At 66.9% G+C, this 54341-nt stretch carries 54 protein-coding genes, 2 tRNA genes and 1 pseudogene (1 of these 57 running past the window's edge); 35 read left to right on the forward strand and 22 right to left on the reverse strand.

All coding sequences use genetic code 11. The annotated features are described in order from the left end of the window. Window positions 1-120 (reverse strand): annotated as a pseudogene (locus tag CJZ78_RS09210) (photosystem II D2 protein (photosystem q(a) protein)); the annotation flags it as partial. 193 nt (window positions 121-313) lie between these two features. On the opposite strand from CJZ78_RS09210, the gene CJZ78_RS09215 reads away from it, so the two are divergent. Then, window positions 314-862 carry a photosystem I assembly protein Ycf4 gene (locus CJZ78_RS09215; RefSeq protein ID WP_094560930.1) on the forward strand — a complete coding sequence of 183 codons (549 nt, stop codon included), beginning with the start codon at window positions 314-316 and terminating at the stop codon, window positions 860-862. Continuing rightward, a complete protein-coding gene (locus tag CJZ78_RS09220) occupies window positions 862-1575 on the forward strand; it encodes a peptidylprolyl isomerase (protein WP_094560932.1) in 714 nt (237 codons plus the stop codon). The genes CJZ78_RS09215 and CJZ78_RS09220 overlap by 1 nt, the downstream gene beginning before the upstream one ends. Here the strand turns inward: CJZ78_RS09220 and ilvN are convergent. Together ilvN and CJZ78_RS09230 are read right to left on the reverse strand one after the other, a co-directional pair. Next, complete coding sequence (gene ilvN, locus CJZ78_RS09225; RefSeq protein WP_094560934.1) at window positions 1572-2102, reverse strand: acetolactate synthase small subunit; 531 nt, start codon at window positions 2100-2102, stop codon at window positions 1572-1574. The genes CJZ78_RS09220 and ilvN overlap by 4 nt on opposite strands. A gap of 36 nt (window positions 2103-2138) precedes the next feature. Next, the gene (locus CJZ78_RS09230; protein ID WP_369802044.1) at window positions 2139-3119 is read right to left on the reverse strand and encodes an alpha/beta fold hydrolase; all 981 of its coding nucleotides are present in this window, start codon (window positions 3117-3119) and stop codon (window positions 2139-2141) included. Window positions 3120-3232: 113 nt separating this feature from the next. Here CJZ78_RS09230 and CJZ78_RS09235 point away from each other — a divergent pair, with 113 nt between their 5' ends. The 4 genes from CJZ78_RS09235 (at window position 3233) to CJZ78_RS09250 (ending at window position 5730) form a co-directional block, all read left to right on the forward strand. Beyond that, a complete protein-coding gene (locus CJZ78_RS09235) occupies window positions 3233-4297 on the forward strand; it encodes a N2,N2-dimethylguanosine tRNA methyltransferase (protein ID WP_233128633.1) in 1065 nt (354 codons plus the stop codon). 23 nt (window positions 4298-4320) lie between these two features. After that, a complete protein-coding gene (gene petM / locus CJZ78_RS09240) occupies window positions 4321-4422 on the forward strand; it encodes a cytochrome b6-f complex subunit PetM (RefSeq protein ID WP_094560938.1) in 102 nt (33 codons plus the stop codon). Window positions 4423-4500: 78 nt separating this feature from the next. After that, the gene (locus CJZ78_RS09245) at window positions 4501-5463 is read left to right on the forward strand and encodes an NAD(P)H-binding protein (RefSeq protein WP_094560940.1); all 963 of its coding nucleotides are present in this window, start codon (window positions 4501-4503) and stop codon (window positions 5461-5463) included. 51 nt (window positions 5464-5514) lie between these two features. Beyond that, on the forward strand, window positions 5515-5730 hold the full coding sequence (locus CJZ78_RS09250) for a hypothetical protein (RefSeq protein WP_094560942.1): 216 nt from the start codon (window positions 5515-5517) through the stop codon (window positions 5728-5730). A gap of 6 nt (window positions 5731-5736) precedes the next feature. On the opposite strand, the gene CJZ78_RS09255 is transcribed toward CJZ78_RS09250, so the two are convergent. Further along, entirely contained in the window at window positions 5737-6420 is a 684-nt protein-coding gene (locus tag CJZ78_RS09255) for a pseudouridine synthase (RefSeq protein WP_094560944.1), read from the reverse strand. Between the two features lie 211 nt (window positions 6421-6631). On the opposite strand from CJZ78_RS09255, the gene infA reads away from it, so the two are divergent. Beyond that, window positions 6632-6898 carry a translation initiation factor IF-1 gene (infA, locus tag CJZ78_RS09260; protein ID WP_094560946.1) on the forward strand — a complete coding sequence of 89 codons (267 nt, stop codon included), beginning with the start codon at window positions 6632-6634 and terminating at the stop codon, window positions 6896-6898. On the opposite strand, the gene trxB is transcribed toward infA, so the two are convergent. From trxB to CJZ78_RS09275, 3 genes are all read right to left on the reverse strand, one after another. Beyond that, window positions 6899-8278 carry a thioredoxin-disulfide reductase gene (gene trxB / locus CJZ78_RS09265; RefSeq protein WP_094560948.1) on the reverse strand — a complete coding sequence of 460 codons (1380 nt, stop codon included), beginning with the start codon at window positions 8276-8278 and terminating at the stop codon, window positions 6899-6901. Between the two features lie 117 nt (window positions 8279-8395). Further along, on the reverse strand, window positions 8396-8632 hold the full coding sequence (locus CJZ78_RS09270) for a hypothetical protein (protein WP_094560950.1): 237 nt from the start codon (window positions 8630-8632) through the stop codon (window positions 8396-8398). Between the two features lie 123 nt (window positions 8633-8755). Next, window positions 8756-10207, reverse strand: coding sequence for a DEAD/DEAH box helicase (locus CJZ78_RS09275; protein WP_094560952.1), 1452 nt, complete (start codon window positions 10205-10207; stop codon window positions 8756-8758). 126 nt (window positions 10208-10333) lie between these two features. Here CJZ78_RS09275 and CJZ78_RS09280 point away from each other — a divergent pair, with 126 nt between their 5' ends. The 5 genes from CJZ78_RS09280 (at window position 10334) to CJZ78_RS09300 (ending at window position 14582) form a co-directional block, all read left to right on the forward strand. Next, a complete protein-coding gene (locus CJZ78_RS09280) occupies window positions 10334-10522 on the forward strand; it encodes a hypothetical protein (RefSeq protein WP_094561071.1) in 189 nt (62 codons plus the stop codon). Window positions 10523-10655: 133 nt separating this feature from the next. Further along, the gene (locus tag CJZ78_RS09285; RefSeq protein ID WP_233128636.1) at window positions 10656-11801 is read left to right on the forward strand and encodes an NAD(P) transhydrogenase subunit alpha; all 1146 of its coding nucleotides are present in this window, start codon (window positions 10656-10658) and stop codon (window positions 11799-11801) included. Beyond that, window positions 11801-12106, forward strand: coding sequence for an NAD(P) transhydrogenase subunit alpha (locus CJZ78_RS09290; protein WP_094560956.1), 306 nt, complete (start codon window positions 11801-11803; stop codon window positions 12104-12106). Before CJZ78_RS09285 ends, CJZ78_RS09290 begins: the two co-directional genes overlap by 1 nt. Beyond that, entirely contained in the window at window positions 12106-13530 is a 1425-nt protein-coding gene (locus tag CJZ78_RS09295; RefSeq protein ID WP_094560958.1) for an NAD(P)(+) transhydrogenase (Re/Si-specific) subunit beta, read from the forward strand. Before CJZ78_RS09290 ends, CJZ78_RS09295 begins: the two co-directional genes overlap by 1 nt. A gap of 5 nt (window positions 13531-13535) precedes the next feature. Next, window positions 13536-14582 carry a YheT family hydrolase gene (locus CJZ78_RS09300; protein WP_094560960.1) on the forward strand — a complete coding sequence of 349 codons (1047 nt, stop codon included), beginning with the start codon at window positions 13536-13538 and terminating at the stop codon, window positions 14580-14582. Here CJZ78_RS09300 and CJZ78_RS09305 read toward each other — a convergent pair. After that, window positions 14545-14904: a ferredoxin gene (locus CJZ78_RS09305; RefSeq protein ID WP_094560962.1), complete on the reverse strand. Its 360-nt coding sequence runs from the start codon at window positions 14902-14904 to the stop codon at window positions 14545-14547. The genes CJZ78_RS09300 and CJZ78_RS09305 overlap by 38 nt on opposite strands. 24 nt (window positions 14905-14928) lie before the next feature. Continuing rightward, window positions 14929-16179 carry a 1-deoxy-D-xylulose-5-phosphate reductoisomerase gene (locus CJZ78_RS09310; RefSeq protein WP_094560964.1) on the reverse strand — a complete coding sequence of 417 codons (1251 nt, stop codon included), beginning with the start codon at window positions 16177-16179 and terminating at the stop codon, window positions 14929-14931. A 51-nt stretch (window positions 16180-16230) separates the two neighbouring features. On the opposite strand from CJZ78_RS09310, the gene CJZ78_RS09315 reads away from it, so the two are divergent. Genes CJZ78_RS09315 through CJZ78_RS09330 form a run of 4 tightly spaced genes read left to right on the forward strand, consistent with a single transcriptional unit; the run spans window position 16231 to window position 19513 of the window. After that, the gene (locus CJZ78_RS09315; RefSeq protein ID WP_094560966.1) at window positions 16231-17172 is read left to right on the forward strand and encodes a DUF368 domain-containing protein; all 942 of its coding nucleotides are present in this window, start codon (window positions 16231-16233) and stop codon (window positions 17170-17172) included. Next, window positions 17165-17896, forward strand: coding sequence for an RluA family pseudouridine synthase (locus CJZ78_RS09320; RefSeq protein WP_233128637.1), 732 nt, complete (start codon window positions 17165-17167; stop codon window positions 17894-17896). Before CJZ78_RS09315 ends, CJZ78_RS09320 begins: the two co-directional genes overlap by 8 nt. Further along, window positions 17832-19232 carry a sodium-dependent transporter gene (locus CJZ78_RS09325; protein WP_094560970.1) on the forward strand — a complete coding sequence of 467 codons (1401 nt, stop codon included), beginning with the start codon at window positions 17832-17834 and terminating at the stop codon, window positions 19230-19232. The genes CJZ78_RS09320 and CJZ78_RS09325 overlap by 65 nt, the downstream gene beginning before the upstream one ends. 59 nt (window positions 19233-19291) lie before the next feature. Continuing rightward, a complete protein-coding gene (locus tag CJZ78_RS09330) occupies window positions 19292-19513 on the forward strand; it encodes a hypothetical protein (protein WP_233128638.1) in 222 nt (73 codons plus the stop codon). 20 nt (window positions 19514-19533) lie between these two features. Here the strand turns inward: CJZ78_RS09330 and cysS are convergent, their stop codons facing one another. Next, window positions 19534-20976 carry a cysteine--tRNA ligase gene (gene cysS / locus CJZ78_RS09335; protein WP_094560972.1) on the reverse strand — a complete coding sequence of 481 codons (1443 nt, stop codon included), beginning with the start codon at window positions 20974-20976 and terminating at the stop codon, window positions 19534-19536. An 11-nt stretch (window positions 20977-20987) separates the two neighbouring features. Beyond that, the gene (polA, locus tag CJZ78_RS09340; RefSeq protein WP_094560974.1) at window positions 20988-23987 is read right to left on the reverse strand and encodes a DNA polymerase I; all 3000 of its coding nucleotides are present in this window, start codon (window positions 23985-23987) and stop codon (window positions 20988-20990) included. Between the two features lie 249 nt (window positions 23988-24236). Here polA and CJZ78_RS09345 point away from each other — a divergent pair, with 249 nt between their 5' ends. From CJZ78_RS09345 to CJZ78_RS09355, 3 genes are read left to right on the forward strand one after another with little or no spacing between them, the layout of a single operon-like run. After that, window positions 24237-24878 (forward strand): DUF1643 domain-containing protein, encoded by a 642-nt coding sequence (locus CJZ78_RS09345; RefSeq protein WP_094560976.1) that lies wholly within the window; start codon window positions 24237-24239, stop codon window positions 24876-24878. Beyond that, complete coding sequence (locus CJZ78_RS09350; protein WP_094560978.1) at window positions 24836-25078, forward strand: hypothetical protein; 243 nt, start codon at window positions 24836-24838, stop codon at window positions 25076-25078. Before CJZ78_RS09345 ends, CJZ78_RS09350 begins: the two co-directional genes overlap by 43 nt. Further along, window positions 25075-26325: a sodium:proton antiporter gene (locus CJZ78_RS09355; RefSeq protein ID WP_094560980.1), complete on the forward strand. Its 1251-nt coding sequence runs from the start codon at window positions 25075-25077 to the stop codon at window positions 26323-26325. Before CJZ78_RS09350 ends, CJZ78_RS09355 begins: the two co-directional genes overlap by 4 nt. Here the strand turns inward: CJZ78_RS09355 and gltX are convergent. From gltX to rplS, 5 genes are all read right to left on the reverse strand, one after another. Next, window positions 26257-27714 (reverse strand): glutamate--tRNA ligase, encoded by a 1458-nt coding sequence (gene gltX, locus CJZ78_RS09360; protein WP_094560982.1) that lies wholly within the window; start codon window positions 27712-27714, stop codon window positions 26257-26259. The two genes, CJZ78_RS09355 and gltX, sit on opposite strands and share 69 nt — an antisense overlap. Before the next feature lie 68 nt (window positions 27715-27782). Continuing rightward, a tRNA-Asp gene (locus tag CJZ78_RS09365) sits at window positions 27783-27856 on the reverse strand. A 162-nt stretch (window positions 27857-28018) separates the two neighbouring features. Continuing rightward, entirely contained in the window at window positions 28019-28207 is a 189-nt protein-coding gene (locus tag CJZ78_RS09370; protein ID WP_006043540.1) for a hyperconserved protein Hcp, read from the reverse strand. A 36-nt stretch (window positions 28208-28243) separates the two neighbouring features. Next, window positions 28244-28316, reverse strand: a tRNA-Trp gene (locus CJZ78_RS09375). Window positions 28317-28408: 92 nt separating this feature from the next. Then, on the reverse strand, window positions 28409-28918 hold the full coding sequence (gene rplS / locus CJZ78_RS09380; RefSeq protein WP_094560984.1) for a 50S ribosomal protein L19: 510 nt from the start codon (window positions 28916-28918) through the stop codon (window positions 28409-28411). A gap of 146 nt (window positions 28919-29064) precedes the next feature. Here rplS and map point away from each other — a divergent pair, with 146 nt between their 5' ends. Then, window positions 29065-29919 (forward strand): type I methionyl aminopeptidase, encoded by an 855-nt coding sequence (gene map, locus CJZ78_RS09385; protein WP_094560986.1) that lies wholly within the window; start codon window positions 29065-29067, stop codon window positions 29917-29919. Window positions 29920-29927: 8 nt separating this feature from the next. Here map and CJZ78_RS09390 read toward each other — a convergent pair whose 3' ends face one another. After that, on the reverse strand, window positions 29928-30659 hold the full coding sequence (locus CJZ78_RS09390; protein ID WP_094560988.1) for an NAD-dependent epimerase/dehydratase family protein: 732 nt from the start codon (window positions 30657-30659) through the stop codon (window positions 29928-29930). A 67-nt stretch (window positions 30660-30726) separates the two neighbouring features. Here CJZ78_RS09390 and ebsA point away from each other — a divergent pair, with 67 nt between their 5' ends. Genes ebsA through CJZ78_RS09405 form a run of 3 tightly spaced genes read left to right on the forward strand, consistent with a single transcriptional unit; the run spans window position 30727 to window position 32800 of the window. Then, window positions 30727-31116 carry a type IV pilus biogenesis protein EbsA gene (ebsA, locus tag CJZ78_RS09395; protein ID WP_094561075.1) on the forward strand — a complete coding sequence of 130 codons (390 nt, stop codon included), beginning with the start codon at window positions 30727-30729 and terminating at the stop codon, window positions 31114-31116. Window positions 31117-31153: 37 nt separating this feature from the next. Continuing rightward, a complete protein-coding gene (locus CJZ78_RS09400; RefSeq protein ID WP_094560990.1) occupies window positions 31154-32251 on the forward strand; it encodes a phosphotransacetylase family protein in 1098 nt (365 codons plus the stop codon). Window positions 32252-32287: 36 nt separating this feature from the next. Beyond that, complete coding sequence (locus CJZ78_RS09405) at window positions 32288-32800, forward strand: DNA recombination-mediator protein A (protein WP_094560992.1); 513 nt, start codon at window positions 32288-32290, stop codon at window positions 32798-32800. A gap of 10 nt (window positions 32801-32810) precedes the next feature. Here CJZ78_RS09405 and CJZ78_RS09410 read toward each other — a convergent pair whose 3' ends face one another. Beyond that, the gene (locus CJZ78_RS09410; protein WP_094560994.1) at window positions 32811-33230 is read right to left on the reverse strand and encodes an MAPEG family protein; all 420 of its coding nucleotides are present in this window, start codon (window positions 33228-33230) and stop codon (window positions 32811-32813) included. A gap of 84 nt (window positions 33231-33314) precedes the next feature. Between CJZ78_RS09410 and CJZ78_RS09415 the strand changes: the two genes are divergently transcribed. From CJZ78_RS09415 to ggt, 3 genes are read left to right on the forward strand one after another with little or no spacing between them, the layout of a single operon-like run. Beyond that, window positions 33315-33806 carry a YajQ family cyclic di-GMP-binding protein gene (locus CJZ78_RS09415; RefSeq protein ID WP_094560996.1) on the forward strand — a complete coding sequence of 164 codons (492 nt, stop codon included), beginning with the start codon at window positions 33315-33317 and terminating at the stop codon, window positions 33804-33806. Further along, window positions 33807-37658: a hydantoinase B/oxoprolinase family protein gene (locus CJZ78_RS09420; RefSeq protein ID WP_094560998.1), complete on the forward strand. Its 3852-nt coding sequence runs from the start codon at window positions 33807-33809 to the stop codon at window positions 37656-37658. It abuts the gene before it with no gap. Beyond that, window positions 37655-39469 carry a gamma-glutamyltransferase gene (gene ggt, locus CJZ78_RS09425; protein WP_094561000.1) on the forward strand — a complete coding sequence of 605 codons (1815 nt, stop codon included), beginning with the start codon at window positions 37655-37657 and terminating at the stop codon, window positions 39467-39469. The genes CJZ78_RS09420 and ggt overlap by 4 nt, the downstream gene beginning before the upstream one ends. Here the strand turns inward: ggt and CJZ78_RS09430 are convergent. After that, window positions 39441-39956, reverse strand: a complete 516-nt coding sequence (locus CJZ78_RS09430; protein WP_094561077.1) for a DUF308 domain-containing protein — start codon at window positions 39954-39956, stop codon at window positions 39441-39443. The two genes, ggt and CJZ78_RS09430, sit on opposite strands and share 29 nt — an antisense overlap. A gap of 173 nt (window positions 39957-40129) precedes the next feature. On the opposite strand from CJZ78_RS09430, the gene CJZ78_RS09435 reads away from it, so the two are divergent. The 8 genes from CJZ78_RS09435 to CJZ78_RS09470 are packed head-to-tail and all read left to right on the forward strand — an operon-like array spanning window position 40130 to window position 50423. Next, window positions 40130-40627 (forward strand): DUF2231 domain-containing protein, encoded by a 498-nt coding sequence (locus CJZ78_RS09435; RefSeq protein ID WP_094561002.1) that lies wholly within the window; start codon window positions 40130-40132, stop codon window positions 40625-40627. Beyond that, window positions 40627-41256, forward strand: coding sequence for a DUF2231 domain-containing protein (locus CJZ78_RS09440; RefSeq protein ID WP_094561003.1), 630 nt, complete (start codon window positions 40627-40629; stop codon window positions 41254-41256). The genes CJZ78_RS09435 and CJZ78_RS09440 overlap by 1 nt, the downstream gene beginning before the upstream one ends. Beyond that, on the forward strand, window positions 41253-42218 hold the full coding sequence (locus CJZ78_RS09445) for a cytochrome c oxidase subunit II (protein WP_094561005.1): 966 nt from the start codon (window positions 41253-41255) through the stop codon (window positions 42216-42218). Before CJZ78_RS09440 ends, CJZ78_RS09445 begins: the two co-directional genes overlap by 4 nt. Window positions 42219-42223: 5 nt before the next feature. Continuing rightward, on the forward strand, window positions 42224-43900 hold the full coding sequence (locus tag CJZ78_RS09450; protein ID WP_094561007.1) for a cbb3-type cytochrome c oxidase subunit I: 1677 nt from the start codon (window positions 42224-42226) through the stop codon (window positions 43898-43900). Beyond that, window positions 43897-44490 carry a heme-copper oxidase subunit III gene (locus tag CJZ78_RS09455; protein WP_094561009.1) on the forward strand — a complete coding sequence of 198 codons (594 nt, stop codon included), beginning with the start codon at window positions 43897-43899 and terminating at the stop codon, window positions 44488-44490. Before CJZ78_RS09450 ends, CJZ78_RS09455 begins: the two co-directional genes overlap by 4 nt. 27 nt (window positions 44491-44517) lie before the next feature. Beyond that, the gene (locus CJZ78_RS09460; RefSeq protein WP_094561011.1) at window positions 44518-46035 is read left to right on the forward strand and encodes a GMC oxidoreductase; all 1518 of its coding nucleotides are present in this window, start codon (window positions 44518-44520) and stop codon (window positions 46033-46035) included. Continuing rightward, window positions 46032-48722, forward strand: coding sequence for a glucosidase (locus CJZ78_RS09465; protein ID WP_143592891.1), 2691 nt, complete (start codon window positions 46032-46034; stop codon window positions 48720-48722). The genes CJZ78_RS09460 and CJZ78_RS09465 overlap by 4 nt, the downstream gene beginning before the upstream one ends. Before the next feature lie 60 nt (window positions 48723-48782). Next, window positions 48783-50423, forward strand: a complete 1641-nt coding sequence (locus tag CJZ78_RS09470; RefSeq protein ID WP_094561013.1) for a GMC family oxidoreductase — start codon at window positions 48783-48785, stop codon at window positions 50421-50423. A 2-nt stretch (window positions 50424-50425) separates the two neighbouring features. On the opposite strand, the gene CJZ78_RS09475 is transcribed toward CJZ78_RS09470, so the two are convergent. After that, entirely contained in the window at window positions 50426-50923 is a 498-nt protein-coding gene (locus CJZ78_RS09475) for a DoxX family protein (RefSeq protein ID WP_094561015.1), read from the reverse strand. A 96-nt stretch (window positions 50924-51019) separates the two neighbouring features. Between CJZ78_RS09475 and CJZ78_RS09480 the strand changes: the two genes are divergently transcribed. After that, window positions 51020-53074, forward strand: a complete 2055-nt coding sequence (locus CJZ78_RS09480; protein ID WP_094561017.1) for a glycogen-debranching protein — start codon at window positions 51020-51022, stop codon at window positions 53072-53074. Here CJZ78_RS09480 and CJZ78_RS09485 read toward each other — a convergent pair. Next, window positions 53071-54054 carry a VOC family protein gene (locus tag CJZ78_RS09485; RefSeq protein ID WP_094561019.1) on the reverse strand — a complete coding sequence of 328 codons (984 nt, stop codon included), beginning with the start codon at window positions 54052-54054 and terminating at the stop codon, window positions 53071-53073. The genes CJZ78_RS09480 and CJZ78_RS09485 overlap by 4 nt on opposite strands. A gap of 20 nt (window positions 54055-54074) precedes the next feature. After that, window positions 54075-54341: the 3' portion of a heme-binding protein gene (locus tag CJZ78_RS09490; RefSeq protein WP_094561021.1), read on the reverse strand. It continues 153 nt past the right edge of the window; only the last 267 of its 420 coding nucleotides appear in the window; the start codon falls outside the window, past its right edge; the stop codon is at window positions 54075-54077.

Genomic DNA, 54341 nt, shown 5'->3' on the forward strand with positions numbered 1-54341 from the left:
GGCGGTGGGGAACAGGAGCAGACCCGACCAACCCACAAATACGAAGCGGTCGCGCTTGAGCCAGTCATCGAGGATGTCGAACCATCCCCGCTGCGGCATGCGCCCTACAGCGATCGTCATGGTGATGAAACGGAGCGGAAAACCCGCGGAAGCTGAGGGATTACCGGGCAATGGTAACAATGTTGAAGGGGATCGCGAGGCCGTTTGATACGGGCTGACATGGGCCGCTCTGGCTGGGATTTCGGGATCCGTGCCGGCGTTGCATCCAGGCGCTGCGACCGGTCAGGATGACAGCCATTGTTTGTGCGTTCCCATGGTCTCCTCCCCCGCGATCGAGTTGCTCGAGCTGCCGGTGCTGGGGTCGCGGCGGCTCTCCAACGTGTTGGTGGCCGTGGTGGTGACCACCGGCGGCCTCGGCTTCCTGCTCACCAGTGCGTCCAGCTATCTGGGCACCGACCTGCTGCCGATCGGCCACCCGGCTGAGCTGGCCTGGTTGCCCCAGGGGCTGGTGATGGGGCTGTATGGCCTGGCGGCCATGGCCCTATGCGCCTATCTCTGGGCCGTGATCGGCATCGATGTGGGAGCCGGCAGCAACCGCTTTGACCGGCAGGCCGGCACGGCCACGATCAGCCGTCGCGGCTTCCGCCAGATGATCACAGTGGACATCCCCCTGCGTGATATCCAGGCGGTGAAGGTGGAGGTGCGCGATGGTCTCAATCCCCGCCGCCGCCTGGCGCTGAAGGTGCAGGGACGCCGCGACATGCCCCTCACCCGGGTCGGCGAGCCGATGCCCCTGGCCGACCTGGAGCTCTCCGGCGCCCAGTTGGCCCGCTTTCTGGGTGTTCCCCTGGAGGGCGTCTGATGGCTCGGATCTGGTTGAGCCGCCTGGTGCTGGGCGGGCTGTTGCTGCTGGCGCCGTTCACTCTGGTGGCTTGCGCCGCCGATAGCAGCAGCCGTCAGCTGGGTTGCAGTGCTGCGAGTACCCCCTGCCTGAGTGGTTCGGCCACCGTGGCCCTGCAAACCAGCAAGGGCGAGGTGCAGCTCCAGCTCGAGGGCGCCGCGGCGCCGCTGACCGCCGGCAATTTTGTCGATCTCGTCAAACGGGGCGTGTACAACGGCACGGTGTTCCACCGGGTGGTGCGCGAGCCGGTGCCGTTTGTGGTGCAGGGAGGGGATCCCGGCAGTGCTGATCCGAAGGTGCCAGCCAGCCAGTACGGCCTGGGCAGCTATGTGGATCCCGTCAGCGGTGAAGCCCGCCTGATCCCTTTGGAGATCAAGCGCAGCGATGAGCCCGAGCCCCGTTACGGCGAACCGGTGACGGCGCCGGGGGTGACCCGGCAACTAGCCCTGGCCCACCAGCGCGGGGCGGTGGCCATGGCCCGCTCCGCCGATCCCAATTCCGCCAGTGCTCAGTTCTATGTGGCTCTGCAGGCTCTGCCTGAGCTCGATGGCCGCTATGCCGTGTTTGGCCGGGTGAGCAAGGGGATGGAGGTGATCGACCAGATCCGCCAGGGGGACAAGATCGTCAAGGCCACGGTGGTGGAAGGCGGCACCCTGGTGCAGGGCAAGCCCTAGGCCGGCACCCGTTTGTTGGAGGCCGTCACCTTCAGGAAGGCGGTGTTGACCCCGGAGGCCCGCTCCAGGGCCACCTTGCCGGTGCGGGCGATCTCGAGGATCCCGTAGCTCTCCATCACCTGTTCGAGGGCCACCAGCTTGCCCGGATCTCCCACCACCTCCAGGGTCAGGGCGTCATCGGCCACGTCCACGACATTGGCTCGGAACACCTGCACCAAATCGAGGATGGCGCTGCGGGTTTCGGCCGGGGCCGACACCTTGAGCAGCATCAGTTCGCGCTCCACGGCGGGAATGCGCGAGAGGTCGATCACCCCGAGCACGTTGACCAGCTTGTCGAGCTGCTTGGTCATCTGCTCGAGGGTGTGGTCGTCGCCCTCCACCACCATCGTCAGCCGGGAGATGCCGGCCTGCTCGGCCGGCCCCACCGCCAGGCTCTCGATGTTGAAGCTCCGGCGGGCGAACAGGCCGGAAATTCGGCTCAGGGCCCCGGATTCGTCTTCCACCAACACCGAGAGGGTGTGTTTCATCGCCTGAGGAACCCGCTGCGGTGGCTTTGCCCCAAATTACCGCCCGGGGCTGGGAATGGGGCCGGTCGCCGGCAGCTGCTCCAGCCAGGCGAGCAGGGCGCCGTTGAAGGCCTCGGCCTGTTCGTCGTGGGGGCAGTGGCCACTGCCATCCAGCAACACCAGGGGCAGATCCGGACGCAACCGTTGCACCTGCTGGGCCACCTGCACCGGCACCAGCCGATCGCGCTGGCCCCAGATCAGCAGCAGCGGCTGCTGGAGCCGTTGCAGCAGAGCTGGCGCGGTGGCGGCATGGGGGCGTAGCGCCATGGCGATGCTCATGGCCCTGAGGGCGCGAACGGCGCCGGGGCGCCTGGCCGGCCTGGCGATCACCCGGTGCAGGTCGCGGTCGCCGATCACGGGCGTGTTGTAGGCCGACTGGATGCCCAGGTCCAGCAGGGGCGAGTGGGCCAGCAGCGGCACCAGCAGCTCCAGCGGCAGCAACCGGCAGAGCAGGGTCACCAGCCAGCGCTGCAGCCGCCGCCACCACGGTGGCCGGCGGGGGGGTCTACCCCGGCTGGTCAGCATCAAGGTGGGGTCCGGCAGGGGGGCGGCCACCACGGCCCGCACCCAGCGGGGGAACAACACGGCGCAGCTGAGGGTCACCAGGCCCCCGAGGGAGTGGCCCACCAGCACCGCCGGCCCCTGCACCACCTGCTCGAGGAAGGCCTGCAGCTGCCGGGCCCAGAGGCGGTTGTCGAGGCGCAGGGCCGGCTGACTGGAAGCCCCGAAGCCGATCAGATCCAGCCCGTAAACGCGCCAGCCCGCGGCGGCGAGCACCGCCGCGTTGCGACGCCAGTGGCCGCTGCCGGCGGCAAAACCATGCACCAGCACCAGGGCCGGCGCCGCTGCATCCCCCAGCGCCCGCCAGTGGCAGCGCTGCCCGCGCCAGAGCCACTCGGCATGGACGCCCCAATCGGTGTCGTTGCCAGCGGCCCCATCGGCCGGAGCTGGGGGTGCAGGCTGGATTGTGACCGCCACCTCGGGATCTCCTGACAGCACACACCGACGATCACTATTGCGAAGGGCGGGCCCGGCTGGAGCCCGGCAGCGGCTTTTTCCGGCCGGAGTCGCGCCCCTCCCGCGATCTGGGGGTGCTGCTGGCGGCCTCCCTGGCGGCCCGCGGCCCGCTGCGGGTGCTCGATGCCATGGCTGGCTGTGGCATCCGCGCCCTGCGTTATGGGCTGGAGGGGGGAGCCGAGGCGGTGTGGGCCAACGACGCTGATCCCGATCGGCTGCCCCTGCTGGAGCGCAATCTCGCGGGCCTGAAGGGTTTGCGCTGCAGCGCCCGCACGGCCCAGCACCTGCTGGCGGAGTGCCTGCAACGCCAGGAGCGCTTCGAGCTGGTGGATCTCGATGGCTTCGGCTGCCCCACGGCCCTGCTGCCGCTGGCCCTGGAGGCGGTGGCCTTCGACGGCGTGCTCTATCTGGCCAGCACCGACGGCCGCTCCCCCACCGGCCACGACCGGCCGGCCGCAATCCGGTTGCTGGGGGCAGCGGCCCGTGCCCATCCGGCCAGCTGGGAGCTGGCCCTGCGTCTGCAGCTCGGCACGGTGGCGCGGGCAGTCTGGGCGATGGGGCGTGGGGTGGAGCTCCTGTTCAGCTTCAGTGAGGGACGCACGTTTCGCACCGCGGTGCGGTTGCGGCGCCGAGCTGGATGCGGTGAGGAGCAGCAGCTCGGCCTGCTGGCCCACTGCCATGGTTGCGGCGCTCAGGAGGTGCAGCCGTTGCTGCGGCTGCGCCAGTGGCTGCCCTGTCTCTGCCCCGCAAGCCAGGCCCAGCCCAGGGTTGCCCAGCCCCTAGCGATCAGTGGGCCCCTCTGGATCGGCCCGCTGCAGGATCCGGCGCTGCTGGCAGCGATGGCCAGCCTCGGCGACACCCTGCCCGGCAGCCTCGGCGCTGCGGGTGCCCGCTTGCTGGGCCAGCTGGCGGCCGATCCAGGGGTACCGCCCGTCTGCTGGCCAACCGCTGAGATCGCCCGCCGGCTCAGTTGCGGCCCGCCGCCCTTGGCGGCCCTGGTGGCCGCCTTGCAGGCCGAGGGCTGGGTGGCGCTGGCCAGCGGCGTGATGCCGGCTCAGCTGCGCAGCGACGCGCCCTGGAGCGTGATCCTGCAGATTGCCCAGCGGTTGGCCGCCCCGGCCGCTGGCGCTGCTAAATAGGAGGGCCTTTCGCCCACCGGCCCATGGCCTCTGAAATCTTCGGCACCGCAGCCCTGTTCTGGGTGCTGATTCCCGTGGGGCTCGCCGGTGGTGCCCTGTTGCTGAAATTGGCCGACAAAGACTGACGACTGCCTGTCGAAGCGGCCTCTGCTCCCGGCTCGACCCAGCCGACGCCTAGGCTCAGGCCCGCTTGAGCGTTGGCGATGCAGGTTCTGGTGGTTGGCGGGACGGGCACTCTGGGGCGTCAGGTCGCCCGCCGAGCCCTCGACGCCGGCCACCAGGTGCGCTGCATGGTGCGCTCGCCCCGCAAGGCGTCCTTCCTGCAGGAGTGGGGTTGTGAGCTCACCCGCGGCGACCTGCTGGAGCCCGAGAGCCTGGCCTATGCCCTCGAAGGGCAGGACGCGGTGATCGACGCGGCCACCGCCCGGGCGACCGATTCCGGTAGCTCTTACGACATCGACTGGAGAGGTAAACAGAACCTGTTTGCGGCCTGCCAGACCGCCGGTGTGAAGCGGGTCGTGTTTGTGTCGCTGCTGGATGCGCATCAACACCGTGATGTGCCCCTGATGGACATCAAGGCCTGCACAGAAGACTGGTTGATGGCCTCTGATTTCGACTACACGATCCTGCGTGGCGTGGCCTTCATGCAGGGCGTGATCAGCCAGTTCGCCATTCCCGTGCTGGAAAGCCAGACGGTGTGGGTGAGTGGTTCGCCCACCCCCATCGCCTACATGAACACCCAGGACATGGCCCGCTTTGCCGTGGCTGCCCTGGAGCATCCCCAGACCGTGCGTCAGGCCTTTCCGGTGGTGGGTCTGCGCGCCTGGACCACCAGCGAAATCACCCAGTTGTGTGAGCGCTTCACCGGTAAGGAGGCCCGCACGTTCCGCGTGCCACCGGCCCTGCTTGGCCTGATGCGGTCGGTGACCGGCTTCTTCGAAGCCAGTTTGAATGTGGCCGAGCGGCTGGCCTTTGAGGCGGTTACCGGCGGCGGTACGGCCCTCGACGCACCGATGCAGGCCAGCTACGAGGCGTTTGGTCTCGACCCAGCCGAAACCACAGGCCTGGAGGCCTATCTCAAGGAGTACTACGACACGATTCTCCGGCGCCTGCGGGAGATGGAATCGGATCTCGACAAGGAAGCCAAGAAGAAGCTGCCCTTCTGAAGCTCGGGCGCCAGTGCGCCTGTACTATTGGGCTGTCGCTCGGATGCGTGCATGTCGGTTGCCCAGATCAAAAACCTGCAGCGCCGTCTGGCGAACCTTGAAGCCGAGGCGATTGAAGAGCTCAACCGAGCCTGCGGCCACGAGCTCTGGCAGGCCCTGGGTTTCGATGCCTTCGACACCCTCGAGGATGGCGACCGTCGTGCTCGGGCGAATTACTACTACGGTCAGTTGCAGACCGTGCGCGAACTCAAGGATGTGGTCGGCTAAGCCGCCCTATCCGCCTCCCCCGGCTCGGCCGGATTTCCCGCCCCCCGCCCGGCCGCCCCGTCCGGGTGAGCTCCAGCCCACGCCTGCTCGGCGCTGCAGCAGATGCTCCAGGCGGGCCGCTTCCATTGCCGTCACCTCGCGCCATTCACCCGGGGCCAGGCCCGCAAGGTCGAGCGGGGCGTCCCCATCCATCAGGTCGATGGCCACCCGCAGCAGCCGCAGGGTGGGCAGGCCCACGGCGGCGGTCATGCGTCGCACCTGGCGATTGCGACCCTCCCGCAGCTCCAGCTCGATCCAGCTGGTGGGAATGGCGGCGCGCTGACGGATCGGGGGGGTGCGCTCGGGCAGGGCTGGATCGGCGATCACCTGGGCGCGTGCCGGCATGGTGCGTTGGCCCTGGATCAGCACGCCGCTGCGCAACTGCTCCATCGCTTGGGGCTGGTTGGCTGCCTGCCCTTCCACTTGGGCCCAGTAGCGGCGCCAATGGCCGCAGCTGGGATCGGTGAGGCGCTGCTGCAGCCGGCCGTTGCTGGAGAGCAGCAGCAGCCCCTCGCTGTCGGCATCAAGTCGGCCGGCGGCGTACACCCCAGGCACCTTGATGAAGGTCGCCAGGCACTCCCAGTGGCTGCCCGGTTCGGGAGTGAACTGGCTCAGCACCCCGTAGGGCTTGTGGAAGAGAAGGGTGGTCAGGGGAGGCTGATGAGGAGCCTGGCCTCAACTGGCCTGGCGGGCTTTCCAGAGGTTCACCACGCCGATGGAGATCAGCAGCAGCCCCAGATCTATTGACAGAGGCGGCAGAAGCATGGCGATGCCGGAGCGGCACAAGTACCAGAGACCCTATCGCCTGTCGGGCGGCAATTAAGCTGTTGGCAGCGATTGATTCCCAAGACAGCCTCCCCGCATGATCGAGACCTCCGGTGTGATTGAAAAGGAACAGGGCAACGGGTTTTACCTGGTGACCCTGGAGCAGCCGGCTGGTCACCAATGCCTCTGCCGGGCGGCGGGCAAGCTCACCAAGTTCCGGATCAAGCTGCTGGCAGGCGACAAGGTGCTGGTGGAGATCAGCCCCTACGACCTCACCCGCGGGCGCATCACCTACCGGGAGCGCAATGCGGCCGCTGGTCCCCGTCCCGGCGGCAACCGTCCCGGCGGTCCGCGTCGCCGCTGATCAGGCCGGCACTCCGATCAGGGCTTCGATGGCGGCCTTGAACTCGCTGCGTTGCTTCACGCCCCGGAAGGTCTGCTTGAGCTCCTTGTTGTGGAACAGCTGCACCGTGGGCGTACCGGTGACCCCGGCCTGCACAGCGATCTCCTGATCGGCTTCGATGTTGATCTCCACGCCCTGGGCCGCACCGCCGAGCTCATCGAGCACGCGCTTGAGTTGGGGCTTGAGCACGTGGCAGGGTCCGCAGCTCGGTGAGGTGTACACCACCAGCAGGGGCCTGGTGCTGTCGTGATACAGCTTGCGCAGCGCAAATCCACCTTTCTGCCAGAGAGCCTGGGGGTCGTAGTTGCTCTCATCGCTTTCGGCGGTGCGCTTGGGTTCGCCCACCTCGGCGGGGTCCACCGGCTCGTGGCTGACGGTGACTGCCAGGTTGTGGTGGGTCAGCCAGCGCTCGGCGGCGAGGGCTGCCTGGCAGCCGCTGCCCGCCGCGGTGATGCCCTGACGCCACTCGGCATCGGCCACGTCACCGGCGGCGTAGACGCCTTCGCGGCTGGTTTCGGGTCGGCCGGGCTGGGTTACCAGGTAGCCATGGCCATCCACCTCGAGTTGGCCCTTCACCAGACGGGTGTTGGGGGTGTGGCCGATGGCATAGAAGAGGCCTTTGATGGCCAGCTCCTCGGTGGCGTCGCTGTGGGCATCCCGCAGGGTGATGGCCTCCAGCCAGTCCCCGCCGCTGGCATCAGCCAGCTGACGGTTCCAGTGCACGGTGATGGCTGGGTTGGCCAGCACGCGGTCGGCCATGGCACCGCTGGCCCGCAGCTTGTCGCCGCGCACGATCAGGTGCACATGGCTGCCGTATTTGGTGAGATAAACCGCCTCTTCACAGGCCGAGTCGCCACCGCCGACGACGGCCAGTTCGGCCTGTCGGAACTGGGGGGTGGCGCCATCGCAGATGGCGCAAGCGCTGATGCCCCGGCTCCAGAACTGTTCCTCACTGGGGAGACCCAGCCGGTTGGCGCTGGCGCCCGTGGCCAGAATCACAGCCTGGGCTTCGATCGTCTGGCCTTCCGCGGTGATGCGGTAGGGCCGCTGGGCGAGGTCGATGGCGGTGGCATCAGCCTCCACCAGGCGGGTGCCCCAGCGCACGGCCTGGGCCTTCATCTGGTCCATCAGCTCCGGGCCGAGGATGCCGTCGGGAAAGCCGGGAAAGTTTTCAACGTGGGTGGTGGTCATCAGTTGACCGCCGGGAATGCCGCCGTCCTGGAAGCCGGTGATCAGCAGGGGGCTGAGGTTGGCCCGCGCCGCGTAGATCGCGGCCGTGTAGCCGGCGGGGCCCGAGCCCACGATCACCAGATTTTCGACAGCCAGCCCCGGAGCGGTCATGACGTAATCGGATCGACTATGAGTTGAGCCTAAGGGATGGGCTGCTCGGGCGTGTTGGCCCGGGGCGTGCAGCAGCAAAGGCCAAGGCTGCAATCTTCGAAATTTTTTTGAGTTAACTCAAATTTCCAGGAGTCCGTCGCTTTCCGGGCAAATGCCCTGGCCCAGGTCGTTGGGCACCATCAACACGCTGGCGGCCAGGAGTTCGGGATGCTCCTCCAGGCAGAGCAGCCACTCACGGAATTCTTCTGTGACCGCAAAGCTTTCTTCGTAGTGCTCGAGGCAGTCGAGGGTGGCTCGACGGGCCAAAGCCCAGCTGACGGCAACGGTGAGACGGCGATTCACTGCGGCGTTCATGCTCCGCTCTCCCCCTTGGTTGAAACCACGCTGCCGGGGCGTGCGCCCGGATGAGGTATTGGTTGACACAACGTCGCGTATTTGCAGTAAATGCTTGTATTTCTGCAGCACGGATAGCGCCATTTAGTGCAGAAAACCCGGCAGCTGCGGTCCGCCCATGCGGATCACTTCTCCCAGGTGCTCATCCACCGCTTCCAGGGGGAGCTGGCCGCCCCGGGCAAGGCCGCCGGCATCGCTCAGTGGGGCCACCAACTTGGCGCGGATCAGATAGGGCTCGCTGAGCGACCAGCTGCGGGCGTAGCGGATCAACAGCGGGTCGGCGGGGGCAAACACGAAGGAGGCATCCCGCGGCACCCCTTCCACTGCGGCTCGGTGGCCATCCATGCGCACGGCCCGGGTGATCGCCTGCACAAAGCGGCTGCGGGTGACCACGGTGGTCAAGTAGGCCACCACCCGCAGCCGCGGGGCATCGAAGCCTTCGGCGCACATGTCGATGCTCACCAGCCAATCGGCTTCCCCGGCCTGGAAGGCAGCCAGGCGCGCGGCGGCGTCCGGATCCTGGGAGTGCACCAGGTGGACCCGATCGCCCTCCTCCTCCAGGAGCCCTGTGATGCGGCGGGCGTGGGCGATGTCGCGGGCGATCACCAGCCCTCCCGCCTCGGGATGACTGGTGCGCACCCGCTCCAGCCGCTTGCGGGCATTGAGCAGCAGCCGCAGGGCAATGCTGCTGCTGTCGCCCAGTTGGATCGCCCGGCGCAGATTGCGGGCCCGCCAGCTCTCGCGCACTTCGGCGGAGAGGGGCGAGGTTTCGGTATCGGCGCTGGCCTGGGGCCGGCCGTGCTCCACCCAGCCGTCCTGAAAGCGGAATTCCAGCGGCCGCACGTCTCCGGCCAGGATCAAGTGGCGCGGTTCGACGCTCAGGTCGGGGACGATCCGCTCGATCACGTCATCACCCTCCTGCACCCGCACCCGGCGGGCGGCGCAGAAGGCCAGGTTGTCGGCCCGGAAGGGGGTGCCGGTGAGCCCCAGTCGCAGCTGGGCTCCGGCGGTGAGCTGGCTGAAGGCGAATCCCCAGGCGGCGGCTTCCGGTTCGTCCGGATCGAGGCCCAGGTGGTGCACCTCATCGGCAATGGCCAGCCAGCGGCCGAGCCCGGCCTCGGGCAACCTGGCTTCGAGATGGCTGCGGTGCCGGCCGGCGCTCTGGTAACTCAACAGCAGTCCATCCCAGGCGCTGGGGGCCCCCAGGGCGGCCAGCCCCTGCTCGGGGTCCCACTCCCGCAAACGCAGGTTCAAGCGTTCTGCGGCCGCCAGCCACTGGCGGGCGATCGAGCTGCGGTGGCAGAACACCAGAAAGCGATCGAGCCGTTGCTCCCGCTGCAGGGTGTGGAAGCTGAGCAGGGCGCCCAGCGTCTTGCCGGCTCCCGGGCCGGCGTGAATCAGCACGTCGTGACCGCCCGGCTGGCTATTGACCAGGCGGGCTCGCAGCAACTGGATCAGGCGGCTCTGCCACTGCCTGGGCCGGATCCCAGGAGTTGCCGGCGCCTTGATGCCCAGATCAAACGAGGGGAAGGCCATCGCGCCATTGTGGCCAGGGTGGCCGGGCCGTCAGCAGGCTTGCGGCAAATGAGTGATGTGGCCTATGGGTTTGGGCCCAGCCGTGCCTACGTTCGGGCCATTCACAAGGTCTGCGCTGCGCTCGCCATGGCCCATCCCTGCTCCGATCCCAATGGCTGGGCCTGGCCCCTCGCCCAGCAGCAACGCCATCTCAACCAGTGCTGGGCCCTGGAATGCGACATCGATCCGATGATCCTGCGGGCCCGCCACCTGCGTCACCAGGGCGCCCTGCCCCAGGCCAGTTGCGTGGAACAGGAGCTCTTGCCCCTGTTCTGACTCCCTGCCGGGTTGGCCGGGCAGCTGCTAGATGGGCAACTGCGATGGGCAACTGCGCACATTTTCCTTCAGTGTGTTGCCCCCAGTAGGGGCATTCCCCCCTAATAGAACGAGAGGGCCTCTGGGGATCCACTTGGCTGATGTCTTGATCCTGCGGGAGCGCAGTGCTGGGGAGTGCCGAGTGGCGGCTACCCCAGAAACGGTGCGGCGCCTGCGGGCCCGCGGCCTGAATGTTCGATTGGAACAGGGGGCGGGCCTGGCTGCCGGGTTTGCCGACGCCGACTACGCCGATGCCGGCGCCCAGCTGGTGGAGTCTGGGGCCGGCCTTGGCGGGGGAGTTGATGCGGTGCTCTGCGTTAACCCGCCAGCTGCCGAGGTGCTCGATCAGCTCAAGCCCGGCGCCTTGGTGGCCGGGCTGCTGGCTCCTTACGGAGCGGCGGCGATGGTGGAGCAGCTCCAGGCCCGCCGCGTTTCGGCTCTGGCCCTGGAGCTTTTGCCCCGAATCAGCCGGGCCCAGAGCATGGATGTGCTGTCGTCGCAGGCCAACATCGCCGGCTACAAGGCGGTGCTGCTGGCGGCGGCGGCCCTCGATCGCTACGTGCCGATGCTGATGACGGCCGCCGGCACGATCCAGCCAGCCCGGGCCCTGATCCTCGGTGCTGGGGTGGCCGGTCTGCAGGCCCTGGCCACGGCCCGGCGGTTGGGAGCGGTGGTGTACGTGAGCGACGTGCGGCCGGCGGCCAAGGAGCAGGTGGAATCGCTGGGTGGGCGTTTTCTGGCGCCGCCCGAGCAGGAGGAGCGCCCGGCCGAGTCGGGCGGCTATGCCAAGGCGGCCAGTGAGGCTTTCCTGGCGGCCCAGCGGCAGCAGCTGGCCGAGCAGCTGGCCCTGGCCGACATGGTGATCTGCACTGCCCAGGTGCCGGGCCGGCGGGCACCACGGCTGATCTCCGAGGAGATGCTGGCGGGCATGCGGCCCGGCTCGGTGGTGGTGGACCTGGCGGTGGCCCAGGGCGGCAACTGCGCCGGCACGGTGTGCGGCCAGACCGTGGAGCGCCATGGGGTGCTGCTGATTGGTGGCGACGGGTTGCCCAGCTCCGTGGCCAACCACGCCAGTGCCCTTTATGCGCGCAACCTGGCTGCCCTGGTGGAGCACTTGCTCGGTGAGGGCGGCTTCCAGCTCGACGAGCTGATCACCCAGGAGGACCCGATCGTGGCGGGTTGCCTGCTCACCCACGCCGGCGCTTGCCGTTTCCCCGACCTCGTTTCCGGAGCCAACTGATGAGTGCCCTGACCCAAGCCCTGTGGGTGCTGCTACTCGGCAGCCTGCTGGGCCTTGAATTGATCGGCAAGGTGCCGCCCACCCTGCACACGCCGCTGATGAGTGGCGCCAATGCCATCAGTGGCATCACGATGCTGGCGTCGCTCACCCTGATCGGCCAGGCCAACGGCCAGGTGCCCTTGTTGGTGTTGGGTTCCCTGTCGCTCGGCTTCGCCCTGTTCAACGTGGTGGGCGGCTTCCTAGTCACCGACCGCATGCTCGCGATGTTTTCTCGTAAAAAGACCCGCTCCGGGGGGGCACGCTGATGGCCGGACTGAATCTGTTGCCCGCCCTGATCGACCTGGTGGCGGTGTTGCTGCTGGCCCTGGGCATCAAGGGCCTCTCCAAGGTGAGCACGGCCCGCTCCGCCAATGGCCTGGCCGCCCTGGCCATGGGTCTGGCGGTGCTGGGCCTGCTGATTCAGCAGCCCCTCAGCCCCCAGGCCTGGCTCTGGATTGCCATTGGCACCACCGTGGGCGGGTTGCTGGGGCTGGTCACCGCCCGGCGGGTGCCGATGACAGCCATGCCCGAAACCGTGGCCTTGTTCAACGGCTGCGGCGGCATGGCGTCGCTGCTGGTGGCCCTCGGTGTGGCGCTCTACGGCTCGGGAGGCTCCCCGGGGTTGGTGGAGCAGATCTCGATCGTGATCTCCGTGTTTGTGGGCGCGATCACCTTCAGCGGCTCGATCGTGGCGATGGGCAAGCTGCAGGGCTGGATCGACACCCCCGGCTGGACCCAGAGCTCCCTGCGCCACGGCGTCAACATCGCCCTGGCGGTGGCCTGTCTGGTGGGGGCTTTGGCCCTGCCTGGGGCGATGGCCGGCTCTCCCCTCTGGCTGCTGGTGGTGGCCTCGAGCTTGCTGGGCATTGGCGTCACCCTGCCGATCGGCGGGGCCGACATGCCCGTGGTGATCTCCCTGCTCAACTCCTATTCCGGGGTGGCCGCTGCCGCTGCCGGCTTTGTGGTGGGCAGTCAGCTGCTGATCGTGGCCGGCGCCATGGTGGGCGCAGCGGGCCTGATCCTCACCCAGGTGATGTGCACCGCCATGAACCGCTCCCTGGTGAGCGTTCTGTTCGGCGGCGCCCTCGGGGGTTCTGCGAGCGTGGGCGGTGGCGGCGACGAGGCGGGCTACACCCGCATCACCAGCTGCAGCGCCGAGGAATGCGCCCTGGCGCTTGAGGCCGCTGAGCGGGTGGTGTTCGTGCCGGGCTACGGCCTGGCCGTGGCCCAGGCCCAGCACGCTCTACGGGAGCTCTCCAAGCTGCTGGAGGCCCATGGGGTGGAAGTGAGCTATGCGATTCACCCGGTGGCCGGCCGCATGCCGGGCCACATGAATGTGTTGCTGGCGGAGGCCGACGTGCCCTACGAGCAACTGCTCGAGATGGACACGATCAACCCCGAATTCCCCCGCACCGATGTGGTGATCGTGCTGGGCGCCAACGACGTGGTGAACCCCGACGCCAAGAGCGATTCCAGCAGTCCGCTGTACGGCATGCCCGTGCTCGAAGTGGATCAGGCCCGCCAGGTGTTTGTGGTCAAGCGCAGCCTGGGAGCGGGCTACGCCGGCATCAAGAACGCCCTGTTTGAGCTGCCCCAGACGGCCATGGTGTTTGGCGATGCCAAGGTGGTGCTGAATGGCCTGCTCAGCGAGCTGCGCAGCATGGGCGCGGGCAAGAAGGCGGCCGCCTGAAGCGGGTGACGCCGGTGCTGGTGCAGGGCCTGGGGCTGGCTCCATTCCAGCAACGCTGGCCCTGGATCGGCCCCGACCTGCAGACCCTGCGGGACACCCTCAAGCCGCCCCTGTTGCCGCCGGATCAGGGGGAACCCCTGGCCCTGGCGGTGGGGGATCAGGCCTCCCTGCTGGCCATGGTTGACCCGCCGCGGCCGGTTGCCCCTGGCCAGCGGGCGGAGCCGCGGGGCTTGGTGGTGTTGCTGCATGGGCTGGGGGGATCCAGTGAGCGGGAAGGCCTGCGGCGGATGGGTCTGAGTCTGCAGGCTGCAGGTTTTGGGGTGTGGCGGTTGAATCTGCGTGGGGCGGGCCCGGGCCGGCCCCTGGCGCCGGGCACCTATGCGGCCCGCTGCGATCGCGATCTCTTGCCGGTGCTGCTTCGAGCGCGCGAGCAGGCCGGAAGCCGGCCGCTGCTGGGGGTGGGGATTTCGCTGGGGGGCACGATGCTGCTGAACGCAGCCCTGGCCGCCCCGGGGGCGTTGGATGCACTGGTGTGCACCAGCAGTCCGCTGGATCTGGCCCGCTGCTCCCAGCAGATTGAGCAGCCCCGCAACCGCGTCTACCAGCGCTGGCTGCTGCGCCGGCTCTGTGCCCAGACCCTCGCCGATCCCTTCGGGGTGAGCGCCGCCGAGCGCTGGGCGCTGGAGGGTCCGGATCGCCCCCGCACGATCCGCGCCTTCGACGCCGCCATCACCGCCCCCCGTTGGGGCTACCGCTCAGTGGAGCACTACTACCAGGAGGCCTCGCCCCTGCCCCGGTTGCTGGGTGCCCATGGGGACGGCAGCAGCGACCCACCGGCCCTGCCGCCCACCCTGTTGCTGCATGCCCTCGACGATCCCTGGGTGCCGGTCAGCGGTGCCCAGGCCCTGGCGGCCCAGTCGCTACCCGGGGTGGAGGTGGAGTTCACGGCCCGTGGTGGCCACAACGGCTTCCATGGCGTCGGCGATGCCCCACTGAGCTGCTGGGGCGATCAGCTCACGGTGCGCTGGCTGAACCGGCTGCTGGTGCGCTGAAGGACATGCGATTGAGGATCCAGGCCTCAATCGGGGTGCCGCCCAGCACGTGCTCCCGCAGGATCCGCTCGATGCGTTCGGGGGTGACGCCGCCGTAGACGGTGCCCTCGGGCCAGATCAACAGGATCGGGCCCTCGGCGCAGATGCGCAGGCAGTCGGCCTTGGTGCGCAGCACGATCCCCTCGGCGCGTTGCGGATCCTCCAGCCCCAGCTCGCGCACCAGGCGCTTGAGGGTGTCCCAGCTGGCGGCCCCCACGGCTGGATCAGGGCAGCAGAGCGCTTTGCTGGGGGTGGCGCAGAGCAGCAGGTGGTGGGAGATCACGAAGTTTTCACCACTGGCGCTGGCTCAGGCGGGGAGTGCGGCGGTGGTGCGAGCGTTCAACCGGGCTGCAGCCTCACGCACCGCCTGACGGGACCAGGCGTCCACGGCCAGCACGTCGGACAGGGAGGGGTTGGCGGTGAGGTCGGCCTGGTGGCGATCACACACCACGTCGATCAGTTTCGGAATATCGAGGAAGTGGATCTGCTCCTCGAGGAAGAGGGCCACGGCCTGCTCGTTGGCGGCGTTCATCACCGCCGGCATGGTGCCGCCGGCGCGGCCCGCCGCGTAGGCCAGCTGCATGCAGGGGTATTTGGCCGGGTCGGGGGCGCGGAAGGTGAGCGAGCCCACTTCGGTGAGATCGAGTCGGCGCCAGGGGGTGTTGAGCCGCTCGGGCCAGCTGAGGCAATAGAGGATCGGCAGCTTCATGTCGGGCCAGCCGAGCTGGGCCAGCACCGAGGAATCGGTCAGCTCCACCATCGAGTGGATGATCGATTGCGGGTGGATGACGATCTCAATGGCGTCGTAATCCAGGCCGAACAGGTAGTGGGCTTCGATCACTTCGAGGCCCTTGTTCATCAACGACGCGCTGTCGACGGTGATCTTGCGGCCCATGCTCCAGTTGGGGTGGCTGGTGGCATCGGCCACGGTGGCCTTGACCAGATCAGCCGCATCCCAGTCGCGGAAGGCGCCGCCGCTGGCGGTGAGCTGGATGCGGCGCAGGCCCGGGGTGGGCACGCCGGTGGAGAGTCGCGCGGTTTCGGCGTAGGGGGTGCCCTGCAGGCACTGGAAGATGGCGGAGTGCTCCGAATCGGCCGGCAGCAGCCGCGAGCCTGATTTCGCCAGCTCCGGCAACACCACCGGGCCGGCGGCGATCAGGGTTTCCTTGTTGGCCAGGGCCAGGTCTTTGCCGGCGCGGATCGCCGCCAGGGTGGGCAGCAGGCCGGCGCAGCCCACAATTCCCGTCACCACCAGATCGGCCGTGGGCCAGGCGGCTGCTGCGCAGAGGCCGTCGGAGCCGCCCAGCAGTTCAGGCAGCTGGGCCGGCCGGGCGGCGGGCTCGAGGGCGTTGAGCCGCTCGCGCAGCTCGGCCACGCGTTCGGGATCGGCCAGCGCCACCGCCTCGGGGGCGTGGCGGCGGATTTGCTCCACCAGCAGATCGAGGTTGTTGCCGGCGGTGAGGGCCACCACCCGGAAACGATCGGGAAACTCCTCGGCCAGCTCCAGGGTTTGGGTGCCGATCGAACCAGTGGAGCCCAGCACGCTGATGGCTTTCACGGCGGGTCCCCTTAAGGTTTCGGCGACTCAGTCTCCCATTGCCCCCTGCCGATGACCGAAGCGCCTTTGCAGGCTGCCCAGCCTTCGCGGCCCTACGTGCTGCTGTGCGGCTTGGCCATGGGTGCCGCCGATGTGGTGCCCGGCGTCAGCGGCGGCTCGATGGCCTTCATCCTGGGCATCTACGCCACCCTGCTGGAGGCCATCAGCGGTTTTGATCTCGAGCTGCTGAACCTGCTCGGCCAGGGCAGCTGGGCGGCGGCGGCGGCCCGCGTGCGACTCGGTTTTCTGCTGCCGCTGCTGGCCGGCGTGGCGGCCTCGGTGCTGCTGCTGGTGCGGCCGATCACCTGGCTCTATGAGGATCACCCGGTCTTTTTGTTTGCCTTTTTCTTCGGCCTGATCGTGGGGTCGATCGTGTTGATCGCCCGCCAGGCCCATTGGGGCGCCAGCGGGCTGGTGGCGATGGCGATTGGGGCGGCGGCGGCGCTGGTGTTCGTCACGCGGGTGCCGGTGACCATGCCCCACGACCCTTTCACTGTGTTTTGGAGCGGGGCTGTGGCGATCATGGCGATGATCCTGCCGGGGATTTCCGGCTCCTTCCTGCTGCTGATCCTGGGCCAATACCAGCACGTGATGGAGGCCGTCAAAGGACTCGACCTGCCGACCCTGCTGCCCTTCGCCCTGGGCTGCGTGGTGGGCCTGCTCAGTTTCGTGCGGCTGCTGCGTTGGTTGCTGCAGCGCTGGCACGGCCAGACAGTGGCCCTGCTGGTGGGTGTGATGGCCGGCTCGCTCTGGAAGATCTGGCCCTTCCGCACCGTTCTGGACAGCGCCACCAACGCCAAGGGCAAGCTGGTGGTGCTGCGCGATGCCCTGGCGGCTCCCCCCGATGCTGGGGCCCTGGTGGTGGCGCTTCTGCTGGGGGCACTCGGCGTGGCCCTGGTGGTGGGCCTGGAGTGGCTGCAGCAGCGCGTTGGCGTGGCCGAGATGGGTGGCTGAGCTCCTGGGGCAGGACCTGGCTGACGTGGAGCTGGTGTTTTGCGACTCCTGGCTGCTGGCGCTGGCCAAGCCGTCGGGCCTGCTGAGCCAGCCGGGGCTGGGGCCCGAGTTGGCTGATTCGCTGATCAGCCGCGCCCAGCGCCGCTGGCCCGAAGCCCGGCTGGTGCACCGCCTCGATCGCGACACCTCGGGCCTGATCCTGCTGGCCCGGGATGCCGACACCCACCGACTGCTGAGTGGCGCCTTTGCCGATCGGCGCGTGCACAAGACCTACCTGGCGCGGGTGCAGGGGGTGCCGGCGGCCTGTGGCGGCCTGATCGATCAGCCCCTGGCGCGCCTCGCCACCCGGCCGCCCCGCTATGGCGTGGTGCCGGTGGCGGCCGGCGGCAAACCGGCCCTCACCCGCTGGCGGCGGCTGGATCCTTGCCGGTCTGGCAGCACCCTGCTGCTGCAACCCCACACCGGCCGCTCCCACCAGCTGCGGGTGCACCTCGCCTGGCTGGGGCATCCGGTGCTTGGCGATCCGCTCTATGGAGATCCGGCCTCAGCACCACGCCTGCTGCTCCATGCCGCCGGCCTGCGGCTGCGCCATCCCGTTACGGGGGCGCCGCTGCGCTTGCGGTGTGCCGGACACTGGGGCAACTTCGGCAGCCCCCTGGATGGTCCGCCCCCGTTCAAGCCAGCCAGCCCCGAGCCCCTCAGCTCCAAACCCTGCTGCCGTTGAGCGGGGCCGCCCGCCCGAGAGCTGGGGCTCGGCCCTGAGCTTTGTGCTGGCGGCCGCCGGCAGTGCGGTGGGGTTGGGCAATCTCTGGGGCTTCGCCTACCGGGCCTCCCAGGGGGGCGGGGCGGCCTTCGTGCTGCTCTACGTGCTGATCGTGGCCCTGGTGTGTCTGCCGGTGCTGGTGGCCGAGATGGTGCTGGGCCGCAGCACAGGCCACTCCCCACTGCTGGCACCGATCACGGCTGGCGGTCGCCGCTGGGCGCCGCTGGGCTGGTTGTTTCTGGCGGCGGCCGTGGGGATCCTGGCTTACTACGCCGTGCTGATGGGCTGGACCGGCCTGAGCCTGGTGGAGGCGCTGCTGCGCGAGCTGCCGGCTGACATGGCCGCAGCGGAAGCCCATTTCGTCGGCATCAGCAACGGCGGCCCGGCGGTGCTGGGCCAGGTGCTGAGCATGGGCCTCACCGGCCTGGTGGTGGCGGCCGGGATTCGGCGCGGCATTGAGCGGCTCACCAGCTGGGGCGTGCCGCTTCTGTTTGTGTTGCTGCTGGCCCTGGCGATCTGGGTGAGCTTCCTGCCGGGCGCCCAGGAGGGCTACCAGGGCTTTTTGCTGCGCTGGGATCCCAGCAAGCTGATCGATCCCACCACGATCCGCAACGCGTTCACCCAGGCCTTCTTCTCGATTGGTGCTGGCATCGGCTGCATCCTGGCCTACGCGGCCTACCTCGATCAGCGCAGCGCCCTGCCGCGCGAGGCCGTGAGCGTGGTGGGGCTCGACACGGCCGTGGGCCTGATGGCGGGTTGCGTCACCTTCCCCGTGGTGGCCAGCTTTGGCCTGGGCGATGTGGTGAGTGGCAGCACGGTGGGCGCCCTGTTCATTGCCTTGCCCACCGGTCTGGCTTCGCTGGGGGGAGCCGGGCGGCTGGTGGCGGTGTTGTTTTTCGCCCTGGCCTACATCGCGGCGATCACCTCATCGGTGTCGCTGCTGGAGGTGCCGGTGAGTTCGCTGATCGACCGGCTGGGCTGGAGCCGACGCCGCACCACCTGGTTGTGCGTGCTGGCGATCACCCTGCTGGGCCTGCCCGCCGCCCTCAACGTGACGGTGCTGGAGCGCATGGACGCCCTGTTTGGTGGGGTGCTGCTGATTGCCGCGGGGTTGGCGATGGCGGTGCTGCTGGGTTGGGTGGCCCCCCAGCGCCTGCAGTCCGACCTGGCTGGCTGCGACAGCTCGCCGCGGCTGCAGCGGCTGCTGTTGTTTGGCTTGCGCTGGGTGTCGCCACTGGCGATCGCGGTGGGCTTGACCGTGTCGATCGCCGATCTGCTGCACAGCTGGACGGGCTAAAGCTGCCCCCGGCTCCATCGCTGCTTCGTAGGCTCCGTGGGCTGCCGAGGCTTGGGCCCGTGAACGCTTTTTTCCAGCGCTGGAATTTCATCGAGCGGGCCCGGCTAGAGCGCCAGCTGTGGGATGCCTTCGAGCGCAAGGAAGACCTGGAAGCGCTGGTGGAAACCTGCCCGCCCGGGTTTCAGAAGGAGGTGTGGATCGCCACCCTGCAGCGGATTCGCAAGATCGAGCGGCTGATGCAGGGCCAGGAGGCGCCGGCAGCCGGCAGGGGCGAGGACTGACGCCTCAGCTGCGCAGCCACTCAGTTCCGCAGCCACTCGGTGACGCCGCCGGGTCGGTCGATCAGCTCGATGCCCTGGGCCTTGAGGGCGTCGCGGATGCGGTCGGCCTCTGCGAAGTTGCGGGCGGCCTTAGCGGCCTGGCGCGCCTCGATCTGGGCTTGAATCTCATCGGTGCTGGGGCCTTCTGTTGCGGCTTGGGCGGCATCGCCGGCTTCGGGTTCGAGGCCCAGCACCCCCGCCAGCTCCCGCAGCAGCTCGCCCTGGGCGGCCAGGGATGGGCTGGTTGCCTCGGCAGCGGCGCTGGTATCGCCCCGCTCCAGCCGGTTGGCGAGCGCGCGCAGCGGTTTGGCCAGCTCAAACAGCACCGCCAGGGCTGCTGAGGTGTTGAGGTCGTCGTCCATGGCGGCGGTAAAGCGCGCCCGGGCGGCGGCGAGTTCTGGGGTGGCGCCGGGTGCGGCGCTTGCGGTGCTGGCCAGGCCGAGGGCGGCGTTGAGGCCCTTCCAGCCGGTGGCGGCGGCCTCGAGGGCTTCGGCGGTGAAGTCGAGGGGCTTGCGGTAGTGGGCCTGCAGGGTGAACAGGCGCAGCGTCATCGGTGAGACCCCCGAATCCAGCAGGGCGCGGATGGTGGTGAAGTTGCCGAGGGATTTCGACATCTTCTGTCCGCCCACATTCACCATGCCGTTGTGCAGCCAGTAGCGGGCCAGCTGTTGGCCGGTGGCTGCTTCCGACTGGGCGATCTCGTTTTCGTGGTGGGGAAAGATCAAATCGGCACCACCGAGGTGGATGTCGATCGTGTTGCCCAGCTCCTCGCGCACCATCGCCGAGCACTCGATATGCCAGCCCGGCCGCCCCGGTCCCCAGGGGGAGGGGAAGCTGGGCTCGCCGGGTTTGGCGCCTTTCCAGAGGGCGAAGTCGAAGGGGTGCTGCTTGCGGGCTTCCTCTTCCGTGCCCACCCGGCCCGCCGCATTGTCCTGCTGTTCGGCCAGATCGCGGCCGGAGAGCTTGCCGTAGCCGGCGTGCTTCATCACGGCGAAGTACACATCGCCATCAGCGCTGTAGGCGGCCCCTTTGGCCTCGAGCTCCTCAATCAGGGTGCGAATGGCATCGAGCGATCGGGTGGCCCGGGGCATGCGATCCGGCGGCAGGATGTTGAGCCGGGCCATGTCGGCCACGAAGGCCTCGATGTTGCGCTCGCTCACCGCTTCCATCGAGCTGCCCTCCTCGGCGGCGCGGCCGAGGATCTTGTCGTCGATGTCGGTGTAGTTCTGCACGAACGTCACCCGGTAGCCGCTCCAGCTGAGGTAGCGGCGCAACACATCCCAGGCGATGTAGCTGCGGGCGTGGCCCAGGTGGCAGAGGTCATAGACCGTCACCCCGCAGCAGTAGATGCTTACCTCCCCCGGCACTAGGGGCTCAAACGGCTCGACGCGGCGGCTGAGGGTGTTGGTGAGCTTCAGGGTCATTAGGCCAGCTGTCACTTCGCATCTATCCAGTTAGGGCCGACGCCGGTTTCCACCACCAGGGGCACCGAGAGGGTTACGGCCCGCTCCATGGTTTCACGCGTCAGGGTGAGCACCGGCTCGAGCGCTTCGGGAGCCGCCTCCAGCACCAATTCGTCGTGCACCTGCAGCAACAGCCTTGCCGGACACTGGGCCGCCTCCAGCTCGCGATGCAGCTGGACCATCGCCAGCTTGATGATGTCGGCGCTGGAGCCCTGGATCGGCGCATTGGCGGCGGCCCGCAGCTGCTGGGCCTCCATGCCGCCGCGGCGGGCCACCTCCAGGTCGATCTCCAGGGGATCCTTGCCGCGCAGGCGGCCTAGGCCGTTGGGATCGAAGTGGAACGGCCGGCGCCGGCCCAGGATTGTTTCCACGTAGCCCCTGCTCAGGGCCAGCCGCTCCTGCAGCTCAAGGAAGGCAAACACCTTCGGGTAGCGCTGTTTGTATTTGGTGAGGAAGTCTTTGGCCTCGGCCTGGCTGACGCCCGTTTCCCTGGCGAAGCGCTGGGCGCCCATGCCATAGATCACGCCGAAGTTGATCGTTTTGCCCAGGCGGCGCTCATCCGGCGTCACCGTGTCCTTCTCCAGCAGCAGGCGGGCGGTGAGGGCATGCACGTCATCACCCGTGCGGTAGGCCTCCACCAGCACCTCCTCGCCGCTGAGGTGGGCCAGGATGCGCAGCTCGATCTGGGAGTAGTCGGCGCTGATCAGGCTCCAGCCTTCCTCCGGCAGAAAGGCCTTGCGGATCCGCCGCGAAAACTCGGTGCGGATCGGGATGTTCTGGAGGTTGGGGTTGCTGCTGGAGAGCCGGCCAGTGGCCGTCACCGCTTGGTTGAAATCGGTGTGCACCCGCCCCGTTTCCGGCTCCATCAGCACCGGTAGGGCATCCACATAGGTGCTCTTGAGCTTGCTGAGGGTGCGGTGCTCCAGCACCAGAGGCACCACTGGGTGGGCGTCTTCGAGTTTTTCGAGCACCGCCGCATCCGTGCTCCAGCCGGTTTTGGTCTTGCGGGATTTCTTGCGGTCGAGCCCGAGGGTGTCGAACAACAGCTCGCCCAGCTGCTTCGGCGAGGCCAGGTTGAAGTCGACCCCAGCGGCCGCTTTGGCCTCGGCATCCAGGCGCTCGAGCGTGGTTTTGAGCTCGCTGCTGAGTTCGCCCAGGTAGGCGGTGTCGATGCGGATGCCGGTGGCCTCCATCAGGGCCAGCACCGGCTCAAGGGGCAGCTCCAGCTGGTCGAGCAGCTGGAGCAGGGCCTCGCCCATGGCCGTGAGCTCGCGGCGCAGCAGCTGGGCCAGGCGCCAGGTGAGGTGCACATCCATGCCGCAATACAGGGCGGCTTCGGCGATTGCCACGGCGGCAAAATTGGCGCCCTTGGGCACCAGGTCGGTGTAGCTGGTGGGGGTGAATTCGAAGTTGCGCGCGGCCATGGCCTCGAGGCCGTGTTTGTCGCCGGCATCGCGCAGGTAATCGGCCAGCAGGGTGTCCATCACCACCCCGCCCAGCGGCAGGCCGTGGCGCAGCAGGATCAGTCGGTCGTACTTGGCGTTCTGGAGGGCCTTGGGGTGGGCGGCGCTGGCGAGCCAGGGGGCCAGGGCGGTGAGCACCGCATCCAGGGGCAGCTGAGGCGGTGTTGCCGGCGGCTCGCTGAGCAGATCGGGCGCCTGCGGGCTGTGGTGGCCGATCGGGATGTAAGCGAGCTCGGCCCGGCCGTCGCCCCAGGCCAGGCCGATGCCCACCAGCTCGGCCTGGAAGGGATTGAGGCTGGTGGTTTCGGTGTCCAGGGCCACGGGCCGCCCGGGGTCGGTGCAGCTGTTGAGCTGGGATACAAGGGTCGCCAGGGCCTCGGGGCTGGTGATCAGCTGGGGCTGCAGGGCCGGTAGCCCAGTGTTGAGCGGCTGATTGGGATCTGTTGAACGTTCTGTTTCACAACCTGAAACCTGATTTGCGGTGGCTGTGACGGCCGCACCGCCCGCGGGGCTGGATCCCTCGCTGGGCTGCGGCGGCACGGCCGAGAACAGCTGGGCGAAGGTGGGCACTTGTTTCACCAGGCTGTAGAGCTCCAGTTCCTCGAGGCTGCCGGCCAGGGCCTCGGCCTTCACGGCCCCCAGTTCCAGCCGCGGCTCGGCGGGCAGGGGAATGTCGATCAGGATTTCGGCCAGCATCCGCGAGCGGTAGGCGTTCTCGCGGTCGGCGCGCAGTTTGTCGATCAGGGCTCCCTTGAGGGCCCCCTGGGCGGGCTTGGGGCGGGAGGCGTCGGACTCGGCCAGCTGGTCGAGGGCGGCGTAGATGCCGTCCACATGCTCGAACTCCTTCAGCAGGTTGATGGCGGTCTTGGGGCCCACGCCCTTGACGCCGGGGATGTTGTCGGAGCTGTCGCCGGTGAGTGCCTTGAGGTCGACCACCTCCTCCGGGGTGACGCCGAGCTTGGCGATCACGCCGTCGCGGCGGATCTCCGTAGGGCCGCTGTTTTTGGCGTAGGGGCCGCCGCCCATGTACAGCACGGCGATGTCGCGCTCGTCGTCAACCAGCTGGAACAGGTCGCGGTCGCCGGAGAGAATCCGCACCCGCCAGCCGGCGTTGGCAGCCCGGTTGGCCAGGGTGCCCAGCACGTCATCGGCCTCGTAGCCCGGCGCCATCGCCAAGGGGATGTCGAGACTTTCGGCAAGGATTTGCTGCAGGTTGGCCAGATCGGCAAAAAAGTGCTCCGGCGCCTCGTCCCGGTGGGCCTTGTAGGCCGCGTCGGCCTCGTGGCGGAAGGTGGGCTCGGCCGTGTCGAAGGCCACCACCAGACCATTGGGCTTGAGTCCCTTGCAGTTGTCAAGCAGGGCCTTGAGGAAGCCGTAGGTGACGCTCGTGGGGATGCCCTCTTTCGTGCTCAGGCCCCCCTCGCCGCCTTTGGAGAAGGCATAGAAACTGCGAAAGGCCAGGGAGTGGCCATCGATCAGCAGCAGCAGGGGCTTGGTGCCAGGGGCCACGGTGCTGCAAGCGGTGATGGGTCGAGCCAGCCTGCCAGAGCTCAGGGGGTCAATTCGGATGCCGCGATTGTCACCACGGGGTCAGCCATGCTCAGGCTAGGGATCGGGGCCCAATCTGCACTGGGTGTGCCGTGTCGTCGACTGTCCGGGCCCTGTTCTCCTGGCCCTGTTGTCGGGATCCTCTTGTCGACGCCTCTCACAAATGTGGTTCTTTTTGTGGTCACAATTTTGACAGGAGACGCCGAGACCATGCAGGCGACCACGACCACGGCGACGGCCACCGCCAGCACCACCGCCAGCACCAGCACCGCCACCTTCAGCCCCTGCGGCCAGTACCGCTGGTGGCTGGAGCGGGTGTGGGAGCCGGCGGCGCCGCGGCTGATCTTCATCGGCCTCAATCCTTCGCGGGCCGACGGCCGGCGCGACGATCCCACCCTGCGGCGGCTGCTGGGCTTTGCCCGCTGTTGGGGCTACGGCGCTTTGGAGGTGCTCAATCTGTTTGCCCGCGTCAGCCCGTCGCCCGCGATGCTGCGCCTCGCTGCGGATCCGGTGGGGGGCGCCAGCGATGACTGGATCCGGCGGCGCCTGGTGGCGAATCCTGAGGCCACCTTTTGGCTGGGCTGGGGCAACCAGGGGGCCTGGCGGGGGCGGGATCAGGTGGTGCTTGCGTTGCTGGTGGGTCGCCGTTTGGGGGCCCTGGGGCTCACGGCCGCCGGCCAGCCCCGTCATCCCCTCTATGTGGCCGGCGATGTTGCGCTGCAGCGCCTGGCATGGCACAACCCTGAGGCTCTGGGGCATCCTGTGGGCATGCCCGAGTTCTCCGTCCCCCCGCCGCCGGCAGCGACGCCATGTCCCGCATCCCCCGCCGCTACGCCGTGCATCTGCACATGAGCGGCGGCCAGACCGAAACCGTCCACTTCCAGACCCTGGAGGCCTTCCAGCAGTGGTATGGCGGTGTGCTGACGGCCTCATCGCCCGACACCTTCGTGAACGTGCCGATCAGTGATCTGGAGGGCGAATACCTGGTGGTGCGACCCAGCGGCGTGATCGGCATCCACGTGGAGCCCAAGTTCAACGCCCTCGATGAATGACACCTGAGCGGCTGGGTCTGCTCTGGGGCGTCACTGTTTTTTCCGGGGCGATCGCCCAGGCTCTGGCCTGGCTCACGGGTTTGCCCGGGGTGGTCCTGTTGCTCAGCGCCGGCCTGGTGATTGGCCGCTCTGGCTTTGGTTTGGTGGAGCCCTTGGATCTGGGTCCAGGCCTGGGCACGGTGGTGGGCCTGCTGGTGAGCCTGGTGCTGTTTGACGGCGGCATCAACCTGCGCTTGCCCGACGATGGCACCAGGCAGGCGGTGCTGCGCATCGTGCTGGTGCGGCTGGTGCTGGCCCTTGCCGCCGGCCTGCTGGCCGCCCACTGGCTGGCCGGGCTCAACTGGTCGTTGGCGGCGGTGTTCAGCGCCATCGTGCTGGCCACCGGGCCCACGGTGGTGAATCCGCTGGTGCGCCAGATCCGCCTCTCGCCGCCCCTGGGCGAGGTGCTGGACGGCGAGGGGTTGGTGCTGGAGCCGATTGGGGCTGTGCTGGCCCTGCTGCTGCTGGAGCTGGCGCTGGGCGATTTGCACGGTTGGCGGGAGCTGGCTCAGGGGCTGCTGCAGCGGCTCGGCGGTGGGGTGGCGATCGGGGCCGTGTGCGGCTGGGTGCTGGCTGAAGTGCTGCGCCGTATTCCTGCCCAGCCGGCCGGGGCCCTGCGGCTGCAGCTCACGGTAGGCAGCCTGTTCCTGATGTTCAGCGGCTGTGAGCTGCTGCTGCCCGAATCGGGCTTGCCGGCGGCCGTGGCGGCCGGGGTGGTGGTGGGTCGCCGTCCTGACACCGACGCCGCCGAGCTCGATGCGCTGATCCGCCAGCTGGCCCAGTTGGCGATCACGATGCTGTTTCCCCTGCTGGCGGCTGATGTGAGCTGGGCCGAGCTCAGCCCCCTGGGCTGGGGCGGCGTGACCTGCGTGCTGGTGTTGATGCTGGTGGTGCGCCCAGTGGCGATCGGCTTGGCCACCTGGGGCCTCGACTTCAGCCTGCCCCAGCGGGCCCTGCTGGCCTGGTTGGCGCCCCGCGGCATCGTCACGGCTGCCGTGGCCAGCCTGTTTGCGATCCGCCTGGAGCAGGCTGGGGTGGTGGGGGCCGGCCGCCTGCAGGGGCTCGTGTTTCTGACGATCCTGCTGACCGTGGGCCTGCAGGGCCTCAGCGCCGGTCCCCTGGCCCGCAGGCTGGGGCTCTCAGAGGCAGCGGCTGATGCGGAGCCGGTCGGCGCGGCTGCGGTGCAGCAGCAGCCAGGTGGCCAGTAGGTCGGGACCCTGGAGGCTGCCGAGCAGGGCGGCCCGCAGGCTCTTCATGATCACCCCTTTTTTCACCCCGGCGGCGGCGCAGGCTTCGCCCAGCAGGGCCTGGGCCTGCTCAGCGTCCAACGCCCCGTCCAGCGCTGCGTTGGTTGCGGGCTCGGGCAACCGCTCCAGCAGCGCGGCGAGGGCTGGGCGGGCGCCCTCGCTGGCGAGCTGGGCCACGGCGGCCTCCTGCAGCTCCGGGGTGGTGAAGAAGGGGCGCGCCTGCTCCACCCCATCGGCGAGCAGGCTTAGGGACGGGCCGATCAGGCTGCAGAGATCGATCTGCCAGGCGGGGTCTGAGCTGACCTGGCCGGGCTCCGTGCCCCAGCCATGCTCAGCCCACAGGGGGGCCAGCTGCTCCCGCAGGGTCTCGGGGCCGAGGCCGTGCAGCACCTGGCCATTGAGCCAGTTGAGCTTGTCCCAGTCGAAGCGCGCACCGGCCCGGTTGACCCGCTCGAAGTCGAACATTGCCGCGGCCTCGGCCAGGGTGAAGCGCTCGCCCATGCCCTCCGGCGGCGACCAGCCCAGCAGGGTCATGTAGTTGGCCAGGGCTTCGGCGGTGTAGCCCATGGCTCGAAACTCGCTCACCGAGGTGACGCCATCCCGCTTGGAGAGCTTCTTGCCCTCCTGGTTGAGGATCAGCGGGGTGTGGGCAAACACTGGAGGCTCGGCGCCGAGGGCTGCGTAGAGCAGCAGCTGCTTGGCGGTGTTGGCGATGTGGTCTTCGCCGCGAATCACGTGGCTGATCGCCATGGCGGCGTCGTCCACCACCACCACCAGGTTGTAGAGGGGGTCGCCGATCTGATCGGCGGGGGCGCGCCGGGCGATCACCATGTCACCGCCTAGGTCGCTGCCGCTCCAGCGCATCGGGCCGCGCACCAGGTCGGTCCAGGTGATGGTGGCGTCGTCGTCGATGCGGAAGCGGATGGTGGCTTCGCGGCCCTCGGCGATGAAGGCTTGCTGCTGCTCGGGCGTGAGATCGCGGTGGCGGTTGTCGTAGCGGGGGGCTTTTTTCTCGGCGGCCTGCTGCTCGCGCATGGCGGTGAGCTCCGCTTCGCTGGCAAAGCACCGGTAGGCCTGGCCGGAATCGAGCAGCTGCTGGATCGCGGCCCGGTGCTCGGCGATGCGGGCGCTCTGGATCACTGGATCGCCGTCCCACTGGAGCCCCAGCCACTGGAGCCCGTCGAGGATGTTGGTGGTGTATTCAGCCTTGCTGCGCTCTTTATCGGTGTCCTCAATGCGCAACAGAAACTGCCCGCCCTGGCGCCGGGCAAACAACCAGTTGAACACCGCCGTGCGGGCGGTGCCGATATGCAGGGTTCCCGTGGGGCTCGGGGCCAGTCGCACACGCACTGGACGAGAAGCTTGCCCTGCCACGGACTGCGCAGCACCCACAGGGACAACTCCTAATTCAGGGGAAACGGGACTGACGGGATTCGAACCCGCAACTTCCGCCGTGACAGGGCGGTGCTCTAACCGGTTGAACTACAGTCCCAGTCAGCCTTTCGGCGTTCTGTGTCGTGCTCGGGGTTTGACCCTTGAGCGACTTGAAAAGTATCCGTGATCGCCGGTCCGATCGTCAACCAACTGGGCAAAAGACCAGCGAATGCAAATCAGACCGGCATCCCGAATGGGCATTGCGCAGCCTTAGGGCTGATCAGGGGCGAAAGCCCGCAGGCTCAATCAGGCGCACCTGATTTCCCCGTGCCGTGAATTCACGACCTTGATCGCTCTGAACGACCACACGGCCACCGGATTTCACCCGGATCACCCGCGCCCGAACCCACCCCAGAGCGGCTGATTCGAGCACCTTGACCACATCTCCGGGTTGTAGATCCAACTCCATGCTCGAAACCTGGAAACTGCAAAATGGGACATCGAACGCGCCGTGGAGGACTTGAACCCCCGACATCAGGTTTTGGAGACCTGCGTTCTACCAACTGAACTAACGGCGCAAGGCCGATGCCCCGTAAACATGAGGCCGCTTTTGTTAAACCACCCTGTCTGAAGAATGCTCGTCAGACAGTGAGGAAACATGTTGGCAACCTCAGCGGTCGAAGCGTTGCTTGACCCGTGTGGCTTTACCCACCCGATCGCGCAGATAGAAGAGCTTCGCCCGACGCACCTTACCGCGGCGCTCCACTTTCACGGAAGCAACCTGGGGGCTGTGCAGCATGAAGACCCGCTCCACACCGATGCCCTGGAAGATGCGGCGCACGGTGATGGTCTCATTGAGACCGCCGTGGCGCTTGGCGATCACCACCCCTTCGTAGGGCTGCACGCGCTCCTTGTTGCCCTCGCGAATTCGCACACCCACCTTGACGGTGTCACCGACGTAGATCTCGGGGAGTTCGTCCTTGAGCTGTTCGGCCTCAAAGGCGCGGATCAGGTCCTGGGCGCTGAGCTTGCCGGTGGTGGCCTTCACGGACGTGGCGGGCTTGGCCTGCACAGCGGTGGCCGCGCTCGCTTCTGCCGTCTTGGTCTCGGTGGCGCTGGCCTCCTCAGAACCCTGCTCTGCCGGGTTTACGGCTTGATTGTCTGTCGACTCCGTTGCCATCTCAGCTCCGCGACGCCTTGCCAAACCGACAGTGTACCGGCTGAGGTGTCGCTCTTCCCTCAAACGCCATGCCTGAGCCCGCAACAATCCGGTCCCATTGGTAGCTTGAAGGTGAGCCTTTTCCATCGCTGCCGGCGTCTCCCAGCATGAATCTGTTTGCCGATCTGCTGGCCAGCACCAAGGGGTCTGCCGGCAGCGCAGTGGTTGAGACCGGCCCCCGCATTCAGAAAGGTCGCCGCGGGGTTGAGATCAAATCGGCCCGCGAAATCGACACGATGCGCCAGGCCAGCCGCATCGTGGCCACGGTGCTGCGCGAAATCCTGGAGATGGCGGCCCCCGGCATGACCACCGGCGACCTCGACCGCCACGCCGAGAAGCGCATCCGCGAGATGGGTGCCACCCCTAGCTTCAAGGGGTATCACGGTTTCCCCGCCAGCATCTGCGCCTCGATCAACAACGAGGTGGTGCATGGCATCCCCAACAGCAAGCGCGTGATCCAGGCCGGCGATCTGGTCAAGATCGACACCGGCGCCTACTTCGACGGCTACCACGGCGACAGCTGCGTCAGCCTCTGCGTGGGGGAGGGCGCCACCGAGGAGGCCCAGACCCTCTGCCGGGTGGCCCAGGAATCGTTGATGAAGGGACTGGCCCAGATCAAGGCCGGCAACACCCTGCTGGACATCGCTGGTGCCGTGCAAGACCACGTGGAAGCCCATGGCTTCGCGGTGGTCGAGGACTACACCGGCCACGGCGTCGGCCGCAACCTGCACGAGGAGCCCTCGGTGTTCAACTTCCGCACCCGGGACATGCCCAACATGAAGCTGCGCCCGGGCATGACTCTGGCAGTGGAGCCGATCCTCAATGCCGGCAGCAAGGCCTGCCGCACCCTCAAGGACCGCTGGACCGTGGTGACCGTGGATGGCAGCTGGTCGGCCCAGTGGGAACACACCATCGCTGTCACCAGTGATGGCTGCGAAATCCTCACCGACCGCGAGTTCTAAGCTCCAGCTCAGCGGCTGGGGCGCGTTAATGCCTTGAAGTAGGCCCAGCGGCCCAGGCTGGTGAGCGGCATCAGCACGTAGGTGAGGGGGTTGGGGGTGACGATGATCAGGTTGAAGCCCAGGCGGGCCTGGGCCAGCACCTGGGAGGCCACGAAATCAGCCCCCATCACCCCGATCGGGTTGAGGGCGGAGCGGAATGGTCCCAGCACCAGCCGGCGGATCCGCAGGGGCCCTTCGGCTCCGGCCAGATCCAGGGCCCGCAGGCTCACAAGTGTGCCCAGCAGCCGTTTGCTCAGCTCGTAGAGCGGGCTGAAGGCTGGTTGGATCTCCGCTTCGGAGGTGTTGATCCACACCTCCGCCCGGGGGCGGCCGTTGCTGGGCCGCTGCTGCACCACCTCGGCAAACAGCTCCAGCAGCCGCCAGCTGCTGAGGGCGTTGACCTCCAGGGCCAGCTCTGTGGTTTCGCGGCTGCGGGCCTGTTGCTGGTTGACACCGTGGTTGAGCACCAGCACATCGACCCGCTCCAGCAGCGGTCGCAGGGCCTGCTCTTCGCCAATCTGCCATGACACCTGCTCGAGCGCGATGGTTTCGCCGGCGTCATCGCGCAGGTCGAGGGGCCGGGTGCTGCTGGTGAGGGCCACCAGCTGCGCGCCCTGGCGCGACCACCGGCGCAGCAACGCCTGTCCGAGGCTGCCGCTGGCGCCGGTCACGGCCACGGTGCACGCATAAGAACTGGACATGGGCCTGGTGCAAACGGCGGCTGAGGTATCACCATGGTGGAATTCCGCCGACGGACTGGCCGCCTGGATGGCTCCTGGCACTCCCCCTGAAGCCGTTGTGCCCCTGGTGCCTCTGTTTGCTCCCTACTGCGGGGGCTTGGTGCATCAGGCGTTGTTGGAGGAGGCGCTGGCCAGCCTGCTGGTGGGCGAGTGGGCCGGCCGGCGGTTGCTGCAGGGCGGCCGCAGCCACGCCCTGCAGCTGCGTTGGAGTGGCGAAACGGCGCCCCTTGAAGTGCTCCACTGCGACCTCACCTTCCCTGCCCTGCCGCAGGTGGCCTACGCCTTTGATCTGCCCTGCCACCAGCTGGTGCAGTGGTTGATGGAGCGGCAAGGGGATGAGCTGCCGTCGAGCTTCTGGCATTGGTTGCTGCTGGGGCAGCCTCCCATCGCCACCGAACCGGTGGGCAGCGCCGCCTAAATTTCACGGTCAAGACATGCCCCAGCGAGGTTGACCGATGGCCCCCACCTTGCTGATCGGGTCCTGCGAAGCCTTCAGCGGCAAATCCGCCGTGGTGTTGGGCCTGGCTCGCCAACTCAGCCGTCAGGGCATTCCTGTGCGGTTTGGCAAACCCCTCGCCACCAGTCTTGATGAGGCGTCCACCGAATCGGGCCAGTCGCCCCTGTTGGATGCGGATGTGCGCTTCATCGGCGCCACCCTGGGGCTACCGGAAGCCCATCTGATCCCCTCCTTGCATGTGCTGGATGGGGCGACGGCCCAGCAGCGCTTGGTGCAGGGCGATCTGGAGCCCGGCCCAGGCTTCGCCCTCTTGCGCCAGCAGCTGGCCGAGACCCCCGATGGTTTGACCCTGCTGGAAGCTGCCGGCAGCCTCCATGAGGGCCTGCTCTATGGCCTCAGCTTGCCCCAGCTGGCCGAGGGCCTCGAGGCCACGGTGGTGTTGGTGCATCCATGGTTGGACAGCCGCAGCATCGATCCGCTGCTGGCCGCCCAGGCCCAGCTCGGTGAGCGCCTGGCGGGGGTGGTGCTTAACGCCGTCAAACCGGAGCTGGTGCCCCAGCTGCGGACCGAGTTGATACCGGCCCTTGCCCAGCTCGGCTTGCCCGTGCTGGGGGTGATGCCCCAGAGCCCACTGCTGCGCAGCGTCACGGTGGAGGAGCTGGCCCTGCGGCTCGGGGCCCAGGTGCTCTGTTGTCCGGAACGGCTCGATCTGTTGGTGGAAACCCTGTCGATCGGTGCCATGAACGTGAACTCGGCGATGGAGTTTTTCCGCCGTCGCCGCAACATGGCCGTGGTGACCGGGGCTGATCGCACTGACATCCAGCTGGCGGCTCTGGAGGCCTCCACCCAGTGCCTGATCCTTACCGGGGCCGGTGAACCCCTGCCCCAGCTGCTCAACCGGGCCGAGGAACTGGACGTGCCCCTGCTCAAGGTCGAGCACGACACCCTCACCACCGTTGAGGTGATTGAGCAGGCCTTTGGTCACGTGCGCCTGCATGAAGCGGTCAAGGCCAGCTTCGCCTTCCGGCTGGTGGAGGAGCATTGCAATTTCGAACCGCTGTTCAGGCGATTGCAGTTGCCCGCGATGGCGAAATAACGCTGCTAGTTTCAAAGCGCAGGCTGCGGGCTACTGGTGACCCGGTCCCTTGATCTTCCGTCGCTCGATCGGATCGACACCCTTGCCCAGGAACTGGCGATGCTCCAGGACAGGAGCAAACGGCGCATTGCCATTTTGGGCAGTCGCCACGTTCCAGTCGTGTCCATCCACCTGGTGGAACTGGTGGCCCGCTCCTTGGCCCAGGAAGGCCACAATCTGATCACCTCCGGCGCCCAGGGGGTCAATGCGGCCGTGATCCGCAGCGTGCTGGAGATCGATCCGGCCCGGCTCACCGTGTTGCTGCCCCAGAGCCTCGATCGTCAGCCGGGTGAATCGCGCGACCAGCTCGAGCGGGTGCTGCACCTGGTGGAGAAGCCCGAGCACGACGATCTGCCCCTGCCAATGGCCAGCAGCCTCTGCAACCAGGACATCATCAGCCGCTGCGACCAGTTGATCTGCTACGCCTTCCACGACAGCGAAACCCTGCTGGCCAGCTGCCGCGTGGCCGAGGACATGGGCAAGGTGGTCAGCGTGATGTTCTTCGACTGAGGCCTGGTTGCTAGGCGCCCAGCACTGCCCTCAGTCCTTCCACGTAGAGCACCCCGGAGCACACCAGGCCGCCAGCCCAGCACAGGCCGCGCACCGCAGGCACGTTGCCCACGTAGACGCCGATGTAGGCCAGGCGCAGGGCGGGGTGCAGCCAGGCGGCGATCAGGGCCACCGGGCTGCTGACGCCGGCCAGCAAGCACAGCAGGGCTGCTGGAGCATGCAGGGTGAAGGCCTCAAAGCAGTTTTGGTGCGCCCAGGCGGCGCGCTTCCCCCAGGCCGGCAGCCGCTCAAACATCGCCCTCGGGGCGGCCAGGTCGGCCATCTGGAAATTCGCCTGGGAGCGGGCGGCCCCGAGGGGCACGGTGCTGAACACCACCACACCGGCGGCCAGCAGCAGCGACCAGGCAAAGGGGGCGAGGGAGGCACTCATGGCGGCAGGCAGCGTGGACGATGGATCCAGGTTGGCAGGCCGCACCTACGATTCGCGCACGTTTCCGCCCGACCGACCAGCCCCATGGCCGACACCTATTCCTTTGATGTGGTGAGCGATTTCGATCGCCAGGAGCTCGTCAACACGATCGACCAGGTGCGCCGCGACGTGGGCACCCGCTACGACCTCAAGGACTCCAACACCGAGATCGAGGTGGAGGAGACCAGCCTCACCATCACCACCGCCAGTGACATGACCCTCCAGGCCGTGGAGGATGTGCTGCGCCAGAAGGCCACCAAGCGCAATCTCTCACTGAAGATCTTTGACTTCCAGACCCCCGAGCCCGTCGGCGGCAACCGGGTGAAGCAGGTGGTGAAGCTGCGTAAGGGCCTCAGCCAGGAGCTGGCCAAGAGCCTGAGCAAAACCGTCCGTGATGAGCTCAAGAAGGTGACCGTCTCGATCCAGGGCGACAGCCTGCGGATCACCGGCAAGAACAAGGACGACCTGCAACAGGCCATCAGCCTGCTCAAGGCCCAGGACGTGGAGGTGCCGCTGCAGTTCGAGAACTACCGCTGAGTGGCGGGCTGGCGGTTCTGGATTGATCGCGGCGGCACCTTCACCGATGTGGTGGGGCGGAGTCCTGCCGGTGAGCTGGTGGTGCGCAAGGTGCTGTCGGTGCAGCCTGATTGCCCGGGCGATCCGGCCGTGCGTGCCATCGGGGCGGTGCTGGGCCGGCCCTCCGGCGGCGCGCTGCCAGCGGGGTTGGTGCAGGAGGTGCGGCTCGGCACCACCGTGGCCACCAATGCCTTGCTGGAGCGGCGCGGGGCCGGGGTGGTGCTGCTGATCAACCGGGGCTTTGCCGATCTGCTCACCATTGGCGACCAGCACCGCCCGGACATCTTTGCCCTGGCGATCGAGCGGCCCCAGCCTTTGCGCCTGTGGGTGCTGGAGGTGGATGGGCGGCTGGCGGCCGATGGTGCAGAGCTCGAGCCCCTATCGCTGCCCGAGGGGTTGCGCCAGCAGTTGCGGGCCGCCCAGGCCGACGGCTACACCAGCTGCGCCGTGGCCCTGCTGCACAGCACCCGCAATCCCTGCCAGGAGCTGCAGCTGGGTGCCTGGCTGCAGCCCCTGGGCTTTGAGGCCGTGGTGCTCTCCCACCAGCTCAGCGGCCAGCCCCGGCTCGTGCCCCGCGGCCAGACCGCCGTGGTGGAGGCCGCGGTGGCACCGGTGCTGCGGCACTATCTGGGCCAAGTGGGGCAGGCCCTCGGGCCGGATACCCGGCTGCGGGTGATGCGCTCCAGTGGTGCCCTGGCAGCTCCGGAGGTGCTGCTCGCCAAGGACACGATCCTCTCGGGGCCTGCCGGGGGCATGGTGGGGGCCGTGGCGGTGGGCCGTCGGGCCCTGGAGGCTGCCGGCTTGCGGCCCCAGCCGATCGTCGGCTTCGACATGGGTGGCACCTCCACCGATGTCTTCCATTTCGATGACCGGCGAGGCGATCTCGCCTGGGAGCGCAGCCCCGCCACCGAGATCGTTGGCCTGCAGCTGCAGGCGCCGATGCTGCCCATCCACACCGTGGCCGCCGGTGGTGGCTCGATCCTGCGTTTCGATGGCCTGCGGCTGCGGGTGGGGCCGGAGTCGGCTGGTGCCGATCCGGGGCCAGCGGCCTACCGCCGCGGCGGCCCGCCCACGATCACCGATGCCAACCTGCTGCTGGGCCGGCTGCCCATCGCAGCCCTGCCGGCGCTGTTCGGTCCCAGCGCCGACCAAACCGCCGATGGGCAGGCCGTGGAGCAGGCCTTTGCCGAGCTGGCGGCCGTGATGGCGGCGGTGGCGCCAGGCATCACACCCGAGCGGGTGGCCGAGGGGGTGCTGCAGATCGCCATCGAGACGATGGCCGGGGCCCTGCGCCGCATTTCAATCCAGCGCGGCCACGACCTGCGCGAGGCGTTGCTGGTGAGCTACGGCGGCGCCGGCGGGCAGCACGCCTGCCGTCTGGCCGAGGTGCTGGGCCTATCGCGGGTGCTGCTCCATCCCCTGGCGGGTGTGTTGTCCGCCTATGGGCTCGGCATGGCCGAGCAGTCGCTGTTGCTGGAGTGCTCGCCAAGGCTGCCGCTGGCGCCTGCCTCGTTGCCCGTGTTGCGCCAGCACTGCGCAGCCCTGGTGTGCCGGGGCGTGGAGGACTTGCGGCAGGTGGGAGATCTGGGTGACGCCTCCCCTCAGATCCGGGTGCGGCTGGAGCTGCGGGCGCCCGGCAGTGAGCGGGGGTTGGAGGTGCCCTGGTCGCCCCAGGATTCCGCCCCTGATGCTGCCGCCGATGTGGTCCCCGATGTGGCCGTGTTGGCTGCGCTGCGGCAGGCCTTTGCCGCGAGTCATCAGCAGCGCTACGGCTACTTCCCGGTTGGCGATGACTGGATTGTGGAGCGGTTGCTGGTCGACATCACCTCCTCCGGTCAGGAGCTGCCCGGTCAGGAGCTACCCGCTGACGGGACGGAGTCCGGTTGGGCAGCAGGGGGGGATGGGGCTGGGACTGCGACTGGGAAGGGCGCGCCGGCCGCCGCCAGCACACGCCTTTGGCTGGGTGAGCAGCTCGGCTGGCAGAGGGTGCCCCTCTGGCAGCGCGACCACTTGCGGCCCCAGATGCATCTCCAGGGCCCGGCCCTGGTGGTTGATCAAACCACCACCACCGTGCTGGAGCCCGGCTGGCAGGCGTTGGTGCTGCCCGACGGGGCGCTGCTGCTGGAGCGGCAGTCGCTGGCACACCCGGTTTCCGCTGAGAGTTCTGTTGGCGGTTCCGTTGCGAGTTCTGTTGCACAACCTGTTGAACATCCGGTTTCGAGCCCCGCCGCGCCTGCCGACCCCACTGTTCTGGAGCTCTACAACCACCGCTTTTCGGCCATCGCCGAGCAGATGGGCGGCCGCCTGCAGCAGAGCGCCCGCTCGGTGAACATCCGCGAGCGGCTCGACTTCTCCTGCGCTCTGTTTGACGCCGCCGGGTTGCTGGTGGCCAATGCCCCCCATATTCCGGTGCATCTGGGCTCCATGGGAGACAGCGTGGTCAGCCTGCTCAAAGCGATCGCGCGGGGTGATCGCCCTCCCTTGGCGCCTGGGGATGTGGTGCTCTCCAACAACCCCTACAACGGCGGCACCCATCTGCCGGACATCACGGCCATCACACCCGTGTTCGCGCCAGGATCGCTACCTGGGGCCCAGGTGCCCGCGTTTTTTGTGGCCTCGCGGGGCCACCATGCCGATGTCGGGGGCATCACCCCCGGCTCGATGCCCGCCTTCAGCCGCACGATCGCAGATGAGGGACTGCTGCTCGACAACGTGCCGTTCTTCAGCCATGGCAGCTTCGATGAGGCGTCGTGGCGGCAACGGCTCGCTGCCGGTAGCCATCCGGTGCGCAACCCCGACCAATTGCTCGCCGATCTCCAGGCCCAGGTGGCCGCGAATCGCCTGGGGGTAGATGGGCTGGGGCGCCTGATCGATCGCCATGGCCTGCAGGAGGTGCAGGCCTACATGGCCCATGTGCAGGCCCATGGGGCCGCGGCAGTGGGCCAGGCCATGGCGCGGCTCCGCAGCGGCCAGGCCCGGGTGGAGCTCGACCATGGCGCCCACATCCAGGTGGCCGTGTCCATCGATGCCCAGGCCGGGCGCGCCCGGGTCGACTTCAGCGGCAGTTCGCCCCAGCACAGCGGCAATCTCAATGCCCCCCTGGCTGTCACCAAGGCGGTGGTGCTCTACGTGCTTCGCTGTTTGGTGGGCGAGTCGATCCCGCTCAATGCCGGTTGCTTCGAGCCCATCGAGCTGGTTGTTCCAGAGGGAACCCTGCTGAATCCCCGTTCCCCGGCGGCGGTGGTGGCCGGCAATGTGGAGATCTCCCAGGCGGCGACCAATGCCCTGTTTGCCGCCCTGGGCATCCAGGCGGCGGCCCAGGGCACGATGAACAACCTGAGCTTCGGCAATGCCCAGCTTCAGTACTACGAAACGATCTGCGGTGGCACCGGTGCCGGCCGGCATCCAGGAGGCGTTGGCTATGCGGGTGCTTCAGCCGTGCAGAGCCACATGACCAATTCCCGGCTCACCGATCCGGAAATCCTGGAAAGTCGCTTTCCGGTGCGGGTTGAGCGCTTTGCGATCCGCGCCGGCTCCGGTGGGGCTGGCCTGTTCCGCGGTGGCGATGGGGTGGTGCGCCAGCTGCGCTTCCTCGCGCCAATGGACGTTTCCATGATTTCCGGCTCGCGCCGCGTTCCGCCGGCGGGTTTGGCCGGCGGCGAGGCGGGGGCCTGCGGCCGCAACAGCTGGATCGGGTCCGATGGCTCCAGCCGGCAGCTGGAGGGCTGCTTTGAGCAGACGCTCGAGCCCGGGGAGGCGTTGCGCATCGAGACGCCGGGCGGTGGTGGTTACGGCGCGCCGGAGCAACCATGAGCGTTCGCATTCTGGCGCTGGCGATCACGGCGGTGCTGGCCTCCCCGGCCCAGGCCGAGATCCTGCAGGAGCGCAGCCAGCGCTTCCATCCCCAGTGGTCACCGGGCGGCATGGTGGCCAGCCAGGAGCAGTGGGCCTCCCAGGCCGGGGCTGAAATTCTGGCCCGTGGCGGCAACGCGGTGGATGCGGCGGTGGCCACGGCCTTCGCCCTGGCGGTCACCCTGCCCCAGGCCGGCAATCTGGGCGGCGGCGGCTTTCTGGTGCTGTGGCTGCCGGGTCCGTCGCCGGCGGCATCCCGTGGTTGTCTGGCACTCCCTGGAGCGCGGGCTGGGGCCAGCCCTGAGCTGCGCCTGGGCCGCGGCACGGCCGTGGCGGTGAACTTCCGCGAAACCGCCCCTTTGGCCGCCACGGCTGGGATGTTTCTCGGCGCCGATGGTGAGGTGGACCGTGCGCGGGCCACCCGCAGCCCCTTGAGCGTGGCCGTGCCGGGAACCCCCGCCGGGCTGCTGCTGACGCACCGTTGTTACGGCCGGCTGCCCCGGGCTGCGGTGCTGGCGCCGGCCATCCGGCTGGCCAGCCGCGGCTTCCCGGTGGGCAAGGAGCTAGCCGATTCCCTGCAGCAGGCTGCGCCGTTGCTCCGCGCCGACCCCACCTCCAACGCGCTGTTCCTGGCGCGCCCGCTGCGCCCCAGCGACCGCTGGCGCCAGCCTCTGCTCGCCACCAGCCTGCAACGCCTCGCGGCCCAGGGTGAGCGCGGCTTCTACCAGGGCCCCATCGCCGAGGCCCTGGTGGCATTGATGCACCAACGGGGCGGGCTGATTCGCCATGCAGATCTCGACGGCTACCAGGCTCAGCTGGTGCGCCCCTTGCAGGTGCGGTTCCAGGGCCATCCGGTGCTCACCATGCCGCCTCCCAGTGGTGGTGGGGTCACCCTGGTGCAGCTGCTCCAGGTGTTGGAGCCCATGCCCCTAGCCCAGCTGGGCCTAAACAGTGCCGCCAGCCTGCACCGGATGGTCGAGGCGATGAACCTCGCCTACCGCGACCGCAACCACTGGCTCGGCGACCCCGACCAGGTGGCCATGCCCCTGGAGCGCCTGCTCAGTCCAGCCTATGCCAACAGCCAGCGCACCCGCATCCGCAGCGACCGCCACCGTCCAGCGGCCGAATTGGCTGCGGAGGGCCCTAGCTCCGGCGGCACCAACACCACCCATCTGTCGGTGGCCGATCGCCAGGGGGGGCTGGTGGCCCTCACCACCACGCTCAACTTCGCCTACGGCAGCGGCATCAGCGTTCCTGGTGCCGGCTTCCTGCTCAACAACGAGATGGACGACTTCACCGCAAAACCCGGTGTGGCCAATGCCTATGGCCTGGTGCAGGGAGCCGCCAATGCCATTGCCCCGGGCAAGCGGCCGCTCAGCTCGATGACGCCTACCCTGGTGTTTCGTGCCGATGGCAGGCCCTGGCTGGCCACCGGCAGTCCTGGAGGCAGCCGCATCATCACTACGGTGTTGCAGGTGCTGCTCAACCGCATGGTGCATGGGCTGAACCTGGCCTCAGCCGTGGCCAGCCCCCGCATTCACTCCCAGCTCTGGCCCGACCAGATCAGCGTGGAACAGGGCCTCAGCCCCGACACCACCGCCAAGCTGGAGGCGATGGGCCACCGGCTTGTGATCACGGCGGCGATGGGTTCAGCCAACAGCGTTGAGGTGCTGCGCGAGGGGGGCAGCCTGGGGGTCGCCGACCCCAGGCGCCTCGATGCGGCGGCCGTTGGCGACCTGCAACTCAGCTGGCCGGCTGAGTTGGAGCCGTGATCAGGTTGATGGCGGAGAACCCCAGGCCGATGCCGAACAACATGCCGATGGCCCAGATGCTGTCGGAGGGCCACTCGGCGATCAGCATGCCGCCGAGCACGGCGGTGACGATGCCGTCGAGCAGCACCAGCGCGCGGGCAGGGCCCTGGCCGGTGGCCGCGGCGGCCAGTTCCATCACCCCCTCAAAGGCGAGCAGGAAGCCCACAAACAACGTGAGGCTTACTTCACTGGCGATCGGGAAGGCGAGCACCCAAACGCCGCCGCCCAGGTAGAGCAGGCCGGAGAGCAGGCGGAAGATTTTGCCCTTGGTGTCGCCCTCGCCGGTGAGGCGTAGCAGCTGGGACACCCCCGCGACCACCGACACCCCCCCCACGGCAATGGTGAGCAGGGTGGCCGAGACGAAGGGCAGCACGATCGACAGCCCGGCTGCGGCAAACAGCAGGGCGGCGGTCACCCAGCGCAGGGTGGGGGAAGCGGGAACCGTCACCGGAGAAAACACAGAAGAGCAGCCACCCTAAATCGCCCGCTTGGCAGGAATTGCAGCTTGATTAAGTGTCGCTGTCAGCAAACCATTACCGCCGTGTAGCAAACCATCACAGCTTGCTGGCCTGTTGGTGAGTTCGCTGCAGTGTGGAGTTCAACCGTGTTGGTTAGGGCCCCATGCTTGAGCTGCTGCCGCCGCTCAACGACCACAACCTTCCCTGGATGGACACCATCCATCCGATCGTGGTGCATTTTGTGATCGCCATGGGCTTGATCACGTTTGTGTTTGATCTGATCGGTGTGTTGACCCGCCGGCCAGCGCTGTTTGAGGTCAGCTTCTGGAACCTGCTATTTGCCACCGCAGCAATTTTTGTGGCGATTATGTTTGGCCAGATCGAGGCGGGACTGGCCAATCCCTACGGAGCCTCGCGCGATCTGCTCAACCTGCACAGCACGATCGGCTGGTCGCTGGCTGGGGTGTTGTCGCTGATGTCGGGGTGGCGCTACGTGATCCGCAGCAAGGACCCCCAGCAGCTGCCGCTGGCCTTCCTCGGTGCTGGAGGCCTGCTGACGGCCCTGATCGTGGTGCAGGTCACCCTCGGCAATCAGCTGATCTGGGTGTATGGCCTGCACACGGTGCCGGTGGTGCAGGCGATGCGGGCGGGGCTGGTGTGATGGAAGGCGCACCAGAATTCATCCCAGCGGGCTCACCGATCGAGCAGTTGGCAGCCGATCTGGGGTCCAATGGGCTGCCCTATGGCTTGCCGATTCACCCCAACCTGGTGCATCTCACGATCGGCCTGTTCGTGATCGCCATCGCCTTTGACATCGCCGGTGCCCTCTATCCGGTGGAGAAGCGGGTGTTCCGCTTTCTGGCGCTACCCGTGACCCGCGGCGGCTTTCACGATGTGGGTTGGTACAACCTGCTGGCCTGCGCCATCGTCACCTTCTTCACCGTGGCGGCCGGCTTCTTCGAGATGCTGCTGGCGGTGCCCCTGCCAGGGGTCACCAGCACTATCGGACTGCAGAGCATGGAGACGATGCTGTGGCATGGCGTTGGTGGTGTGCTGATCCTGCTGGTGATCGTCTCGATGACGGTGTGGCGGGGCTATCAGCGCTTTGTCTGGCGCCGCGACATGGGACGCCAGGTGCAATGGCTTTACCTGCTTGTCGGGCTTGGGCTGTTCCTGGTGATCGGTTTGCACGGCACCCTTGGAGCCGAGTTGGCGGGTGAGTTTGGCGTGCATGTCACCGCCGACCAGCTGCTTGCCGCCGGTGCCGATCTCAAGGAGGCTCTGCCATGACCAACACGTCAGGGCGCTCCAAACCTCCTGTTGGCTCCCGGCCAGCCATCAGCCGCCTGGGCCTGGTGGCCTTGATTGGCTGGATCGCCCTGCTGGTGGTGCTGAGCTGGTGGATGTCCCAGGTTGCCTACCGCTGGCTGCCCGTGCAGGCCTCCAGCGCCGCACCCCTGGTGGATGGGCTGTTCAGCTTTGAAACCGGCGTTGGCACCTTTGTGTTTGGAGGGGTGTTGTCGGTGATGGCGTGGGTGATCGTGATGCACCGCGCCGAGAAGTACGACGAGAGCGATGCCGAGCCCATCGAGGGCAACACCCGCCTGGAAGTGATCTGGACGGTCATTCCGCTTCTGTTGGTGATGGCGATCGCGGTGTATGCGATGCGGGTGAACACCAGCCTGGGGGTGTTGGGCCCGATGGAGCACATCCATCTGGCCAATCCGGTCGAAGACCAGGGCGGCTACCCAGCCGACCGGCTGCCGGCTGAGCAGGTGGAGGTGATTGCCCGGCAGTGGTCGTGGGAGTTTCGCTATCCCGAGGCCAACGTCTCCTCCACCGAGCTCCACCTGCCGGTGGATCAGCCCGTCACGTTCCGACTGGTGTCCGACGATGTGCTTCATGGCTTCTACATCCCGGCTTTCCGCCTCAAGCAGGATGTGATCCCAGGCCGAGCCATTGATTTCAATCTCACCCCCAGCCGCGAAGGTCGCTATCGCCTGCGCGACTCCCAGTTCAGCGGCACCTGGTTTGCGGCCAACCAGGCCGATGTGGTGGTGGAGAGCCCCGAGGCTTACCAGGCATGGCTCAAGACGGCGGCCGCTCAGCCCCTGCAGCCCGGGCTCAGTGATGCGGTTGCGGAATTCGGAGCCCGGCAGCAGCTCAAGAACCCCGGCTGGGCCACCGTGCCGCCGGCTCCACCGCCCCAGGTCAACGTTCCCGGATCCAACACCCTGCCGCACGACGCCTGAGCCCGATGACCTCCACCACCTTCCCGCCCAGTCCCCCCGAAGATGCGTCCTGGAGCCGTTATTTCGGCTTCAACACCGATGCCAAGGTGATTGGCATCCAATACATTGTTGTTGCCTTTTTCTTCTTCTTGATCGGTGGCCTGCTGGCCATGATCATCCGCGGTGAGTTGATCACGCCTGCCGCCGATCTGGTTGATCGCACCGTATACAACGGCATCTACACGATGCACGGAACGATCATGTTGTTCCTGTTCATCTTTCCGGTGCTGAATGGGCTCAACAATCTGTTGATCCCCACCATGATCGGTGCCCCCGATATGGCCTTCCCCCGCCTCAATGCGGTGGCGTTCTGGCTGGTTCCCATCTTCGGAACTCTGTTGATCGCCAGCTTTTTCGTGCCGGGGGGGCCTGCCTATTCCGGTTGGTGGTCCTACCCACCGGTGAGCACCCAGAACCCTCTGGGGCATTTCGTCAATGGCCAGGGGCTCTGGCTCACTGCCGTGGCGCTTTCGGGGGTGTCGTCGATCATGGGTGCGGTGAACTTCGTCACCACGATTCTGCGGATGCGGGCCCCTGGTATGGGCTTCTTTCGCATGCCGGTGTTTTGCTGGACAGCCCTGGCAGCCCAAAGTTTGCAGTTGATCGGTCTGCCGGCGCTCACCGGTGGGGCGATCATGCTCTTGATGGACCTCAACTTTGGCACCAGTTTCTATCAGCCGGAGGGGGGCGGCGATCCCGTGCTCTATCAGCACTTCTTCTGGTTCTATTCGCACCCGGCCGTGTATGTGATCATCCTGCCGGTGTTCGGCATCTTCTCCGAGCTGTTCCCCGTTTATTCCCGCAAGCCGCTGTTTGGCTATGTCTATGTCTGCCTGGCCTCATTCATTATTGTGGGACTGGGGCTGGTGGTGTGGGTGCACCACTTTTTCTCCAGCGGAGTAGCCCAGTGGATGCGCAATCTGTTCATGTTCACCACCATGTTGATTGCGGTGCCTACTGGCGTGAAGGTGTTCGCCTGGCTGGGCACCATCTGGCGCGGTAAATTGCGGCTCACCACGCCGATGCTGTTCTGCCTCGGCGGCCTGTTCAACTTCGTGTTTGCGGGCATCACCGGCATCATGTTGGCCACGGTGCCAGTGGATATTCATGTGTCGAACACCTATTTCGTGGTGGGCCACTTCCACTACGTGATCTATGGGGCGGCGGTGATGGGCATCTTTGCTGCCATCTACCACTGGTTTCCCAAGTTCATCGGCCGCATGCCCTATGAGGGCCTTGGCAAACTTCATTTTTTGCTCACCTTTGTTGGGGCCAACCTCAACTTCCTGCCGATGCATCCCCTGGGGCTAATGGGCATGCCCCGTCGGGTGTCGAGTTACGACCCGGAATTTGCCTTCTGGAATGTGCTGGCCAGCCTGGGGGCTTTCCTGCTGGGGGTGTCGATCATTCCCTTCCTACTCAACATGGTGAGCGCCTGGGTGCGGGGACCGAAGGCCACCCACAACCCCTGGAATGCCATTGGCCTGGAGTGGTTGCTGCCCTCTCCTCCGCCGGAGGACAACTTTGGTGAGCACGTGCCCACCGTGATTAGTCGTCCCTATGGCTATGGCACTGGTGAGCCCCTGGTTGACCATCAGGCCGAAATCGAACGGGAGCTCACCCTTCAGGAGGCCAGCACATGACCGCCACCGTTGATTCAAATAGACCCGATTCCAACACCGCCCATCCCAAGCACAACCTCACGGGCTTCATCATCTTTCTGTGCTCTGAAAGCGTCGTTTTTCTGACGTTCTTCAGTGGGTTCGCCATTCTGAAAACCAGTGCTCTCAATTGGTTGCCTGCGGGCGTGGCGGGTCTGGAGTGGCGTATGCCGCTGATCAACACCGTGGTGCTGGTGTCCAGTTCCGGCACCATCTGGCTGGCAGAGCGCTGCATGGCCAAGGGCAACCTGCTGGGGTTCCGGGCGTTCTGGCTGGTCACCATGGCCCTGGGGGCCTATTTCCTTTACGGCCAAGCCGTTGAGTGGAGTGGTCTGCAGTTTGGCTTTACTTCAGGCACGTTCGGGGGCACCTTCTATTTGCTCACAGGCTTTCACGGCCTGCATGTGGCCACTGGCGTGTTCCTGATGGGCCTGATGCTGGTGAAGTCGTTCATTCCCCAGAATTATGCGGGGGGAGAGCAAGGGGTGCAGGCCACATCCCTGTTTTGGCACTTCGTGGATGTGATCTGGATCATCCTCTTCGTGTTGATTTACGTCTGGCAGCGCACTTGAGCTGCACGTCCTGTTGAACACCTACGCATGATCATCGACGACCGCCATTACGACGTCATCATCATCGGCAGCGGTGCAGCCGGCGCCACCATGGCGAGGTCCTTGGCCAATGCTGGTCACGCGGTGCTGTTGCTGGAGCGTGGCCAGCAGATGTCCTTGGCCGACCAAAACGTGGCCGATGTCGACCTCTTCCGCAAGGACCGCTATCACCCCAAGGAGCAGTGGTTTGGTACCGACGGGGACCCGTTCTCTCCCCAGACCATCTACGCGCTCGGTGGCAACACCAAGATCTGGGGGGGCGTGCTGGAGCGGTTGCGTGAGCAGGAATTGGCCGGCCTCGCGCTGCAGGAGGGCCAGGCGCCAGCCTGGGGGCTCAGCTATAGCGACCTCGAGCCCTGGTACGACCAGGCGGAAAGCCTGTATCGCGTGCATGGACAGCGGGGTGTTGATCCCACAGAGCCCCGCTCCAGCGGCAATTACGCCCTCGCCCCCAAACCCGTTGAGCCCTTCTTCGAAGAGCTGCGTTTGGCGTTTGACCGCCAGGGCGTGAATCCCTATCCCCTGCCTCAGAGCTGGTCGGAATCGCTGGCTGATCCCTCCGGTGATGCGGAGCTGTTCGGGGTGGATCCCGCCCGCGCTTCTGCCGCGGTGGTGGTACGAACCGGCGCCCAGGTGCAGCGGTTGCATGTCAATCCCACCGGCACGGAGGTGCGGGGTGTGGAGGCCCTGGTGAATGGCCAGAGCTGGTTGTTCATGGGCCATCAGGTGGTTCTGGCGGCCGGGGCCATCAACAGCGCCGCGATCCTGTTGCGCTCGGCCACCGATCGCCATCCCCGGGGCCTGGCCAACGGCTCCGACCAGGTGGGCCGCAACTTGATGAAGCTGCAGCTCACCTCCATCCTGCAGCTCGCCACCGAGCCCAATAGCGGTCGCTATGGGCGCAGTTACGGCATCAACGACTATCTCTGGGGCGACAAGAACGTTTCCTTCCCGCTGGGTTCGATTCAGAACGGCGGCGGCGTTCTGCAGGATGCCCTGTTTGCTGAGTCGCCGCCCGTGCTCTCGCTGGTGACCAAGCTGCTGCCCAACTTCGGCCTCGAGCAGCTCGCTTCCCGCTCGATCAGCTGGTGGGCGATGAGCCCGGTGCTGCCCGATCCCCACAACCGCGTCAGCCTGCGTGGGGATCGCATTCAGATCACCTATCAGGCCAACAACCGCGAGGCCCATGACCGCCTCGTCTACCGCTGGATCGACACCCTCAAGGCGGTGGAGGCCGATCCTGATTGCCATGTGGTGAAAGAAGCCCCCACCCATCCCCGCGGCGAGGCGCCCCTATCGGCCATGGGCTACAGCTGCGGCAGCTGCCGCATGGGCGACAACCCGGCCACCTCGGTGGTGGATCTGCAGGGCCGCAGCTACGAGGTGTCCAACCTCACCATCGCCGATGCCAGTGTCTTCCCGGCCTGTCCGGCCATGGGCTTCGGTCTCACCGTGATCGCCAATGCCCTGCGCATCGCCGATGGCCTCAAGGCATCCCTGCGATGACGTCAACCCCCCCGGTGACCACCATTCCCGAGGCCGCCCGCATCCTGGAGCGCGACCAGGGCCTCCAGCCCTGGACCCTTTGGGGCAGTTACCTGCCCGATCGCCAGTGGGGCACCGTGCGGGAGGACTACTCCGCCGATGGCGATGCCTGGCGCTCCTTCCCCCACGATCAGGCCCGCTCGCGGGTCTATCGCTGGGGAGAAGACGGACTGCTGGGCATCTGCGATGAGCAGTGTCGGCTGTGTTTCTCCCTGGCCCTCTGGAATGGGGTCGATCCGATCCTCAAGGAGCGACCCTTTGGCCTGAGCAACCCCGAGGGCAACCATGGCGAAGATATCAAGGATTACTACTACCACCTCGCCAACACTCCCACCCATAGCTTCATGCGGGGGCTGTACAAGTATCCCCAGGCTGAATTCCCTTACCAGCAGCTGGTGGATGAAAACGGCCGCCGCAGCCGCAGCGAGCCGGAATACGAGCTGGTGGATACGGGCATCTTTGATGCCAGCCGCTACTTCGACGTCGTCATTGAATACGCCAAGGCCTCAGCCACCGACCTGCTGATCCGCATTCGCGTCACCAACCGCGGGCCTGATCCTGCCCCCCTCACCCTGTTGCCCACCCTGTGGTTGCGCAACACCTGGGGCTGGGGCTACCCCGACGAGCAGCGCCAGCCGATGGGCCTGGACGGTGACGCACTGGTTACCGGTGACGTTCCAAATTTGGGGGCCTACGAGCTGCTCTGCCGGGATGGGGGCACCTGGTTGTTCACCGACAACGAGACCAACCACCAGCGCCTCTACGGCCAGCCCAATACCACCCCTTTTAAAAAGGATGGGTTTCACCGTTATGTGATCGGCGGTGAGGTAGAGGCGATCAATCCAGCCCAGTGCGGCACCAAGGCGGCCCGCTTGTTGCAGCGCACCCTCGCTCCGGCAGAGGAGTGGGTTGTCGAACTGCGCCTGCGGAAACGGTTGGATGGGCGCGTGCCCAATGCCGATGCTGAACCACCTTTCGGGCCCGCTTTTGATGCGCTGTTCCAGGTGCGGGAGGCGGAGTGTGTGCAGTTCTTTGAGCACACCTTGCCGGGGCTAGACCCCGAGGATCGCTTGATTCACAGCTCCGCCCTGGCGGGGTTGCTGTGGTGCAAGAAGTACTACGGCTGGAGCGTGCTGCGCTGGCTCGAGGGGGATCCCACCCAGCCCACGCCACCGGCCAACCGCTGGCACACCGATACGGCTCTGTGGAGTCGACTTCACGCCCACCATGTGATCTCGATGCCGGATGCCTGGGAGTACCCCTACTTCTGCCAGTGGGATCTGATGTTCCACGCCGTCGCCTTCGCCATCTTCGATCCAGAGATGGCGAAGCAGCAGGCGATGTTGCTGCGCAGCCCCCACTACACAGCCCCCAGCGCCCAAACCCCCGCCTATGAGTGGGCTCTCTCCGATCCCAATCCGCCGATCGGCGCCTGGGCGGCGATGCGGATTTACCAGATCGATCGCAAGCAGAGCGGCCAGGCCGATCAGCCCTTCCTGCGGGCCGCCCTGCGCAAGCTGTTGCTCGAATACGGCTGGTGGGCCAACCGCAACGATCGCTCCGGCGACAACGTGTTTGAGGGGGGCTTTCTGGGTCTCGACAACATCGCCGTGTTTGATCGGCGTTTTCCACTGGCCGATGGCAGCCGCATTGAGCAGTGTGATGGCACGGCCTGGATGGCGTCCCTCAGTCTCAATTTGCTCAACATCTCGGTGGAGCTGAGCCGTGAGGAGCCTGAGTATGCCGACACCTGCGAGCGCTTCGTTTACGACTTCACGCAACTGGCCATCACCCTCAACACGCGTTCAGAAAGAGGCTTCCTGAACTGGGATGAGGACGATGGCTTCTACTACGACGTGATCAAGAGGCCGGACGGCAGCACCGACTACCTGCGGACCCGTACCCTTTCGGGTCTGGTTCCCCTGCTGGCGGTGGCAAGTTTCGACCGTGAAACCGTCGGTCGCCTACCGGTGCTCGATGTGCTCAAAAGCATGGCCTGGTTTGTGCATGAGCACACCACGCCCACCTGGTTGGAACACAACCTCGGCCAGTGGCATAACGACCGCATCCTCTACACCCTGGTGCCGGAGGATCGCCTGCGACGCATCTGTGAGCGTCTGTTTGACGAAGAGGAGTTCCTCTCCCCCTACGGGATCCGCTCCCTGTCCAAGGTGTACGGCGACCATCCCTATTCGTTCACGGAGGGCTCCGATAGCCAGATCCTGGCCTACAGCCCGGGGGACAGTCCTGTGGCGATGTTTGGGGGCAATTCCAATTGGCGTGGGCCGGTGTGGATGCCGATCAACTTCCTGCTGATTGAGTCGTTGCAGAAATACGCCCATTACTACGGGGACAACTTCAAGGTGGAGTTCCCTACGCGCTCCGGCAACTGGCTCAATCTTTGGGAGGTGTCGCTTGAGCTCGAGAAGCGCTTGGTGGGCCTCTTCAGGCGGGATGGATCCGGGCGGCGGGCCTTCAATGGTGATGTGGAGTTGTTCCAGACGGATCCCCACTGGATGGATCTGATCCAGTTCAACGAATACTTTCACGGAGACAATGGCCGTGGTGTGGGTGCTTCCCACCAGACCGGATGGAGCGCCACCGTCGCCAAGATGGTTAACCAGTTGAGTCGTTATTCATCTGGTTAACGCTTGATCTGTTCAGCCTTCAAAGCCTCCTGATTCTTCTCCGATTCTTCCAGCTCAGCCATGACCCACGCCTCCCATCACAGCGAGCTTCCCGGTCCTTCCCTGGCCATCTCTCCGTTGCCGGCAGCTGGTCAGTTGGAGGTGGCCGATGGGGCCCACTTTGATGTGGTGATCATTGGCAGTGGTGCCGGTGGTGGCACCCTGGCGCGCCATCTGGCTCCCAGCGGGCTGAAGATTCTGGTGCTGGAGCGGGGCGATTGGCTGCCCCAGGAGCCCCAGAACTGGGATGCGGAGGAGGTGTTCCAGAAGGGGCGCTACGTGTCCAAGGATGTGTGGCACGACAAGCACGGCAAGCCGTTTCAGCCCGGCAGCCATTACTTCGTGGGTGGAGCCACGAAGATATATGGCGCGGCTCACTTCCGGCTGCGCCAGCAGGATTTTGAGCAGCTCAATCATTTCGACGGCATTTCGCCAGCCTGGCCCCTGCGTTACAGCGACTTTGAGCCCTATTACCAGCGGGCCGAGGAGATGTACCACGTGCACGGCCAGCGGGGGGAAGATCCAACCGAGCCCCCCTGCAGTGGTCCGTACCCCCATCCGCCGGTGGCCCATGAGCCCCGCATCCAGCAGTTGGTGGATGATCTGCGATTGGCCGGATTGCATCCGTTCCATGCCCCCAGTGGGGTGATGCTGGATGAGGCCAACATGCCCTTCAGCCGCTGCCGCAAGTGCAATTGCTGCGATGGCTTCCCCTGTTTGGTGCACGCCAAATCCGATGCGGAGGTGCTGGGGATGCGGCCGGCCCTGGCAGCGCCGAACGTGTCGCTGCTGACCCGGGCCCATGTGCGCCGTCTGCAGACCGACCCCTCCGGCCGCAGCGTGCAGGCGGTCGAGCTGGAGCGCGATGGCCAACCGATGACCGTGCGTGGGGATGTGGTGGTGGTGAGCTGTGGGGCTGCCAACAGCGCCCGGCTGCTGTTGATGTCAGCCAACGACAAGCATCCCCGCGGGCTGGCCAACAGCTCCGACCAGGTGGGGCGCCATTACATGTTCCACAACAGCAAGGCCATGGTGGCCCTGGCCCATGAGCCGAACACCACCGTGTTTCAGAAAACCATCTCGATCAATGATTGGTATCTCGGTGATGCCGACTTTGACTACCCGATGGGCAACATCCAGATGACGGGGAAGACCAACGGCACGATCATGAAGGGCTATGCGCCGCTGGAAACCTTTCTGATGCCGGGTTGGTCGATGGACAAAATCGCCGAACATGCTCTCGATTTCTGGATCTCCTCCGAAGACCTCCCCGATCCCAACAACCGCGTGACCGTGGATGGCGAGGGTCAGATTCATCTGGCCTACACGCCCAACAACCAGACGGCGGCCCAGCGACTCTACGGCCGGCTTACGGGGATGCTCGACCGGCTCTATCTCAAAAATCACCTGGTGGAGCGGCAGTTTTATATCAAGAACGACATGTCGATCGCGGCGGTGGGCCATCAGGCTGGCACCTGCCGCTTCGGCAGTGATCCGGCCACCTCAGTGCTCGATCTCAACTGCAAGGCCCACGACCTCGACAACCTCTACGTGGTTGATACCAGCTTCATGCCGACCATCGGCGCGGTGAACCCTTCGCTCACTGCCATCGCCAATGCCCTGCGGGTGGGCGATCATCTGCGCGAGCGGCTCAGCCGCTGAGATCAGGCCAGCATCGTTTTGAGCAGATCAGCGATCAGCAGGTTGTCGAGGGAGAACAGGCCGCCACCGCAGCTGGCCAGCACCGCACACATCACCACATACATGGCGGCCTTCTCCCAGCTGGGGGGGTCACCCACCCCCATCGGGCCGGCGTAATCGCCTGGGGGGATCTGGTAAGGGTCGGGGCCGATGAATGGAAAGCCCGCCTTGAGCTCCACAACCACCGCATAGGCCATCGACACCAGGATGGCCAGGGCCGCCAGGGGGGTGAGCAAGCCCGGAATCAGGGCGATGCCCGCGCCCCACATCGAAGCAGCGGAGAGAAAGCACAGCCACTCGGGGGTCTGCATCGCCGTGGCCCAGGTTTTGAGGTTGCGCAGTTTGGGCCAACCGTGGCGAATGAAGCAGATCCCCAGGAACAGCCGCAGGATCAGCAGAGATGCCTGGGCCAGGGTGGATGGTGCCGCCGGCACCAACAGCTCCACCACGGTGATCTCCATTGATTCTGGGCTGCAAGGTGGGCTCAACGTACCCAGTTCAGTCAACCCTGGCCATGATCGTCACAGGCTCCAGATCCGGTCGTGCCGGCAGCACCCATGGTGATTTCCGCGCCCCCTGCCCGATGCACGCCTGCCCCTGGATCCAGCGCTCCGCTCGGGGCCACGCCGGGTGATGGCGGCGTCAACTTCAGCCTCTATGCCAAGGACGCGACCCTGGTGGAGCTGTGTTTGTTTGATCGCCCGGACGATGATGAGCCGGCTGTGGTGGTGCAGCTTGAAGGAGAGCAGCACCGCACCTCCCACTACTGGCATGCCTGGCTGCCGGGGCTGCAACCGGGCCAGGTGTACGGCTACCGCGTGCATGGCCCCCAGGATCCATCGCGGGGTTTGCGCTTTGATCCCTCCCTGCTGCTGATCGATCCCTACGGATTAGCTCTGGCGATGCCGAGCGACTCCGCCGGTGCCATGAAAAGTGTGGTGGTCGATCCCGATGGCTACGACTGGGAGGGGGACCAGCCCCTGCGCCGTCCGGCCCGGGAAACGGTGATCTACGAGTTGCATGTGCGGGGCTTCACGGCTGATCCCAGCTCGGGAGTGGCCGCGCCGAAGGCCGGTACCTATGCCGGTCTGATCGACAAGATTCCCTATCTGCAGGAGCTGGGCATCACGGCGGTGGAGCTGTTGCCGGTGTTCCAGTTCGATGTCCACGACGCGCCAGCGGGGCTGCCCAACTACTGGGGTTACCAGCCGATCTCCTTCTTTGTGCCCCATCACGGCTACAGCACCCGCTGCGATCCCCTGGGCCCCCTCGACGAGTTTCGGGATCTGGTGAAGGCGTTGCACCGCGCCGGCATCGAGGTGATTCTCGATGTGGTGTTCAACCACACGGCTGAGGGTAATGAAACCGGCCGCACCTTCAGCTATCGGGGGATTGCCAATGCCGATTACTACCTGCTGGATCAAGATCCCAGCCGTTATGCCGACTACACCGGCTGCGGCAACACCCTCAACGCCAACAATCCGGTGGTGCGGAGGCTGATCCGCCACAGCCTGCGCTATTGGGTGGAACACATGCATGTGGATGGATTCCGTTTCGATCTGGCTTCGGTGCTCGCCCGCGACGAAACCGGTCAGCCCTCACCGTTGCCGCCGATTCTCTGGGATATCGACACCGATCCGGTGTTAGCCGGCATCAAGTTGATCGCCGAGGCCTGGGATGCGGCCGGGCTCTATCAGGTGGGTCGCTTCGTTGGCGACAACTGGCAGGAGTGGAATGGACGCTTCCGGGATGATGTGCGCCGGTTCCTCAAGGGCGATGGGGGAATGGTGCCCCAGGTCAGCCAGCGGTTGATCGGCAGTCCCGACATCTACGGCTATGAGCATCGCCGGGCGGAGACCAGCGTCAACTTCATCACCTGCCACGACGGCTTCACCCTGGCGGATCTGGTGAGTTTCAACGCCAAACACAACGAAGCCAACGGCGAGGCCAATCGTGATGGTAGTAGCGATAACGCCAGCTGGAACTGTGGCGTTGAAGGGCTGACGCAGGATCCGGATGTGCTGGCCCTGCGCCAGCGGCAGATGCGCAACTTCTTCACCCTGTTGTTGCTGGCGGATGGCACCCCGATGCTGGGCATGGGGGATGAGGTGTGCCGCAGCCAGCAGGGCAACAACAACGCCTACTGCCAGGACGCCCCGATCAGTTGGTTCGACTGGAGCCTGGTGGAGCGCCATGGAGATCTGCGGCGCTTCGTGCAGCAGTTGATCGCCTTCCGGAGCCGTCGTGATGTTGTGCTCGAGGGGCAGGAGCTGTTGCTCGAGGATCTGCTCCTGCGCAACCAGGTGACCTGGCATGGGGTGGTGCCGGGTCAGCCCGACTGGAGCGATGCTTCCCGTTCCTTTGCGGTCACCATCACCAGCAGTTGCCATCGCTACCGCCGGCATCTGATGGCCAATGCCTGGTGGGAACCGCTGGACTTTGGGCTGCCCCCCGCCGATGCTGGTTCCCAGCCTTGGCGCCACTGGATCGACACGGCCCAGCCGAGCCCTGGCGATGTTGTGGGCTGGGGCGACGGCCCGCCCGTGGTTGGGGATCACTGCGAGGTAGCCCCCCGCTCGATTCGGGTGCTGGTGGTGGAGTTACCGGCCTAACCCTGGATCACTTGCAGCTGGTGGCCATCGGGGTCGGCCAGCTGCAGGGCGCGCTCGCTGCCTACCAAGGCGGCCTGGTCGCCCAGCGCAATCACGCCGCCATGGAGCACCTGGCCTCCGAAGGCCTCCGCGGCTGTGGCGATGCGATCCAGATCGGCAACCCGCAGGCGGATCTGCCAGTGGGCCAGGTCCTGGGCCCCCTGATCCGCGGGCCTGGGTCTGCCGCTGTTGGGGGGCTGGTAATTGAGGCATTCCACGCCGGCGCCCGTGGGGCAGCGGTGGCCTGTGATGCGCACCCGGGTGTCCTGAAGGCCATCGAGCCCATCCTGGGTGGGGCCGCTGTTCACTCCATCGCCGCCCAGCTTCAGGCCCAGCAGCGTGTCGTAGAAGCGGCAGCTGCGCGGGGTGTCGGCCACAGAGAGAGCGCTGTGGTCGATCCCCAGGAAGGGGGCGCTGGCTGGCGGGGGGGCATGCCAGCGGGCCTCGCCCTTATCGGGGGGAAACTGCAGCAGCTCCAGGTTGTGCCCCTCCGGATCGCGAAACTTGAAGGCCTGGATGCCGGCGGCGGCGGTGTTCCACGCCGGCAGGGTCTGGGGGGCGGTGGACACCTCCACCAGGGAGCCGTTGGCAATCGCCTGGCGCGCCTTGGCGCTGGCGGCGTCCAGATCGCTCACCACGATGCAGATGTGTTGAAACCAGAGGTCGCAGCTGCGGGAATCGGCCGGAATCGGGCGCCCAGGCCGCAGGCCGTCGCCCAGGCTCAGCACCTCGGTGAGCTCGAGGGTGGCGTCGCCCAGGTGCAGTTGCACCAGCTTCAACCGCGAGCCGGGCAGGCCCACCAGCTGGGCATAGGGGCCTGCTTCCACCAGCAGGCTTTCGCTACGCCTGAAGCCCAGGTTGGTTTCGAAGAAATCGGCAGCCCTTTCAGCGTTGGCTGTGGTGAAGCCGATGCTGCTGATTTGGGGAGTCTGGAGAGCCATGGCGCAGGAGCTGTCGATCGTTAGGTGTCCAGGGCATGGGCACCAGCGGCGGCGATGCTGCTGTCGATCTCGGGCGTCATGCCGGACACGCCGACCGCTCCCAGGCAGCTGTTCTCCTGCAGCAGGGGCAGGCCACCAGCCATGGCGGCCGCTGGTTGTCCGAAGAGCCCTGCGAGTTGCAGCAGCGCCGGCCGCTCACCGTTGATGCTGGCCTCCAGGGCCGCGGTGGGCTTGCCGTTGAGGGCTGCCATGCGGGCCTTGGCGACGGCGGCCTCGGCGCTGGCCGG

The sequence above is a fragment of the Synechococcus sp. 8F6 genome (assembly GCF_002252665.1).
In the GTDB taxonomy this organism is placed as follows: domain Bacteria; phylum Cyanobacteriota; class Cyanobacteriia; order PCC-6307; family Cyanobiaceae; genus Cyanobium_A.

Excerpts from the sequence above, each read along its gene's own strand:
- CJZ78_RS09410 (WP_094560994.1), bottom strand. The coding sequence starts at position 33,230 with ATGAGTGCCTCCCTCGCCCCCTTTGCCTGGTCGCTGCTGCTGGCCGCC.
- CJZ78_RS09270 (WP_094560950.1), bottom strand. The coding sequence starts at position 8,632 with ATGAACGCCGCAGTGAATCGCCGTCTCACCGTTGCCGTCAGCTGGGCT.
- CJZ78_RS09220 (WP_094560932.1), top strand. The coding sequence starts at position 862 with ATGGCTCGGATCTGGTTGAGCCGCCTGGTGCTGGGCGGGCTGTTGCTG.
- CJZ78_RS09315 (WP_094560966.1), top strand. The coding sequence starts at position 16,231 with ATGACCGAAGCGCCTTTGCAGGCTGCCCAGCCTTCGCGGCCCTACGTG.
- CJZ78_RS09470 (WP_094561013.1), top strand. The coding sequence starts at position 48,783 with ATGACCCACGCCTCCCATCACAGCGAGCTTCCCGGTCCTTCCCTGGCC.
- CJZ78_RS09415 (WP_094560996.1), top strand. The coding sequence starts at position 33,315 with ATGGCCGACACCTATTCCTTTGATGTGGTGAGCGATTTCGATCGCCAG.
- CJZ78_RS09485 (WP_094561019.1), bottom strand. The coding sequence starts at position 54,054 with ATGGCTCTCCAGACTCCCCAAATCAGCAGCATCGGCTTCACCACAGCC.
- CJZ78_RS09295 (WP_094560958.1), top strand. The coding sequence starts at position 12,106 with ATGGCCGGACTGAATCTGTTGCCCGCCCTGATCGACCTGGTGGCGGTG.
- CJZ78_RS09455 (WP_094561009.1), top strand. The coding sequence starts at position 43,897 with ATGACCGCCACCGTTGATTCAAATAGACCCGATTCCAACACCGCCCAT.
- trxB (WP_094560948.1), bottom strand. The coding sequence starts at position 8,278 with ATGACCGCTCCGGGGCTGGCTGTCGAAAATCTGGTGATCGTGGGCTCG.
- rplS (WP_094560984.1), bottom strand. The coding sequence starts at position 28,918 with ATGGCAACGGAGTCGACAGACAATCAAGCCGTAAACCCGGCAGAGCAG.
- ebsA (WP_094561075.1), top strand. The coding sequence starts at position 30,727 with ATGGCTCCTGGCACTCCCCCTGAAGCCGTTGTGCCCCTGGTGCCTCTG.
- CJZ78_RS09475 (WP_094561015.1), bottom strand. The coding sequence starts at position 50,923 with ATGGAGATCACCGTGGTGGAGCTGTTGGTGCCGGCGGCACCATCCACC.
- infA (WP_094560946.1), top strand. The coding sequence starts at position 6,632 with ATGATCGAGACCTCCGGTGTGATTGAAAAGGAACAGGGCAACGGGTTT.
- CJZ78_RS09480 (WP_094561017.1), top strand. The coding sequence starts at position 51,020 with ATGGTGATTTCCGCGCCCCCTGCCCGATGCACGCCTGCCCCTGGATCC.
- CJZ78_RS09450 (WP_094561007.1), top strand. The coding sequence starts at position 42,224 with ATGACCTCCACCACCTTCCCGCCCAGTCCCCCCGAAGATGCGTCCTGG.
- CJZ78_RS09460 (WP_094561011.1), top strand. The coding sequence starts at position 44,518 with ATGATCATCGACGACCGCCATTACGACGTCATCATCATCGGCAGCGGT.
- CJZ78_RS09275 (WP_094560952.1), bottom strand. The coding sequence starts at position 10,207 with ATGGCCTTCCCCTCGTTTGATCTGGGCATCAAGGCGCCGGCAACTCCT.
- CJZ78_RS09370 (WP_006043540.1), bottom strand. The coding sequence starts at position 28,207 with ATGGAGTTGGATCTACAACCCGGAGATGTGGTCAAGGTGCTCGAATCA.
- CJZ78_RS09280 (WP_094561071.1), top strand. The coding sequence starts at position 10,334 with ATGGCCCATCCCTGCTCCGATCCCAATGGCTGGGCCTGGCCCCTCGCC.
- CJZ78_RS09325 (WP_094560970.1), top strand. The coding sequence starts at position 17,832 with ATGGTCCGCCCCCGTTCAAGCCAGCCAGCCCCGAGCCCCTCAGCTCCA.
- CJZ78_RS09440 (WP_094561003.1), top strand. The coding sequence starts at position 40,627 with ATGGAAGGCGCACCAGAATTCATCCCAGCGGGCTCACCGATCGAGCAG.
- CJZ78_RS09465 (WP_143592891.1), top strand. The coding sequence starts at position 46,032 with ATGACGTCAACCCCCCCGGTGACCACCATTCCCGAGGCCGCCCGCATC.
- CJZ78_RS09435 (WP_094561002.1), top strand. The coding sequence starts at position 40,130 with ATGCTTGAGCTGCTGCCGCCGCTCAACGACCACAACCTTCCCTGGATG.
- CJZ78_RS09390 (WP_094560988.1), bottom strand. The coding sequence starts at position 30,659 with ATGTCCAGTTCTTATGCGTGCACCGTGGCCGTGACCGGCGCCAGCGGC.
- CJZ78_RS09350 (WP_094560978.1), top strand. The coding sequence starts at position 24,836 with ATGTCCCGCATCCCCCGCCGCTACGCCGTGCATCTGCACATGAGCGGC.
- CJZ78_RS09250 (WP_094560942.1), top strand. The coding sequence starts at position 5,515 with ATGTCGGTTGCCCAGATCAAAAACCTGCAGCGCCGTCTGGCGAACCTT.
- ilvN (WP_094560934.1), bottom strand. The coding sequence starts at position 2,102 with ATGAAACACACCCTCTCGGTGTTGGTGGAAGACGAATCCGGGGCCCTG.
- cysS (WP_094560972.1), bottom strand. The coding sequence starts at position 20,976 with ATGACCCTGAAGCTCACCAACACCCTCAGCCGCCGCGTCGAGCCGTTT.
- CJZ78_RS09215 (WP_094560930.1), top strand. The coding sequence starts at position 314 with ATGGTCTCCTCCCCCGCGATCGAGTTGCTCGAGCTGCCGGTGCTGGGG.
- CJZ78_RS09290 (WP_094560956.1), top strand. The coding sequence starts at position 11,801 with ATGAGTGCCCTGACCCAAGCCCTGTGGGTGCTGCTACTCGGCAGCCTG.
- CJZ78_RS09345 (WP_094560976.1), top strand. The coding sequence starts at position 24,237 with ATGCAGGCGACCACGACCACGGCGACGGCCACCGCCAGCACCACCGCC.
- ggt (WP_094561000.1), top strand. The coding sequence starts at position 37,655 with ATGAGCGTTCGCATTCTGGCGCTGGCGATCACGGCGGTGCTGGCCTCC.
- map (WP_094560986.1), top strand. The coding sequence starts at position 29,065 with ATGAATCTGTTTGCCGATCTGCTGGCCAGCACCAAGGGGTCTGCCGGC.
- CJZ78_RS09245 (WP_094560940.1), top strand. The coding sequence starts at position 4,501 with ATGCAGGTTCTGGTGGTTGGCGGGACGGGCACTCTGGGGCGTCAGGTC.
- CJZ78_RS09400 (WP_094560990.1), top strand. The coding sequence starts at position 31,154 with ATGGCCCCCACCTTGCTGATCGGGTCCTGCGAAGCCTTCAGCGGCAAA.
- CJZ78_RS09445 (WP_094561005.1), top strand. The coding sequence starts at position 41,253 with ATGACCAACACGTCAGGGCGCTCCAAACCTCCTGTTGGCTCCCGGCCA.
- petM (WP_094560938.1), top strand. The coding sequence starts at position 4,321 with ATGGCCTCTGAAATCTTCGGCACCGCAGCCCTGTTCTGGGTGCTGATT.
- CJZ78_RS09355 (WP_094560980.1), top strand. The coding sequence starts at position 25,075 with ATGACACCTGAGCGGCTGGGTCTGCTCTGGGGCGTCACTGTTTTTTCC.